The sequence below is a fragment of the Bacteroidota bacterium genome, from assembly GCA_020161395.1.
In the GTDB taxonomy this organism is placed as follows: Bacteria; Bacteroidota; Ignavibacteria; order Ignavibacteriales; family Ignavibacteriaceae; genus UTCHB3.
Window position 1 is genome coordinate 288357 of record JAIUOE010000002.1, and the last position, 57671, is coordinate 346027.

A 57671-nucleotide genomic window follows, 5' to 3' on the forward strand; every position below is an offset into this window, starting at 1 on the left:
AGTACTGCCGTTGCACCGTAATCCGCAGCTCTGTGTGCTCCATTAACCCTGTAGTTTACTGCAGGTCCATACGATTCAAAAGATTCGTAAACATCCTGTGGGAATTCGAAATTAAAGAAAACAATCTTTCCTTTTACTTCCTCTTTTCTTTTTTCCAGCTCATCAAAATCGGATATTTCTATAACTGAACCTCTTAAGATTCCTTCCGTACCAACCGAACCGCCCAAAGCAGCGATATTAAAATATGTATCAGCGCCTGTGTTTTTCCCGCGCAACTTGAATTTCTCTCTGCTCCCTCTCTGCCAGTTTACGGTAGTAAAAGTCTGTGTGTAAACTGTATCTACACCAATTTCTTTTAACTTCTGTATGAAAAAATCCTCAGCTCGAACAAGATTTTTGCTTCCGGCTAATCTGCTGCCGATTGTGCAAAGTTCACGAAGAAGATTATAGCCGAATGTGTCAACAAGGGCAGTTCTGTGCATCATCCGAAAAGTCTTCTCCAGTGTGGAGTCGGTTTTTTCGATGGATTGAGAAGCGGAACTAAAAGATAATACAGACAGGGCGAGTAGTAATAAGCAGAAAAAGCGTCTCATAAGCCGATAAAGGTACCTGAAAAAATGAAACGCAAAGATACTTTAATCGGAGAGAATATTCAATGAAAATAAATGTGGGTGAATCCGGGTATATAATCTGTTGAGGCAGTAATGGCAGAACCGAATATCCGGATGTTGGATTGGAACATTTTACCTGTATTATTATGAGACACAATTCATGATTATTCTCATTTTGAGAATGGAAATATCTTTATTTTAATTCGAAAACAGCATAATACCTTTTGGTACGGTTTTTGCATATTCATTCTTTATTTTTTAATCAATTATATGTCAGATGAATAACATGCCGAATAACAAGACAATTTTTTCAAAGGTTATTGCAATTGCAATGTTCCTTGCGCTGTTGCTTACGGGCACACCAGAGATTTTTTCCCAGGTCACAACACCGTTTCAACCCAGGTTTCAATCTAATGAAAAGGGTGATATTCAAATATTTGGAAACGCATTGTTGAAATGCCCTGCGGGAAACTGCGGCGGTAACAACAACAGCTACAGCATGGTAAATATTGATATTGACAGTGATGCCTCCACTTTTAACTCCAGTTCTGCAAATTTCACTCTCCCCGCAGGTGCTACGGTGTTATGGGCGGGCCTCTACTGGAACGGCATCTCAACCAATTCTGCAAGAAATACGGCATTGTTCAAAACACCCGCATCGGGTGGATATGTGAGTCTGACAGGTATCACCTACGACAACAGCTACGGTTATCAAGGTTTTAAAGATGTGACTTCCCTCGTCCAGGCTGGTGGTACAGGCACATACATTACAGCAAATGTCAGAACAAATACCGGTACAAACACATGGGCTGGATGGGCACTTGTCGTTGTTTACAGAGACCCTTCAAAACCACAAAGAAACCTGACAGTTTTTGACGGTTTGGCAAATGTAAGTACAAGCAATGCTAATGTAAATATTACTATAAGTGGATTTACAACACCCCTTTTCGGTCCTGTGAATGTTGCCCTCGGCGTAGTTGCTTACGACGGTGATGCTGATTTGACTGGCGATGCTCTCAAATTTAACAATCAGGTTATCTCAAACGGATTAAATCCTGCATCCAACTTCTTTAACAGTACAATCAGCAGATTCGGCACTCTGATAACTGATAAAAATCCAAACTATGCAAATCAGTTGGGACTTGATATTGACATCGTGGATGCAACCGGAAAATTGAGCAACGGGCAGACAAGTGCTGTGCTTAATCTTACAACCGGAGGTGAAAGCTACAATCCCGGTGTGGTTACAACAGTTATCGACATCTTCGCACCTGACATTAACATCACTAAAAATTTCACAGATCTGAATGGTGGAAGTGTAACTCCTGGCGATACCCTTCTCTACACTGTCAGTCTCGTAAACAACGGACAGGATGCCGCCAACAAAGTAGTAGTTGTCGACTCAATTCAGAATTACATGACTTATCTTCCCGGCAGCATGGTTGTTACAAGCGGAGCAAACAGCGGAAATAAAACCGATGCAGCAGGTGACGATCAGGCATTTTTTGCTTCAGGAAAAGTAAACTTTAACCTTGGATCGGGTGCAACATCTTCTACCGGAGGTAATCTTAATCCCGGTGAATCGACTGCCGTCAGCTTCAAAGTGGTGACTGACCAGCCACTCCCCGACAGTTTGAGTGCAAACAATTTCGCTTTGGCAACCTACAAAAGTCAGTCCATTCCAATCAGAGACTACTCAAGTCAGTCTGCCACAGTTACGGCACCAATTATCTCATTATCCGATCTGTCACTTACTAAAACAGTTTCAAATTCTGCTCCCGTGGTCGGAAGCAATATCGTATATACAGTTAAAGTGACAAATTCAGGACCGGAAATCGCAACCAGCGTAAGTGTTAACGATCTCCTCCCCTCAGGTTTGCAATTCGTTAGTTATTCCTCCTCAACAGGAACCTATGACGATGCCACAGGTGACTGGGTTATCGGTACAATGAATCCGGGCAGAACTGATTCTTTAAGAATCACAGTTTTGGTAAATGGTACCACAGGAATTACCAATTTCGCAGAAGTAAAATCTCTTGATCAGACCGATCCCGATTCGAGCCCAAACAATGGAAATCCTGCCGAAGACGATTACGCTTCTGTTTCGATAAATCCTGTTAATTCTGCAGACTTGAAAATCAGGAAATTAGTAACTCCTGCCAATCCAACCGTTGGCTCAACTGTCACTTATACCATAACGGTGTCAAATGATGGTCCCGGTAATGCGACAAATGTAATGGTAAATGACAAACTTCCAGCAGGTATATCATATGTTTCTCATACTGCCTCCCAGGGTTCGTATGTCCCCGCTACAGGTGACTGGAACATCGGTACTATCAATAATGCAGGTGATGTGGTTCTAACTCTCGTTGGAACAAAAACTTCACCGAATATAATTACCAATATTGCAGAAATAACTGCGGCTGATCAGTCGGATCCATTTCCATTGGACAGGAAAGACAGTGCCACAATTCCGATTCAGGTTGCTGATCTTTCCATCAGCAAATCAGTGTCTCCACAGGCTCCTCAGTATGGTCAGCAGGCAACATTCAGAGTTGTTCTGAAAAACAACGGACCAACGGCTGCAACAGGAGTAATTGCACAGGATTCACTCGTAAGTGGTTTGAGTTATGTGAGTTCAACTGTCACACAGGGTGTCTACGACCCGGTATCGGGTGAATGGTTTATTGGCACAATCGCCAACGGTGACAGTGTCGTCTTGCTGATAACGGTTAATATAACATCATCGATAGGTTTAACCAATACGGCATCGATCAAGTTTTCACACGAGATAGACCCGACTTTGGGTGACAGAACCGCGTCCGTAAACTTTACGGCAGCCTCTTCCGATCTGAGTATTTTGAAGACAGTTGATGATGCAAACCCGGGAGATGGCACAACCATTAACTACACAATAACGATTACCAATAACGGGCCCTCAGCATCAACAAATTCCACAGTATATGACAAACTGCCGAATGGTCTGGTCTATCAGTCTCATTCAACCTCGCAGGGTCTGTACAATATTGCTACAGACGAGTGGGAAACGGGTCCAATTCCGTCAGGTGGTTCTGCAACCTTGCATATTACTGCAAAAGTTATCTTTGACAGCCTTAGTGCTACTGTAATCAATCTCGGACCCGCGACAGGCTTCAACCTCTTTGTTTTGAACGATTTTTCCGCTCCTTCATCGGATGTTGAGGGTAAAGCTGCGATAGGCAGAGATGTGAATGTAGCCGGTTACAGTTTTGGTGACAAGTATCCAAACTCGAACGGAACTGAAGATATTCTGATCGTCGGAAGAAATCTTACATATATCTCAGGAGCCATCTATTCAGGAAATGTGGTGTATGGCAACTCCACCAACCTGCCGATTAATGGTGTTTCCATCAACAACGGAACACTTAGAAAAGATACAGTTATAGACTTCGCTGCAGCAGCCACTTATCTGCAGAGTCTTTCAACTTCCATCAGCCTCTATCCTGTGAATGGCTCCACCCATTTTGAATGGAACGGACTTGAACTTACAGGTACAAATCCATTCCTGAATGTATTCTCGGTATCAGGTGCACAACTCTCCCAGGCAAACAGCGTTGCATTGAATGTACCGAACGGTTCTGCCGTATTGGTGAATGTCAGCGGAACAAATGTAAGCTGGACAGGTGGACTTACAGTAACCGGAACAGCAAAAGAAAATGTAATCTATAATTTCTATGAAGCCACTGCTCTCAGGATTGTTGGTATCGACATCCGGGGTGCCGTTCTCGCTCCGTTCGCTTATGTTACTTTCCCTTCAGGTGTTCACAATGGACAGATGATAGCATATAATGTAACAGGAAGCGGACAGTTTAATCTTTCCAATTTTATGGGAAATATTCCAATAAACAAAGATATCTGGAATGTTGCGGAAATCATGTCCGCCGATCAGTATGATCCCGACTCAACCCCCGGTAATAACGATCCTTCGGAAGATGATTATTCCAAAGTAAAGATTCATGTCACTAATATCGTTCCCGCTCCAAATCTCAACTTTGGAAACTGGAACTACATGACCAACTTTGGGCAGGATCAGATGGTCATGACCATTGCCCGTGACAACACTAATATTCTGTTCGCCGGAACTCTTGGAGGTGTGGTTTACAAATCCACCGACAACGGTACCAACTGGACACAATTACTCAATACCATTAACAATGCCACCCTTATCTGGAATATAAAAGTACTCCAGAACGGAAAAATTCTTGCTGCTACCGAACAGGGTATCTATATCTCTTCAGATAATGGTGCAAGCTGGGAACTCTCCACCCTGAACGGGAAAGATACCAGATCGATTGTTGTTGATTCTCAGGGTATCATCTATGTTTCCACATGGGGAAGTGGTGTTTATAAATCTGCCGACAATGGAAATACATGGACAGCCATGAACACGGGTCTGACAAATAACAATATCAACACCCTTGCAATAAATGCGCAGGGAACCCTGTTTGCAGGTTCATTCGGTGACGGGGTTTTCAGATCAAACGGCACCGGTTGGGACCGCCTAACCGGAGACAACCATTTTGTCTGGACACTTTATGTCGACGGACAAGGGTCACTCATCTGTGGTACATATGGAGCCGGTGTCTTCACCTCCAACGATAATGGATCATCTTGGACACATCTTGCCCTCTCCTCCAACCTGAACTATACCTACGGAATTACAGGTGATCAGAACGATAATCTCTATTTCATCTCCTTCACGGGAGGTGTCACTGTGAGAAATCACCAGACAGGGGCTTTCAACATGCTTGGCCTTTCAGCTCTTGGCGTTAGTTCGATATATATAAACCAGAACAATCAGGTTATTGTCGGTACTTCACCCGGATACCTTTACAAAAACGATTCACCATTGACTTCTGTTCAGACCGAAAACAACGGTATCCCTGCGAAATTCGAACTGAATCAAAATTTCCCGAATCCGTTTAATCCTTCGACTCAGATAAGTTTCGCTGTACCACAGAAATCATTCGTGTCTCTCAAGATTTACGATGTTCAAGGTTCTGAAGTGGCAACTTTGGTTAATGAAGACAAGGAACCCGGGTTCTACTCAATCAATTTTGACGCCAAAAAACTGTCGAGCGGTGTTTATTTCTATAAAGTTATCGCCGGTGACTTTAACGCAGTAAGAAAAATGATTTTACTCAAGTAATGCAGTAATCCAATAATGCAGTAATGCAGTAATTTTTGTGGCATCCGGGGTTCGGGTGCCATTTTTTTTTGCTTCCATTCCCGTCCCACAACCATTATAATTTCGTGGAAAAAAAGTTAATTTTCCCTGAAACTGTGCTGTACCTCACATATATATCCGATGACTTAAAAAAATATCTTCCAATCAGAAAAAAAATGTAAAAATTAACTTTGATTGCAATAATACTTTGATTACATTAATGTAGCTAAATTTTAATAATCAGTTAACCGTCGAATAAGAGCGGTTCGTCGACGGAAAATCATCATTCGACGAAAATATTGTTTTTAATCACCTCATAATCAAAGGAACAAATACATGAAGTATTTTAAGTTCTTTTTGTCAGTTTTTGTTCTGTTCTCGGTCGCATTCACTTTGAATGCACAACCAACCGTGAACATAACGAATCCGGTACCAGCTTCTACAGGTGTCACGCTTACGCCAACACTTGAATGGAGTATTGGAGCCGGCACACCTCCTTATAACAGCACAGTTTACATCTACACTGATGGAACTTTTTCCACTTTGTTGCATACTGCAAATGTTGGAGTTGCAACAAGTTACGCTGTCCCCGGTGGCGTGCTGCAGAACAATTGGAGATATTGGTGGATAGTTGAAGTTACTGACGGCGCATTTATTGGGTCCGTAACTGCATCAGCTAATTTTACCACACTTCTCGCTACACCTGTTCTCGCTTCGCCCGCCGATGCATACATTTCCAACACAATGACTCCAACACTTTCCTGGACAATGGACGATAATAAAGGAAATGTGAGATACAGACTTCTGACAGGAACCTCCCCCGGTTTAACTGTTGGTGCCAACCTTAACAGCACCACCGGTGTAAATCCAGGCTCCCTTTCAACCACACCATTGGCTTTACTTCCCGCCACGAAATACTGGTGGACAATCAATGCCGAGGTAAGCAGTGGAACAGCTGCAAATAATGGTGAAACAGCCCAGGCTGCCACTGAAAGGACCTTCTACACCCCGCTTGATGTTCTAACCACTCCGATAAACGGAGTAACCGGTCATACACTCGAACCGACCTTCGCCTGGACAGATGTGAATTTCGAGACAGAGTATGAACTTAGAATTTCAACCGCAGGTGGATCACAGGTCGCTTTTGATGCCGGACTGGTTTTCACCGATCTCGCAATACCTGCGAATTCCACTTCGGTGATTTACAACGAAAACACACTTAACGAGGGACCGGGCTCAACATATCCGTTCCCGCTCAATGCCAACACAACCTACTACTGGCAACTCGTTGCTAAAGATGGAAGTGTAAGTGTCCCGTCACCAATCTGGCATTTTACCACTTATCCGGTTGTTACCGTAAGTCAGTTTAATCCTGCTAACGGAGATATTGTCTATCTGAACGATGTAATTTTCTCTTATGGCATCAATCAGGCAACCAATGACCTGAAGTTTAAATTGCAGGTTAAGTCTGCTTTGGTTCCTCCGGTAAAAACAGACTGGCTCACATCCAATTTTACAGGAACTTCGGTTAATTTAAACCAGACTGTCAACCTTTTAGGAGGCACAAAATATTACTGGAGAGTCGTCCTTCTGAACAACTCAAATCAGGTAATGGCGTATTCACCAACCAGTTACTTCACCACGAGTGGAGGGGCTACAGTTCCCTATCCCTCATGGCCCATTGGTAATCCTAAAGTGTATACCAATTCTCCACAACTTTACTGGTACACAGCCGGATACAGCGCTGACATAACATTCGATGTGCAGGTTAAACTGTTACCTTTGGGTGTACCTGTTTACAGTGCGACCAACATAACAAACATTTATCATCAGATATCTACTAATCTCCTCCCGGGTACGATGTACTACTGGCAGGTTAGAAGTGTCTATAAGAGAGGCACTCCCGATGAACAGACATCCGCCTGGAGTGCTGACAACACCTTCACAACCTGGGGTGCCGGAACACTTGTCGTGCCTAATCCTTCATATCCTGTTGATAACCTGTTGGTTTACACCACTTCACCATATCTTTACTGGTGGCTGGGTCAGGATGGAACAGGTTTAACCTACGACATCAGATACGGAACTGATCCAACACTTACAGTTTATGCTTCGGTAGCAGGTGTTACCAATCTGTTCCATCAGCTTTCTAACCTTGTTCCCGGTGCCACCTACTACTGGCAGGTTCGTTCAAACAATGGTTCAAGCACTTCGGCATTCTCTGCAATTCAGTCATTTTCGATCGCAGGTGGAGTTGCTAATGGATTTACAGTTCTTAACTGGCCAACCGGCAATCCAACTGTTTACACAACAACACCAACCCTCTCATGGTACCTTGAAGGTTCACCTATGGGTATTACAGGTTACCATGTCAGATGGAAAACCGGTTCAAATTCATCCAACTGGGATGCTGATTATACCGGATTTGCTTTTGTCGGTGATGCATATAATACCTCATACACATTTTCAGTACCTTTCGCTGAAGGTCAGGTAGTTTACTGGGCAGTAGCTGCCACAAACGGTATTACACATTCTGCCTGGTCAAGCGATCATTTCACGATTTACAGTGGTGCCACACCGGGTGCTCCTGTCATTTCTTGGCCCTCCGGTAACGCTTTGATCTATACCGTCGATCCTCAGTTGAACTGGTGGGTAAATGGTTCCACGAGCGGAATCGTTGGTTATCAGGTTGTCTACAGCTATTCCGATGTATTCGCTCCTGCTGCTACCACCACAGCTTATTCCACATCAACATCCCTGAATGTTACAGGTCTTGTTGAAGGCGCAACCTACTGGTGGAAAGTAAGAGCTCATTTGGGTGGTATGTCCTATGGTGCATTCTCGGCAGTTGAATCGTTCACTGTCAATCCCGGTTCGTTTGCTCCAGTAACTCCAATAGTTGGAGGACCGAACAATGTTATGATCAGCACCACTACTCCAATACTGTCGTGGGCACTTCCTGCAGCTCCTCCTGCGGGTGCTAAATTTGAACTTGAAGTTGCTGACAATTCACAGTTTACAGGTTCAACCGTTTTCAACAACCTGACAGCAAACAACAAAATGCTTCAGGGATTGACAACAAATAAAAGCTACTTCTGGAGAGTAAGGACAAAGACCAGCGACGGAAGTTATTCATTCTACTCAGGAATGGGCAAGTTCAATGTAATGGATGGAGCAACTGATGTAAAAGAAGTTGCAGAAATCCCGAAAGAGTTCAACCTCGATCAGAACTATCCAAATCCGTTCAATCCTTCAACCAACATCAGATTTGCCTTACCGGCAGATGCGAATGTAAAACTTGATGTGTACAACACACTCGGTGAAAAAGTTGCCGAACTGCTTAACGGTCCAATGACTGCAGGCAATTACGCAATCGCTTTTAACGCATCCGCATTACCATCAGGTATCTACTTCTACAGAATTGAAGCAGGCAGCAACATTGCCGTTCGCAAGATGATTCTGATGAAATGATCTGAAGGCTGAATAGCGAAAGTTGAATGACTGAATAGCGAAGGCTGAAAGTCATAATTCATAATTAAAAAGCCGCCCCTAAAACGGGCGGTTTTTTTTTGTGATTTTTCGCACAATTCCTTCATCTCCTGATTTATTTTTTTCATATTCAATTTTTCGTTAGGTAGATAATAATACTTATATTAAATTATAACCGGGAACCATATCTTTTTGAATCTTCTGTGTTGCAATTTTATTCTCAAAAATGTGTACAAAGATTTTATCTAATTTAACCGACGGAGAAACGATGAAGTATTTAAGATACTTTTTATCTGTTCTGACTCTTCTTTTTTTTACCCAGCCTCTTTTTGGACAGAATGGCGGAAACGCTCTCAGTTTTGACGGTTCTGATGATTATGTAAAAGTTGATGCAGGAGCCGGAACGGGTCTGAACCTCGGTGGATCGAGCCAGTTTACAGCCTCTTTTTGGGTATATCCCAATAACCCCGCTTCTGTAGTGAATCAATATTTATTCCACAAACACTTTAGCGCTATCGGGACTGTGCAATACTCAATCTGGATCAATTCAGGAGTGGTAAGCTGCCGGATCGACAGATTCTCTGCAGGTGGCAATTACTTTTTAACAGGTCCCTCAGCCATTATAACCCAGTCGAAATGGTATTACATCTCCTTTGTTAAAACTGCCACTCAATTGCAGGTTTATGTCGACGGAATTCTTTATAACGCAGGTAATATCCCTGTCACTCAACTTGGTGCTTCCGCTTCAAATGGAAATGTCATGTTCGGACGCGATGATGCCGGCACTTTCCCCCTCGACGGTAAAATGGATGAGATTAAAGTATGGAATGGTGCACGAACCGCGGATCAGATCCGTCAGGATATGTACCGAAACGAGTCATCTGCCACGACGAATCTGACTCTTTATCTTCCTCTAAATGAAGGAACCGGGCAGGTACCGACGGATTTTGGAAATACTCCGGCTAACACCGTGACACTGGGACCCACCTCGGGTGCCGAGTCTCAAGACCCGACCTGGGCTGTCTCCGGTGCCACTGCAGGACCTCGCCAGTCAATCAAATTTGATGGCTTGGATGAATTTGGACAATCATCGTCCCCCGATCCGGTTCTTAACACCACTGATTTATCTGTGGAGTTTTGGTTAAGACATACCGGTGGCGGATCAGAACAGGTTGTTCTCAAACAAGGGACAGCTTCCAATAACCAGCAACTTACCCTGGGTTTTAAATCGTCATCGGATATTAATAATCCAAACGCTTTCTATATCTCTTTTTACGGAAATGAACTTGTGGGTCCCGGGGGTTTACTCGATGTAAACTGGCACCATTATGCAGCGACTTACAACAGAACCTCCGGACAGAGGAAACTGTATAAGGATGGACTGGTGATTGCACAGGATATATCGCCAGGTACATTAAACTCCTCCGGTACCATGTTTCTCGGTTCACTGGATGGTGTTCAGAAATTTGTAAATGCATATATGGATGAACTGAGGATTTGGACAACCGAAAGAAGTGAGTCACAAATTCTCGAAAATATGAATACTTCCGTCAATAGTGATGAAACCGGATTATATGCACAATATCGCTTTGACCAGACACCGGAATTATCTCAAAATCAGGCTTATGATTTCACTTCCAACAAATTTAATTTAATCCTTTCCAACATTGAAGGTGATCTCGATTTTTCTGATCAGGCACCATTCCATTCATGGACAGGTGGAGTCAGCAGTGACATAACCAACGCATTAAACTGGGGCAATCTCTCAGTACCTGACCCCTTTAGCAGTGTAGGATTTAATGCAATCTCTTCCCTTGCGAACATTCCCTTGCTCACCGGGGGTATGTCCTGGTTTAATGCCACCATAACAACACCCGGTATTACAAGTGCATCGGGAATGAATATTCAGGGCAGCCTTTTGGGTACCACTCTGCCACTGAACCTCTCCGGAAGCAATGTGTTTATGGGGCAGTTCGGAAATCTTGTTGAATCAGGCTCGGGTATCTTAAGCAATGGCACGATTATGATGAGTTTGATCCTGAATGCACCCAATAATGTGAATGCAGCCAACTTTGGGATGACTTTCACTTCTTCAGCTAATTTTGGTCCCACGCTCGTTCAGCGGACTCACTTTGGCTGGATTCTTGGAGCTTCAACCGCAATTACAAGATTCTTTAAAATAAGTCCCTCCTTGAACACAGGTCTTAATGCCACTCTTGTTTTTCATTACGATGAATCAGAGCTTAATGGTAACACAGAAAGTAACCTGAAGATATTAAAATCAACTGACAATGGCATTACCTGGTTCGGTGTACCGGCAACACAAAATGTTGTAGACAACTCGTTTACAATTACAGGACAAAATTCGCTCGGAATGTATACTGCATTTGGATATGCCGCACCGATTATTATTCCGGTACAGCCGGGTGTAAATCAACCTCTGGTTTCATTGACTCCAACCATCGGTTGGATTATGGGAGGAGGTATGCCCGCTTTTAGTTTCGTAGTTGAAATTTACAGCGATGCGGCACTGACAAATCTTGTTCACGCTTCGAGTTCGTTTTCAGGAGCGCCAATTTACAATGTTCCTCCATCAGTCCTGCAGTACAATACCAGATATTACTGGAGAGCTGCTGTAACTGATGCGGCAGGTGTCGTAAATTACTCCCCGACAAGAGCTTTTACCACTCTTCTCGATACCCCTGCGCTCGTCTTCCCTGCAACTGAATTTGAATCGTTACTGATGTCGCCTGACCTGGAATTCAGCATAAACCCAAGTACAACCAATGTCCTATATCATCTGCTTGTCGGTACAGCTCCCGGATTGACTGTTGGTGCAAACACAAATCTAACGACCGCAGTAAATCCCGGTTCTTTCGTCCTTAATCCGGTGGGACTTGCAATAGCCACAAAATACTGGTGGACAGTAAATGCGCAGGTGAGTGATATCACAGCTCATAACAACGGGGAAAATTACACTGCAGCAACAGAAAGGACATTTTACACCCCGCTCGCTATTCAAACCTCTCCTGTTAATGGTGTAACCGGTCATACCCTTGAGCCTTCTTTTACCTGGGATGATGTTGCCTGGGAAACGGGTTATGAATTGAGAATCTCAACGGCAGGAAGTTCACAGACCGCATTCAACAATGGTGTGATTTTCACGGATTTGAATCTACCGGCAAATACAACAAGTGTGGTTTATAACGAAAACACCGAGGATGAACTTGCCCCCGGGACATTCCCTTTTCCACTTGCTCCGAATACCATTTACTACTGGCAACTCGTGGGTAAAGATGGTGTTGTGAGCATTAAATCCCCCATATGGCATTTCACCACTTATCCGGCAGTTTCAGTGAGCCAGTATTATCCTGCCAGCGGTGACTCTGTCTTCCTGAACAGTATTTTGTTCACTTATGGTTTAAATCAGGCAACCAACGGCTTAAAATTCAAGTTACAAGTAAAGTCTGCCCTCACTCCCCCTGTCAGAACAGACTGGCTTACTTCAAATTTCTCAGGCACCTCAACAAATCTGTTTCAAACAGTCAATCTGCTCGGCGGGCTGAAATATTACTGGAGAGTGGTCTTGCTAAATAACGCAAATCAGGTATTGGCTTACTCTGCAACTAAATACTTCAGCACAAGCGGTGGAGCAACAATACCGATACCTTCCTGGCCCCTGAATTCAGTAAGAGTGTATACAAACACACCACAATTAAACTGGTACACCGCAGGATACAGTCCCGATATAACATTTGATGTCGAAGTGAGGGCAGGTTCAATCGTTTCACCCGTGGTCTATTCAAGTACCAATATCACTAATATTTATCACCAGATTACAACCCCTCTGACTGCGGCGGCATATCATTACTGGAGAGTAAGAAGTGTCTATAAACGCGGAACCGGGTTTGAACGGACTTCTGATTGGAGCCCCTTCCAAATATTTCAGCCATGGGGTGGCGGAGCTCTTGTAACTCCACAGTTATCATATCCGATCAACAACGCTGTGGTTTACACGACTGCTCCATACATTCACTGGTATCTTGGCGAAGCCGGTACAGGACTCGACTTCTATGTCAGAATCAGCTCCAGTCCCTCTTTCTCAAGTTGGACAGACTTTTACGCCGGAACCAGTCTTTTTGTACAGGTATCCAATCTTACTCCGGGAACGACATACTACTATCAGGTACGGGCGCAGAACGGACTCGGGCAGAGTGTTAATTCCGCCTTGGGAATATTTACTGTTGCCGGAGGAGTTGCGAACGGTTATCCCGTCTTAAGTTGGCCCACAGGCAATCCAACTGTGTACACTACCCTTCCGTCACTTTCCTGGTACCTCGAAGGGTCTCCCCTGGGAATAACTGAATATGTAGTGAGATGGAAAGTTGGTTCCAATTCAAGCAATTGGGCATCAGATTATACGGGTACGGCAACTGTAGCCGGAGTCCACAATACCTTCTATAATTTCACCATCCCGTTCTCGGAAGGTCAAGTGGTTTACTGGGCAGTTGCTTCGTCAAACGGCTCTTCATTGTCATCATGGTCATCGGATTATTTCACAATATACAGCGGAAGCACACCCGGAGCTCCTGTTCTTTCGTGGCCCGTTGGAAATGCCATGTTATTTACTGTCGATCCTCAATTAAACTGGTGGGTTAACGGCTCAACAAGTGGAATTGTTGGTTACGAAGTTGTATACAGCTACTCAGATGTGTTCGCGAATGGTGCTACAACCACAGCTTACTCCACAATCACTTCGTTAAATGTTGCAGGTCTCGTGGAAGGAGCAACCTACTGGTGGAAAGTCAGAGCCCACTTCGGAGGTCTTTCATACGGTGCATTCTCATCAGTGGAATCGTTTACGATAAATCCGGGAGCTTTCACTCCTGTTACTCCAATCGCAGGCGGACCCAATAATGTCATAGTCGGTACAATCTCACCTGTTATTTCATGGGGGCTCCCTGCAGCCGTTACACCCGGAATCAAATTCGAACTCGAGATCGCTGAAAATGCAAACTTCACAAACTCAACCATCTTTGAGAACTTAACTTCAGTGAATGTGTCACTTCAAGGTTTGTCGCCAAACAAATCGTATTTCTGGAGAGTAAGAACGAAAAACAGTGACGGCAACTACTCTTACTATTCAGCAATGTGCAAGTTTAAAGTAATGGATGGTGCTACCGATATCAAGGATAACTCATCCATTCCGGCAGAATTTGCATTGGGTCAGAATTTCCCTAATCCATTTAATCCTTCAACCACTATTAAGTTTGCTCTTCCGGCTGACGCGAATGTAAGACTGGTTGTTTACAATACTCTCGGTGAGAAGGTTGCTGAACTGGTAAACGGACCAATGACGGCAGGAAACTACTCAATAGCTTTCAACGCTTCATCACTCCCCTCCGGTATCTACTTCTACAGAATTGAAGCCGGCAGCAATGTCGCTGTTCGCAAAATGATTCTGATGAAATGATGTGAAGGCTGAATATCGAAGGCTGAAGGCTGAAAGTCGATAAATGATAATTCAAAAGCCGCTCTGAAAAAGGGCGGCTTTCTTATTTTAAATATCATTGGGGATAATTATTTTTTGAAGGGCAGTTTTATTCTGTCAATCGAGAAAACAAGCACACCGATAACGAGTGCCTCTACAGGGAACTTGAATCTGCTTGCATCATTGATCGTATTGAAAATAACATTGGTCATCAGGAGGGCATCAACGACAAGTATAAGGGAGATGATGATAAAATTCGATTGCTCCTTCACATTCCTTGTCAGTTTAATCAGCAGGTATGTTGACACAAAAACGAAAGACACCATGACCAGCAACCAGTATAGTTTGTGGAGCGTGATTACAAAACCGGGTAGAACATTAAAATTAATGTCCCCCTTCTCCGGTGAGTTCTGAAGGCTTGATGAAACCCACAATGAATAAACAACTGAGACCACTCGAATCAGATTTACTTTTCCGGAGGTCTGCTGATAAATTTCATCATAAAATCCGCCGAGTTTTTCATTCAACAGGGCTTCATTTGCGGAATTTATTTTGTAGTAATCGAAAAGTTTCAGCGTGGCTTCATTGTAAACTTTGTAACCGATAAATGAGCTTGCGAGAGTTTGTTTGTTTTCCTCGCCCAGAATGTTCATCCAACTGTTCGCATCGATGCGGTTTTTTGTTTGAATTTTTTCTCTCGCATCCAAAAATATTTGCAGCACTTTCTGATTCTCAACACTCACTTTCACACTGCTGTCGATCGTTGCTATGAGCGCATTTCTCCCGACATAAAATGGAACACCCGTTCCCTTCTTTGCTCCTCCTGACACACCGGCTCCCGGAAACAATCCGAAATTACCGTTCACATTCAGATTTACGAAACTCCAGCAAACAAGAATAGCAAGGAGTGGCAAACCATAAACAGCAGGTTTCAGGAATATCTCTTTCACAAAATTCGTACCCGGCTCTTTACGCTGAATAAAAAGTCTTACAATGATGATGATAAAAAAGAGAGGCAGAAGAGGAATCAGGTTATACCGGGAGAGAATAGTAATCCCTGTTGACAGACCTGCAAACGCATAATATCTGTTGTCACCCGAAACGATAGCCTTAAGCAGGAAACAGATGGAAAGTGTGAACAGAAACCACGAAAGCACTTCTGTGATGAACATAAAAGAATAATAAAGTGCCGACAGATTAAAAAATGTCAGATAAAGTATCAGGTTAAGCTTCTTTTCTGAAAGTCCGACCAGTGAGAAAGTTTTTCTGACAAGCAAACTTGTGCAGAAAATCAAAAAAAGCTGTATCGCCAGAACAAGGTTTGGCAGGGCTGCATATCCAAAAAGTTTGATCAGTCCCGCAAGAATCAAGGGATAAAGTGGAGAACGGTACGGGAAAAGGATGGAATTAAGACCAAGGAATTTTTCGGCGTATCGGAGGTAATCGGCACAATCACCTTCATCCAAAACGGGTGTAAAGTAGAAGAACAGAATTACAGTGACAAATGCCAGAAAATATTCGGATTTATGCTTCGAAATATTCTCTTTCAACAGTATGGCTGGTCTCTCGAAAATCGTAACCTCTACCCGGTTATTATCTGAAGAATGGATGGATCATATTTGAATTTCCCTGACTTCGACTTGTAGATGAACGATGCCGCCCTTTGGTTGCTTTCTTTCACCTCAGGCAGATGGTAACCTGTCTTGTAATAAACCTCTGTCTGAACAATCTCCGGGTAAAGATGAGTATTGACTATGACCTCTGTTATGACACCTGGTTTTGGGATTTCGTAATAAATCCCCGAAAAAGCGGGATCATCCAACACAGGCTCTTCAAACTCTCCCAAAGCAACAAGGATTGTTCCCATGAGGAAATCATAACCCGTCGAGAGCTGAACAAGATGCGAGCCGATGTAGTCGCCCCCCATTCTTGCACCCGTCTCAACAATGTAAACCTCATCACTTTTTGTAACGAGCACTTCGGTATGCGAAGCACCATTTGTCACTTCGAGAGCATCCAGTGCAGCAGTTACTGTTTTAATGATTCCGGTTTTGACTGTTGCAGAAAGATCTGCAGGTTGATGCTGCCCGCTCTCCACAAAATATGGGGCACCTGTGGTTTCCTTTTCAGTAATTTGCAGGAAGTGGTGCTCACCTCTGAATGAAATCATTTCAACACTGTACTCTTTTCCCGTAACAAATTCTTCGATTACACACTCACCGGCAAACGATTCGGTTATTGCTCTCGATATGGCATCAGACATCTCGAACATGGTCTCAATTTTGGTTACTCCCCTGCTTCCCGATCTGTCAACCGGTTTTATTATCAACGGGTATTTGAGGTGGTTTGCATCAACACTCCCGGTACCTGATGTGTGCTTCACAAAACCGGGACACAGCACTCCCCGTTCTGCAAGTCGCTCACGCATGAGGAATTTATTCGTTGTCAATGCCGAGCATCTCATGGTATTACCGGGAAGACCAAGTTTTTCTGCAAGATAATTTACAGTGATTGAGGCGAGATCGGAACCGATTGAAACAACTGCGGCTGGAGCCAGTTTTCCGGCAATGGAAAGGATCTCATCTTTTTCAATGATCGAGACAGGATAAAACCGGTCGCAAAACTCTCTGCCAACAGCACCCTCTTCCCACGCAAACACATGTGTCTCAAAGCCCATTTCACGGGCTTTCCTGATGAGAGGAACCTGAAAATTGTTTGCACCGATGATTACAATTTTTTTCATTAATAACTTTATTGTAAGTTAATAGTGGCAAAACGAAAAGGATTGCCAACACCTTTAACATTATCGGGGACACTTTTGGTAATTACAGAACCGGCACCAATAACGCATCCCGAACCAATCGTCAGGTTGTTTGCTGTCACAGTCCCTGAACCGATGAATGTACACTCCCCTATCTCCACTACTCCGGAAATAACTACAGCAGCCCCGAAATAACTCGATCTACCAACGATTGAATTGTGAGAAACCACCGATGAATTGTTCAACAGGACACCATCTTCAAGTACCACCTCCTCATCAACATTACACTTCGGATAGATGACAATTCCTGCGCCAAGTTTTGCGGTTTTGCTTACATAGGCAGTGGAATGAATCAAGTTGTAAAGTTTCCTTCCGCTCAATTTTAATTCAGCCAGTATTTCTCTTTTCAACTTCAGGTGATGGTAGCCCAGACATACCATATATTCAATGCTCACTTCGGGATTGTCCCTGTAACCGTAGAAAGGTGCCACCAGTCCGGGATTCTCCTTATGTTTAATATCATCAAAATAAACAAATTTAACCGCTTCCGTGCTTTCACCAAGTATCATCTTTTCAAACTGGACTCCGAGAGCTCCATAGCCGATTAATCCAATGGTTCTCAATATATTTCTCTTGTATTTTCCTCAATAACGAAACCGAATAACACCTTTGTGAAATAAAATGCTCTCATTTTACCTCTTTTCTAACAAGAAAGTTGGGTCGTTTGGTCGATTTCATATTAATTCTGTGAATATACTCACCTATTATTCCCAAACCCATCAGTATGCTGCCAATGCCAAAACCAAGTATAATTGCAAATGTGGCAAACCCCGAAACAAAATCATTAAAAATCAGTTTTCGCAGTATCACATAGATGGTATAAATTATGGAGAGTCCAAAAATCCCAAAAGATGAAACAGTCAAAAACCTCACAGGGAGATCAGAAAAAGTGACAAAAACATTAATCGAGTGATTTATCAGTTTCATCAGGGTGTAGGAACTGCTGCCGGCTTCACTTTGCGAGTGGCTGACACTTACACTTGCAACATTGGATGTAATCCACGAAAGGTAACCATCCAGAAAAGTATAGGAATTACTCATCTCTGTTGTGTGTTTGGCAATCTCACTTTTTAATATTCTTAATGAAGTGTAGTCGGGATGCAGTTCCGGGATTCCAATTGCCAGCGCCTTCTTCATAATCTTCGAAGTGATGTTTCGAAACCAGTTGTGCTCCCGTTCTGAATAGTTGCCGTAGACGAGATCATAATCCCCTTCTTTTTGCTTCGCTATCAGTTTTTCAATATCTTTTGCAGAATGCTGAAGGTCTTCATCCATTGTAATGATAAATTCACCGTCCGCAGCATCTATTCCGGCTATGATTGCATTATGCTGACCAAAATTTCGAGTTAGAGAAACTCCTCTCACAACACCGGGGTATTTTTTACACAAATCCTGAATCACGCTCCATGAATTATCTCTGCCACAGTCCCACACGAAGATTACCTCAAAAGAAAATCCGAGCCTCTCCATTTCCCGTTTAATATCGGAAAATAATTTACCGATCGTCTTTTCACCCCTGTAAACGGGGACTACAAAAGAATAGTTTGTCATCAAAATCTTTTCAATAAGAGAATTAAAAAGTGCAAAATTGTGTCTTAAAACTTAAAATAACCTGATTACAAAGTTAAGACTCACAACTCTATATGCAAAGAGCAATCTCAAATAAAAAAGCCGCCCCTGTTAAGAGCGGCTTTTAAATTATCAGCCTTCGTCATTCAGCCTTCAGCCTTCGCTATTCAGCCTTCAGATTTCAGCCTTCACATCACTTCATCAGAATCATTTTGCGGACTGCAACATTGCTGCCTGCTTCAATTCTGTAGAAATAGATACCCGATGGTAATAATGATGCATCAAAAGCGATTGAGTAGCTGCCTGCGGTCATTGGTCCATTAACCAGTTCCGCAACTTTCTCTCCGAGAGTATTGTAAACATCCAGTTTCACATTCATATCGGTTGGTATCGCAAACCTGATACTTGTTGAAGGATTAAACGGATTCGGGTAGTTCTGTGAAAGGTTAAACTCCTTCGGAACTTCTGCAACTTCTTTAATATCGGTTGCTCCGTCCATCACCTTGAATTTACCCAAAGCCGAGTAGTAGGAATAATTTCCGTCACTCGTCTTTGTTCTTACTCTCCAGAAGTAGCTCTTGTTTGCTGTCAAACCCTGGATCAACTTGCTGTTAGCTGTTAAGTTCTCGATAACTGTTGAATTCGTGAATTGCGGGTTATCAGCAACTTCAAGTTCAAACTTTGCACCCGTGGGGAGAGCGGCAGGAAGTGCCCAGGAGATGACAGGTGAGGTAGTACCAATGAGAACATTATGTGGTCCTCCGACTATCGGAGTTACAGGAGCAAATGAACCGGGATTAACTGTGAAAGATTCCACCGCTGAGTATGGTCCATATGAGAGACCACCGAAATGGGCTCTTACTTTCCACCAGTATGTGGCTCCTTCAACGAGACCTGAAACATTCAACCATGTGTTTGTGGAATAGGTGGTAGTTGTCGCACCGTTTGCAAATACATCAGAGTAGCTGTAAACAACTTCATAACCAATAATTCCACTTGTGGAACCGTTAACCCACCAGCTCAACTGAGGGCTTACTGTGTAAACAAGTGCATTGCCTGAGGGCCATGAAATTACGGGAGCACCCGGAGTTGTTCCACTGTAGATAGTGAAATAATCGCTTGCCCAGGCAGAAAGTGATGTACCGTTAGTTGCGGCAACTGCCCAGTAAATAACCTGACCTTCAGCGAATGGTACAGTGAAAGAATAAGAAGTGTTATAGACATCTGTAACTGTGGTTGTGCCTGTGTAGTCACTGTTCCAGTTGCTTGAATTTGATCCAACTTTCCATCTCACTACATAACCGGTAATACCCATTGGTGATCCCTCAAGATACCAGGAAAGGGTAGGCAGAGTAGTGTAAACCGTTGGATTACCCGCAGGCCAGTTGATCACAGTGTATCCGTTGGCAACACCTCCGGCAACTGAAAATGACTGAATTGCTGAGAATGCAGAAGTGCCTGAACCATTGTTGGAGCGAACCTGCCAGTAGTAGGTAGCACCCGGAACAAGGTTTGAAAGCTGATGGAATAAATTGGTTACTCCTGTCACTGATGTGTAAACACTAAGTGTCGGATCGGTACCATATCTGATGTCGTAGGTCAATCCGGTTCCGTCCTGACCAAGCCACCAGTAAAGATATGGTGATGTAGTGTAAACTGTAAGACTTCCGACAGGGTATGAAGGATTGGGAATAACAAGTGTTCCGGCACCCCATGTTGTGAAGGTATTGTCCGAGCTCCATGCCGATATCTGCTCATCAGGTGTGCCTCTCTTGTAAACACTCCTTACCTGCCAGTAGTACAAGGTACCGGGCAGAAGGTTTGAAGTCAACTGATGATAAATGTTAGTTATATTGGTTGCACTGTAAACAGGTGCACCCAATGGTAACAATTTGACCTGAACATCAAATGTGATGTCGGAACTGTAACCCGCCGTGTACCAGTAAAGCTGAGGGGCATTAGTATATACATGTGGATTACCAACAGGCCATGATGGATATGGAACAGTTGCACCACCACTGGTATGGAAGTAACTTGTCGGCGAATATGCCATCACCTGATTTGAATTGTTCAGAAGAACAACTCTCCAGTAATATTTCAATCCACCTAATAGGTTAACAGTCTGGAAAAGGTCTGTAGAGGTACCGGTGAAATTGGAAGTAAGCCAGTCTGTTTTGACAGGTGCCACAAGAGCTGATTTAACCTGCAACTTGAACTTCAACCCGTTTGTTGCCTGGTTGATTCCGTATGTAAACATTGCATTGTTCAGATAGATGGTGTCACCTGTACCCGGATTATGCTGACTTACAGTAACAGCCGGATAGGTCGTAAAATGCCAGATTGGCGATTTAATGCTTACACCGCCATCTTTGGCAACCAGTTGCCAGTAATATTTGGTATTCGGAGTTAACGGGAATACATACTGTGAACCCGGTCCCTCGTTAAGCGTATTTTCATTGTAGATTACTGAAGTACTGTTTGCAGGAATTGCAAGATCAGTAAATATAACACCGGCGTTGAAATCGAGTTGTGTTCCACCCGCTGTCGAAATCCTCAATTCATATTCGGTTTCAAAAGCCACATCAGTCCATGCAAACGAAGGCTCAAGGGTGTGTCCGGTTACTCCGTTGATTGGAGTGGTGAGTACATCAAGAGGAGTATAGAAAGTCCTCTCCGGAGAAGCCACCTTAAACTCACCATTGTTTGCGGCTGATCCATCAAACACTTCAGCTCTTACCGTCCACCAGTATTTTGTTGCAACTGCGAGACCGACAGGATTGAGTGTCAGTGTTCCCGGGTTTACTCCTGATGTCACATTTGTGTTTGCAGGGTCGGAAAGTCCCGGAGATGTGCCAACCAAAAGCTTATATCTGACATTCGATCTGTTGTTTGCTATAGCCCAGCTTAAATCAGGTGACATCACGAGTGATTCAAACTCGGTTGCCGGTGAAGTAAGAACAGGAGTGTCAAGAAGGGTGGTAAAAGTTATTACCGGGCCATTGTTTGTAACATTTGCACCATCGGTGACGACGATTCTCCACCAGTATCTCCTGTTATACTCGAGCACAGCACCAGGAACCACATAGCTGAGTGCTCCACCAACATTCGCAGAATGAACCAGAGTAGTTAAACCGGGGTCACTGTAGATCTGAACTGTGGCACTAAAAGCCGGTATTCCACCGGTAATAGTCCATTCAAGAGTTGGTGTAAGGGAAAGAAACGCCTGATTGACAGTTGGATTTGTCAAAGTCACTGCCGGGGCTACATAGCCAAATGCTGTGTACAATCCCAGGTAGTTTTCACCAGTCAGTGTAAAAGTATTATCAACTGTATTATGTGTACCGGTAAGCACTGTCCATGAAGTGCCGTTATCAGTGGATTTAAAGAATTTCAAATTCGCTTCCGGATTTCCGTTAAGCTCAGAGTCATCATATCTTAAAACCAGAGATGCATTCAAACCGGTGTTTGTTGCAGGAGCAAAAGAATATGTTCTGTTAATACCTGTTGCCGCACCATAACCGTAGGCTGTGTGTGCTCTCCTTACCAGAGTTGCGCCCAAATTTGCGGAACTGGTCAGGGATGCACCAAATCCTGCAATATTCTCGTTGGAAGGAGCATTGATCGCTCTGCTGGAAAGCAGCTCACCGTTCGAGAAAAGGTTCGAACCTGTCTCAACGAGGCTTCCGGTCATTCCAATAGAGACCATGTTACCTCCGACATTAAGAGGAATGGCAAGTCCAAGATTACCCAGTATTCCCAGGCTCCCGGCAAGTGTTGTGCCCGATGCTGTAAATGTCGCATTTCTGTAAACAGAGGACGACATTATGTTGGCTGGAGGAGTGAGTAAAGTGGAGACATCAAACCCGACATTGTCATTGTTTGAAGGAGTTAAACCTGTGCTCCAGTTTCCGGGAGATGTTGTTTGATTATCCACACTCCCAATCCAGGTATGAAAAGCTGTTGAACTTACAAAATCAACATCCTGCTCAATATTTACCAGATCGAGATCAAGAAGATCGCTTGCAGTGTTTAGTGCTCTGTTTTGTGAGGTATGAGCAATCTGGTCGAATCTGTAGTACGCAGTCAACCCGCTTTCATTTCCGACAAGAGAACGGCTCATATTGGCAACTGTTTGCTGATGAGTTCTTACGCTTTGCCAGATTCTCAACTCATCGACCATCCCGCTGAAATAGTCAGTAATTACACCGGTTGAACCAACTGTTACATTACCACCAGTGCTGAAAGAAGTCGCAGCGGTATCAATTGCTACAAGCTTTCCGTTTCGGTACAGACTTCTCTCACCTGTCGAGCTGTTGTATGTTGCAGAGTAATGATTCCATGCCACATCAGTCGCTCCGAGGGATGAAGCCAGAATGTCGGAATCAAATGCGATAAAAAATCCGTTCGGGTTATCAGGATCACCCGGTGAAAGAAAACCAATCTGAATCAGGTTTGGACTGGAGCCGTGCGAAAACACAACCTGACGGGAACCGGTGTTCCCGGCTTTTGCCCAAAACTCGACTGAAAAATCAGAATTGTTTGAGAAAGGCTGGAATGAGAGTGCATACTCATCAACTCCGTCAAGCGAAAGGGCATAACGGGGACCCGCAGTTGAACCGGAGACCGCCCAGGTTGGGTCGGTAGTCTCAACAGTACCGTCCATTCCGAGATACACATTGTTTACCGGTGAATTTCCGCCATCCGAAGGTAATTGTCCGGTACCTTCGTCAAGTGTTAAGTAAAGCGGCAGGTTTGCGGTACCGGATGTTTCCGGCTTGTACATATCTCTTCTTATTTCAGTCGAAGTGCGTGAACTGCTCCAAACCTTAATTTCATCCAGTTTCCCGTTAAACGGAGCAGCACCGGATCCATCAACTCCAAAATAGATATTACCGATCGATGAGGAAGCACCTAATTGGGTTACGGGAATTGAAGCAGAATTGTAAAGTATACCGTCAACATAAATCTGAAATGCTGATGCTGTCTTAACCAAAGTTACATAATACCATTTTGACTGTGTCAAAACAGGAGTAACTCCGTTCATAAAGAAGTTACCACCTGCAGAGAAGCGGTCAATTCTGGCATTTAAAAAACCGGCATTCAGCCAAAGTGTATACTGAGCTGTACCAACAAAATTGTGGTGCTTGTGAAACAATGTTTGATCGCCGGCAGCACCGGGATTGTTGGGATATACCCACATGGAAACGGTGAATTGGCTTCCACCGCCGAAGTTTAGTCCGCTTCCCGATCCTGCGTCTACCTTGACAAAATCATTGACCCCGTCAAATGAGAGCGCATTCCCCCCGTTTTGGGCATAAACGCCGAAAGGAATCAGGATTATGGATAAAACACGCAAAAAGTATTTTGAATACCTCATCTGCTTGTTCCTTTATTAATTGAGGTGATTAGAAACTTTTTTTCGATAAAACTTATAGTTTTGTCGATGAATTCTATTTATTTTTCGATTAAATAATTTTTATACTCCACGATTATAATGTAATGAAAGTATTATTAATTACCAAAAGAAAAATGAACAGAAGCGTGCGAGTATTTATTTAAGAGTGGCGTGTGTTTTAGATCACATAAAAAACCGCTCCATTTCTGAAGCGGTTTAAACGACGAATACCGAAGTATTATTTAAGTTTTGGTAATTACATCACCAAAGCCATGATTGCTTTTTGAACATGAAGTCTGTTCTCTGCCTCATCAAACACGATTGAATTGGCTGAATCTACCACCTCATTTGTAACTTCTTCCTCACGGTGAGCCGGGAGGCAATGCATAAAGAGATAATCATCTTTTGCGTTCGCAACGAGGTTGTTATTAACCTGGAATCCGGTGAATCTCTGATTTCTCTCCTGAGCCTCTTTTTCCTGTCCCATGCTTGCCCAAACATCTGTATAAATGATATCGGCATCTTTGCATGCTTCAACCGGATCGTTGGTGATTACAACTTTGGAACCCATGTAATTGGCGTTCTTCTTTGCATTTTCAACTATCCATCCGAGAGGTTCATAACCTTTGGGTGAGGCAATGGTTATATCCATTCCGACTTTCGAACAACCGTTCAGAAGTGAATGCGCCATGTTGTTTCCGTCTCCAATGTATGCAAGCTTCAAGCCCTGGAGTTTTCTTCTCTTTTCAAGTATTGTAAAAAGATCAGTCATTACCTGACAGGGGTGAAGGAGGTCGGTCAGACCGTTAATAACGGGGATTGATCCGTATTTTGCGAGTCCCTCAACATCTTCGTGCTTGAAGGTTCTGATCATGATTCCGTCGAGGTATCTTGAAAGAACTTTCGCAGTATCGCTGATGGTTTCACCTCTGTTCAATTGCAAATCGTTTGGTCCGAAATACATTCCGATGCCACCGAGTTGCCAGATACCGACTTCGAACGAAATTCTTGTTCTGGTTGACGGTTTTGCGAAAATCATTCCGAGTGTTTTGCCTTTAAGGAGGTGATGCTCTTCACCGGTATAAAGTTTTTCTTTAAGAGTTTTGCTCAGATCAAAAATCTGCCACATCTCTTCGAGTGTAAGATCATTAATGGAAAGAAAGCTCTTTCCTTTCATATTTACTGCCATAATTTTAGTCCATTAGTTAGCGATTATTCTTGTTCCCGGATTAGCTTTTCCCAGCTCGCCGGCTTCTGTTATTACTGCTCTTTTTCCGCCATTTTTAACGAAGTTCACAGCAGCCTGGATTTTAGGACCCATGCTTCCTGCTGCAAATTCTCCATTTTTAATGTGCTTTTCGGCTTCATCGACTGTGATTTCTCCCAGAGCAACTTCATTCTCCTTCTGAAAATTCAGATATGCCTGAGGGACATCCGTGAGAATTACAAGCTCATCAGCCCCGATCTGGTTTGCCAGAACCGATGAAGCGAGATCTTTGTCGATGACAGCCTCCACACCTTTCATGGTGCCATATCCGTTTTGGATAACCGGAATTCCACCACCACCCACACAGATGACAATATGACCATCATCGGTAAGTTTTTTTACGATGTGTGCTGAACGGACATGGGTGGGCACAGGCGAAGCGACAACCCGTCTCCATCCCCTTTTGCGGGGATCTTCACGGAATTGCCAGCCGTTTGCTTTCGAAAGGAGGTCTGCCTCTTCTTTCAGGAAGAATTGGCCCACCGGTTTCGTTGGATTTTGAAAAGCAGGATCATTGGCGTCCACTTCAACATGGGTTACCATGGAAATGACTTCTTTTTGTATGTTATGCTGAAGGAGAAGTCTCTCCATCTGCACCGCAATGATGTGGGCAATTTGCCCTTGCGACTCGGCAACGCATACATCAAGAGGCATTTTAGGGAGCAAAAATTTCTCGTAACCTGCTTCATTTTTAAGTATCAGATTACCCACTTGAGGACCATTTCCATGCGTTATAACTACAGTATATCCGCGAAGGATGAGGTCAACGAGACTCTTGCACGTATTGAAAGCATTTTGTTCCTGCTCCCTTATAGTGCCTGATTGATTTCCTCTAAGGAGTGCATTGCCGCCGAGTGCTACGACGGCAAGCTTACTCATAGAAGTCCTTTTTCTTTCAGAATCTTCTCTAAAGTTATTCCGCCAATCTCCTGCAGGTCATATCCCACTCTGGTAGATGGTTTGTTAATCTTCAGAATTCTTCCAAGATCAATTGGAGTACCAATAACCACACTGTCACAGTCGGTGGCATTAATGGTATCTTCCAAATCTTTCACCTGGTCATCTCCATAACCCATTGCAGGGAGAAGAACACCAATTTTTGGATATTTTTCATAGGTTGAAGTGATTGATTTTACTGTCCATGGTCTCGGATCAACAAGTTCTGCAGCACCATAATTCATGGCAGCCACGGTTCCGGCTCCGAATTCCATCTCACCGTGTGTAAGGGTTGGACCATCTTCAACAACGAGAACTCTTTTACCTTTGATTACTTCCGGGTTGTCAACTGTGATAGGTGAAGCACCATCAATTATGACAGCTTTTGGATTTACCGATCTTATATAGTTACGAACTGAAAGTACATTTTTAGGTTCAGCTGATTCAATTTTGTTGATAACAACAACATCTGCCAGACGAATGTTAACATTGCCCGGGTAATAGGTTGATTCATGACCCGGTCTGAGGGGATCTGCCACAGTGATGGTGAGATCTGGTTTATAGAACGAAAAATCGTTGTTTCCGCCATCCCAGATTATAACATCAGCTTCTTTTTCTGCCTGTGCAAGGATATCGCCGTAATCGACACCTGCATATATTACACCACCGTTTGCCACATGTGGTTCATACTCTTCGATCTCTTCGATTGTGCACTTGTGAGTTTTGAGGTCTTCAAGTGTACCAAATCTTTGTACCCGCTGTTTTTCAAGGTCACCGTAAGGCATTGGATGTCTTACTGCAACAACTTTTTTGCCGGCTGCTCTGAGAAGCTCGACAACTTTTCTTGAAGTCTGGGATTTTCCACTCCCCGTTCTTACAGCAACAATTGCAATCACCGGTTTCGATGATTTAAGCATGGTCTGTTTTGTTCCGATAAGTGTGAAGGAGGCGCCGGCAGCATTAACTTCGGCAGATTTGTTCATTACATAGTTGTAGGGGACATCAGAATATGAGAAGTAAACTTCATCTATATTCATCTCTTTTATCAGTTTGGTGAGGTCTTTCTCGTCATAGATCATAATACCGTCCGGATAAAGTTTTCCTGCTAGTGATGCAGGGTACTTTCTTCCGTCGATATTAGGGATCTGAGTAGCCGTAAAGGCTTTTACATTATACTCCTCTTTATCCCTGAACCAGGTATTAAAGTTGTGAAAGTCTCTTCCTGCGGCTCCCATGATAAGGATATTTTTCCGCTCCATAGATTCTCCATTTTGTTATTCAACTGTTACGCTTTTAGCTAAGTTTCGTGGTTGATCCACATTTAAGCCTTTTTTCATCGCAATATGGTAAGCGAGCAGTTGAAGCGGAATGACCGTAAGAATGGGCATCAGTATCGATCTTGTCGTGGGTATCTTTATGGAGTAATCAGCCAGATCATCGATCTGTTCATCATCGTTGGTGGCTATTGCTATTACAACTCCTTTACGGGCCTTTATCTCTTCGATATTACTTACAATTTTATCGTAAGTAGCATCTTTAGGCGCTATGAATACCACAGGCATGTTTTCATCGACCAGTGCTATTGGTCCGTGCTTCATTTCTGCCGCGGGGTAACCTTCTGCGTGAATGTATGAAATTTCTTTCAACTTCAGAGCGCCCTCCAATGCCACGGGGAAGTTGTACCCTCTCCCTAAATAAAGGAAGTTAGTGGCATTTTTGAATTTTTCTGCAATTTGTTCTATTAAATCGTTTTGTTTTAAAATCTCTTTGGCATACTCGGGAATTTTCTTGAATTCTTCCACGAGGCTCTTCCCCTCTTCCAGAGTGAGGTTTTTACGCCTTGCGAGCAATATTGTGATCAGGGCAAGGACGACGAGCTGCGAGGTAAATGCCTTTGTGGATGCGACACCAATTTCGGGACCTGCATGTACATAAACTCCCGACTTGCTCTCCCTTGCGATGGAACTCCCTACAACATTACAAATTCCAAGACAGAGTGCACCTCTCCTTTTTGCTTCTTTCAAAGCTGCGAGAGTATCGGCAGTTTCACCCGATTGCGAGATAAAGAAAACCGCATCACCGGGTCCAACAATAGGATTCCTGTATCTGAACTCGCTTGCATACTCAACTTCAGTTGTCACTCTGAGATATGTTTCAAACATATACTTCCCTACCAGCGCAGAGTGCCACGAAGTACCGCAGGCAATTATGATTATCCTCTTTACATAGAGGAGATGATCAAGAACATTCTCCAAACCTCCAAGCTTCACATCACCATTTTCCAGAACCAGCCTTCCCCGAATCGAATTTTTAAGTGATTCAGGTTGTTCCATAATCTCTTTTAACATGAAAGTCGGGTAGCCGCCTTTATCAATTTCCTCCAGGGTCATCTCGATCTGATGAACTTCCTTGTCTACCTCAATATCTTCTATCGTTCTTGTGAGATAGTGATCCTTAAAAACTTCTACAATTTCCCCGTCCTCAAGGTAAACCACTTTTTTCGTGTGTTGAAGTATCGCCGACACATCAGAAGCTACAAAATTTTCGCCGTCACCGATTCCCAAAAGGAGTGGAGAACCTTTTTTGGCTGCAACAATGCGGTCAGGTTCCTTGGTGTAGATTACTGCAATGCCATAAGTTCCCTCAACTTCGTTGAGACCGCGACGGACTGCTTCAAAAAGGGTGTAGCCGGATTTTATGTAGGTATCGAAGAGATGTGCCAGAACTTCAGTATCTGTTGCACTTTTAAATTTGCAACCATGCTGCTTAAGGCCGGCTTTGAGGGTGGAATAGTTTTCAATTATACCATTGTGTATCAATATTAAATCACCGTCATCGTTCGAATGAGGGTGTGCATTCACCTCATTTGGTTCACCATGAGTCGCCCAACGGGTATGCCCGATACCTATCGTTGAATCAATTCCGCTTTCAATAACTGCTTTTTCAAGTTGAGCCACTTTCCCCTTAATCTTGGTTATTTCTATATTCCCTTTTCTTATAACACCAAGACCTGCAGAATCGTATCCCCGGTATTCTAAACGCTTCAATCCCTCAATAATTACGGGTACGCAACTGTTGTTTCCAATATAGCCAACTATTCCACACATGGTACGATTCCTGTGATTAAAAAATAATAAAACACATTATTCAAGATAAAAAACTTTAACAATATGGAAAACTCTTAAATGCAGGAAAAAAAATATTTTGGACTATTTTTTACATACTGCGAATATTATGTAACGATTTTTCGAGGGCACCATCTTTTCGAGAAAACCGTCAAGTTTTCCCAGCATCCTTCTTTGCCCCTCTGATCTGCCAAAAGCACCTGTAAAGCCTGCGGTTTTGAATGAAAATGAGGCAAACATGCAACACAATTCTTCCGCCTCATCAATCGTAATATACCGCCAATAGGAAGCCCATTTTATGAATTTTTTGCGAAGAAAAGTGTGAAGTGGGGATGCCACCAGGTTTTCCGCAAAGAGAAGAACACCACCAGGTTTCAGCACACGGTAAATTTCGGATATCCCCTTCTGCTGATTTTCTTTCGAACGGAGAGCTCCAAGTACCGACTTGAAAATTACTACATCAAACGAAGAGTCAGGGTACCGGAGTGAAGTCAGATCGGCATTCTCATATACAATCGAATTTGTTACCTGATACTTTAGGTGCATCGCTTTTGCTTCTTCAGATACCCCTTCAAGGTCTGTTGAAGTAACCTTCGCTCCCTGTTTTGCGAGCCAAAGGGAGAGACCACCATGCCTCTCCCCGATTGCAAGAGCATTTTTACCGGTGAGATCACCCGCCCGTTCTTTAAAAAACGGGAGACACTTCGACCAGTTTACCACATCCCACTCGATTACATCTTTAACGAACTGTTCGCCGGAAGTCATACTAAGGTCTATTTAACCTTCGCTATTTTTTCAATACTCGTTTTTGTCCGGTCCTTATACCTGGTGATAAGTTTATAAAGATATACACCATTTCCTATTTCATCACCGTCAGCATCCCTGCCATCCCAGTAGACTTTATTCAAACCAATCTGCATTGCTGTCGACGGAACAACAAGTTCCTTGATAAGTCTTCCGGCAATTGTGAATATTTTGATTTTCACCTCTTCAGGCGGAGTATTTCCACGCAACTCATAAGTGAACCAGGTCTCACTTGCAAATGGATTTGGATAATTATAAATCTGCTGTATATCATCTTTGTCATATATGAAAAACTGGTACTTTTGGGCTACATTACTGTACGGTATGTCAGATGCATCTTTTGTGAAAACCTCAAGTGTCTGTTTACCTTGCTTTAACCATGGTTTCCAGGTCACATCCAGTCGTGAATTGGGCCATGGTGTGTACGAAGTGTTTACCGTGTCCTTTTTGAAACCCACAGGTTTTCCGTTGAGCACAAGACTCAACCGTGTAGTATCGAGTGGTAACGGGCTGTTATCCGTGAGCACGATCTCGATAAGCGGGTTACTCGAAATAATGTCGCCATTTATCAGATCCCGCTTGTCAAAGGTAATGGTAAAATCGGGTTTTATCGTGTCACGAGTTACATAGAAACTGTCAGCACCAATATTATTGAAGGTGTACATCTCTGTTCCCTCCATCGTGACTACTGCGCGAACCTTGTTGTTGAAAACTATCTTTGAAGTATTGATTGTGTGCGAGACAGTATGAAATGTATCCGCTGCAATTTTGAACTTTTCTGTGTAGAAAGGTTCGTCGGCATCTCCAAGATATAATTTCGCTGTGGTGGAATCAGAAGGCACTTTCCCGATATTCCTCACTTTAAGCGAGACAGTAATATCAAAACCCTGAATCAGACTGTCGGGATCGAATGTGAAATCGTTGTTTGAGATGGTAATTTCCGGCACCTCTGTTTCGCAATCCACATGTATGGACCTGATAAACATGGGATTGGTGGTGGAGTACGATGTGTCCTCCATCGAAACAACTGTTCGCATGTAGGGATATGCCTGCGGGTTGTATCCTGAGATATCAAAACCGTTCGGTATCCCAACACGAAGTGTATCCCACTGCCTTGTGGTACTGTTGAGTCCGTGAAGGTCAACCTGATAAAGTGAAGTTGCGTTGCTTGTCACAATTTCATAATTAACCTTGTTCCATTTCGTAGCAGGTCCGATCTCCTTGGAGACAAGTTTTCCCTCCGAGTCGACATAATACCCGGCAAAAACAGCAATTCGCTTCTGTATCGTGTCATTTCGACGGTAAACTGTCGCATATATTTCGTCACTGTCTTCGTCATAAACCCATGAATAGAACCGTTTCAAGTCTCTCAGCACCTTGGTATCCCAGCTCAACCATTCTCCGAGGTAGCTGCCATCCGAGAGTCTTGCCGCCATAAAAAATCCGGAAGCGTAGTCCTCGTACATATACAGAATATCACCAACTATGAAAAACCCGGCTACAGATGCATAAGGCTCGATAAGAGGAAGCTCGATATCCCGTTCAACACTCCAGTTTACCGGATTGAATACTCTTACTATCGAAGCCCTTCTGCCGTTGATTCGTTTGTTGGCGAAGTTATAAATTTTCCCGTCATAGGCAGCAATCATATACTTCCCTACAACCCTCTCATCACCAAAATCGAAATCGAGCAACCCTTGAGTCAGTTGAATACTGTCGAGCTTTCCGACCGTCGGTTCCAGTTTATACAAAACATTTGAGTTTTCACCGGGATAGTAGATATGCCCGTTCAGGTATGCCATCTGAAGCCTGATTTGCTGTTTGAACCCGGGGACTGTACCGTAAAATTCACCCTGATTCGTTCCGTTTTTTCCGGTACCGACTATATATATTTGCGATTTACCGTCAGGATTCCTTTTTTGTACATCAAACCAGTAATCAGCAATATAAAGATACTTGCCGTCTGTGGTCAAACATGTCATCCCGACAGTATCAAGTTCCTCGATATGCGTAAGAGCGAACTCCCGTTTTAATCTTGGATTTGCCGGTCTCGGAACTTTTCGCTCAGTGTTTAGCAAAAGTCCGTCATAAATCTTTGAATAAGTAAGATTATGTATCTCTGAATTCAGGAGCAGATTGCCTTTAAAGTAATAACCCCGTTTTTCACCATCCACAGAAGAGTAGGTTCTGGGGCTCGACCATCTGCCGTAATCCTGACCGTCGACTATCCTTGCCCGCCAGAAATATCTTCCCGGAGGAAGAACGGACAATGAATACTTGAGAAGACCCTCATTTCCTTTCAAATTTTCAAGTACAAAAAGTGGTGATGCAAAATTTGAAGCGGTGTCTATTTCAACACCGTAAACAAACCCGCGGTTTATGTAATAGCCGATGTCAGCAAGTTCGATATCCGTGAATTTTTGTGAGGTAAACCCGTCGGGAGGATAGAGCAGACTCGGTTCTGATATGTCATAAACAGCTATTTGTCTTTGCCCTTTGTTGTCTGACAAATCATCTTCATCCACGAGTCCACCGGGATTTATCTCTGCAAAAATGGTTATTAAACCGCTTACCGGTGTAGCCCACTTAAAAGTGAGTGAATCGTTATTGCCAAATACAGGAATTCGTTTGGTGCTTATGATACCCGATGTGTCACTGGCTATAAAACTTAAGGTCACATTTACCGAATCACCCGTTTTAATTCCATAATTGGACATCTTCACCATCATCGAGAGTGTGTCACCCTTAAGCGGTGTAGTGGAAGAAAAACTCAAGTCGTTGTTTGCAATTGCGAAATCCGGTTTTGTGGGAACCGCAAGACGGAGCCCCGATTCGCCAAGATATGTAAGAAGTGCAATCTGGTTAATGTAGTAGCCGACGGGTGGAGTTCTTACTTTTGCCGCAAGCGTGGAAAGACCGGTAACATAATTCTTCAAATTAAACATCTCATCGAAGAGAAGACCGTTAAAATATGTACCAATCTGCCAGTGAGTGAGACCCGAACTTCCGAAAAATCCGATTGCACCTTTGTTCGGAATTTTCAGGAACTGCTCTCCAAATACATCCTGGTTGTCGTAGTGAGCCGTGTAACAGGTAACGCTAATTACAAAAGGAAGCCGGTCATCATTGTGCAACTGATAGATGTGGTTATTTGTGAAAATGAGATCCCACTGATAACCGCCTCCGTGTCCATAATAATTTGCAACCACAACCCCCTTGTCGAAAGCCTCCAGTATTTCGGGAGTTGATCCCTTGTATTTTTGCTCTTCAGGATTGCTTGGGTATCTGCAGATTGCAATCGCATTGAATCCTTTTGGCTCCAGAAAATTGTCTTTGAGTTTTAGTGATTCTCTGTTAAATCCAAATTGGAGCTCATCCTGCTCGTCAATACCGGAAGACATAAGAAGTACCGACTCCCTCCATTTCTTGGTGTTGTCACCGGGGTAGTTTTCCACTTTCCCCATTACTATATTTCCCTCTTCAACTGTTTCGATTGAAAGCCGCGATATTGCCATGTCGGGTGTAATATCTTCTCCCGTCAAAGCGACCAGGGAATTGTCACTCGCAGCAATTCCGTATTGAATCGAGTGGAAAGGAAGCGACGGGATATAGTTTTCCCGGCTGTCGGGAAGAATTTTTCTATAGTCAAAACTCATGTCACCAAGGAGAGTGACATAAAGGGGTGCCGGTCTTCGGAATGACTCGAAGGCATATTTCAAAAAAGATTTTATAGCAAACGGGTCCATAAGACCGCCGGAAAACTCGTCGTAAATCTCCATTACATCAACGCTGTAAACCCGCAACGGTGTCTCACCCGGGGAAACAGGCGTCGTCCGGCGAAACTGTGCAAGTCTGTCGGCAATCTGTTTGAACTTCGGGTGATAGATAATGATGTAGTCGGCTTCGTTATTTGGATTTTTGATATTCGAAGGTACATCCACTTTTATAGAGTCGACTCTTAATCCATAATCGGCATCGACGGCGAAATATTCAACACTATCGGATCTAAGTGAATCTCGGAATAGAACATCCCCTTGCGGATTTCTAAGAATCCATGGTTTTATTATTCTCTCTTTTCTATCTGGGACATAAACGAACATTGTATCACCAGTCCAATTGAATATCCAAAAAGTCTGGTAGCCCGTGTTTGGGGGACTTTTAAAATTGAAATATTCTCCCGAAGCGCGATGACTTCTGTAGTAATAAAGTTCATACCAGTTTACTCTGAGTTCATCATTCCGGTCGTCAAGGCATATATTGCCGTCTGTCACTATCTTGAACTGGTTACCAGCGCTGGCAATCACAATTGAATCGGTCAGAATATTAAATGTGGAATCATAGAGTATTTTATCCTGCCCGTTCCACTTAAGATTAGCAAGCTTTTTATCGTTAATAAAGAGATTAACACTGTGTACATAATTGCAAGGGTAAACTGTTGTCGTGATTCCATGAATCTCAGCTCGAACCCTGAGACTCGTTGCCTCTGGCGCTAAATTAGGCAAAACATCAAATCGATGAGCGAATCCATTCTCAGGAACCCCCCTGAAGGCATTTATCCGTTGCCAAAACCAGTAATCTCTGTTACCGTTTGGAGCCCATCCCAGGCGTTCATAAATTTTGTCTTCTTCAAAATGAAGTTTCCATTCTGTGAAGTTAAGTCCCGCTGTGGGAGTTGGGATGGTTCCGTCTCTGTCCTTATACCTCAATCCGCTTGTATCAGCCTGGTAGGAGAACCAAAAAACATTCGACTTGTTGTACAAATTCAGTGTTGCATGCGGGGAAGGCGGCATCGAATCACCCGCAAAAATAATGTAACTTCTACGGGTAAAAATGGAATCATTATCTCCATAAATTGCCAGTGGAATCTCCCCTTGGGGTCCGAATATTTGAAGTTTTTTATTCTGAATCTGGAGGTTTGCAGGCATTCCCGCCTCAATAAGTTCCTCGTAAGTCAGTTTGTATATGTTTCTTTTGTTCAGATACAATTTTAAATATTGCTTTGCGGGATCATACCATTTGGTCTGTGAGGCGGCGTTATCGGGAAGATTTGATTTTTTCTCACCAATCCACTTTTTGGCATCTTCAAAGTTAATGATTGTGTTTTTAAGAAACTGAGCGGTCGCCAGATCATTGACAGGTGTGACCATAAATGCATCACTGTATTCGATGTTATAATCGATTCTCACAGTGATCGAATTGTATCGTACGAGCTCCCTCGACACAGGATTGTACTGATAGGGAGAAACTATTACCGGTTGAATTTCAGAAAAACGGAATGAATATCTTCCCTCGAGACGGGCAAGCGCACTCGGGAAATAACGATCGATATTGTAGAGGTCTTTGTCGAAAAAGAGCAGTTCAGGCTTGAAAGCAATTGAATCGACGAGAGAAAAAGGAAGAATAAAACGGTTTTCGGTCTCCCCTCTTTCAGAGGCAATCACGGATATCTTTGGTTTTGAATTGTAACTTATTCCTACCGAGACTGAATACTCAGGTATTGCCGGCTCCCCTTCCTTCATAAAATACATTCCATCGCCCGGGAAATACGAGAATTTCCGTCCGCCAATTAATGTATCCCTGACCTTCGTAAAATTGCGGAGATCGAACTTTAACACCATGTATTCCGGAGTTTTTTCGAGAATTACATACTTTTGGGGAAAGATTTCGGCAATTAAGGCGAGGAGAAAGAGTATAATTAAGCCGCGAAGTCTGAGCATAAAATAAACCGTTGTTTCTTGAAATTAAAGTTCAATTTACAATGAAAACAAATTGTAAAACAAGAGAAAAAATTAATATCTAAATGGTTAAAAATAGAAAAGATTCAGGGTAGCGTAGAAGTAGCTTTCGGGGAAAGGCTCTAAAAAATTGCTTTTACGGTAAATATAACCCGCTTTTATAACAGTGTTTGCTCCCGGAACAAGATTCATCGCAAGTTCAACAAGCGTTGTGTTCTGAAACTCTCTGGAAAGGAACCATGCGTCTTCATTCGAGAGTGAATTTGTGCTTATGAAAAACGAACCGCCATGGTTTTCCACAAGGTTTCCGGCAGAATCATAGATGTTTTCGCCATGCCTTATGTGTTTGTAGTCCAGTGAAAAGCGAAGATATGACTCTACCTGCCAGTCAAGTCTCAGATTTATCATATCCGAGTTCGGCTTCACATCCAGTCCGAGAGGGAAACTGTTGTTCAAGTATGCAAGGTCTTCCCCCGCCGCAGGGTGCGCGAATGTGTAAGGTCTCACAAAATAATATGTGGCACTGACTGTAAACTTATCGTCGAAGGAAGGGATGTAAATAAGCCCGGCAAGGAAGGAAAACCGGTTGTTAAATTTCTGAAATTTACCGGGTACCATATATTGGAAGTTGATATCATCAAAAATCAGAGAACCAGTCAGTTCCACTCCCCTCGCAGGTCTGTATCTTGCATCTATTCCGATCAGCGAATTATCCAGGTCCTCGAGTGATCTCTGTGCGGACTCCCAGAAAAGGAAAGGATTGAGGTAACCAAGTTCAAAGGAACGGTTTGAGTATATTATTGACTGCCACACCGCTACTCTGATTTTTGATGACAAATCGACTGAGATTCGGTTCTGAGCTGTGTATTTTTCGACACGGGCTTTTGTGTCCCCTGTAATCACATTCCCCGGAATGATATACTGTGGCATAACAAGCCAGCCATGTAAATAACTGTATGAGAACAAATCAGTTTTAATGGCAAAACTTAACTTGTCGAACATCTGTGAGGTGGCTGAAATTTTATCTTTGTTGAAAAAGTTTTCTCCCCACACTTCCCTGTTTCGTGAAATCGAGGCGGAAAAAATATCCTTCTCGAAAAAGATACCCCCCTCGGTGCCGTCAAAATGCTCGAGTCCCGTTCTTCTGAAAGTAAATTTCTGAGCCACCAGATTGTCAGTCTGATTCAACTGTCTCGACCCGTAAGTATTTCCGTTCCAGGCGATAATGTAAGCCGAGAGCCAGTCCTTGTAATTGAACCGTACCGAACCGCCATACCTCAGATATGCTGCGGAATTTCCGTCAAACCCCTGAAGATTGGTACCGTGTACCTTGAGTCCCAGTACGGGATCAATTGAAACATTGTAATTTTTACCCTGATGTTCATAAAGATGTTGCGGGTAATCAGATGTAAAATAATTGCTGAAGGTCAGTTTCTCACCGGATTCACCGGGAAGGAAATTTTTTTTGTAGTATTCAAGTTCATTCACGAAGGCAGGACTCAACTCACCCCGTTTACTGTCGAGTTCTTTGAGATGTTTTATAATTTCCGAGTGACTTTTGGGAAGTATCGCATCGTCGTAAAAGTTGAGATAACCCGAGATGGAAGCTCTTCTCAGGAAAAAGTAAACCGGATTTTCGGAATTTACGGGCTCAGGCTGGGAAAAAAGTGTGGAAGAAATGAGAAAGGCTATTATAAGGACCTTTTTCAATTCTTATATGTTTCCTTCGTTTGTTATTACAACCTTGGGAGTTCTGAGAATAATTCTTAAATCCGACCAGAATGTCGCCTGACGGTAATAGTCAATTTCCATCACAACTCTTTCCTCGGGTGACAATGACTGCCTGCCGTTTATCTGGGAAATGCCTGTGATACCGGGCTTGAAATTGAATACCTCTCTCTGTTCGGGAGTAAACTGATCGGTTATCTTGGTAAGTTCGGGACGCGGACCAACAATGCTCATATCTCCCAGCAGGACATTTATTGCCTGAGGGATTTCATCGATGGAGGTGCGGCGAAGGATCTTCCCGACTTTGGTCAACCGGGGATCGTCTTTTTGGGTAAAGTCGGGTCCCAATTGCTCGGCACCGTCTATCATACCTCTAAGTTTGATCATTTTAAATGGTTTCCCACCAAGACCTGTTCGATCCTGAATGAAAAAGGCATTACCTTTCGACTCAAGTTTAATAGCAATTACAGCTATTAGCAAGACAGGTGACGACAGAATCAAGGCTAAACTGCTCAAGATTATATCTGTGAGCCTTTTTATTAAACTTCCGGTTCTTCCCATAAGGCTGTTTATTTCTTCACCGTGCCAATTACTTCTTAAGCTATTCTGCAAATCGGCTATTTAATCTCCGTTAATTATCTCAATTTTGTAACCTTCAAAATTAATATTTGTTTTGATTTTATCAAAATCATTTAACGGAATAAACGACCTTATTCTTTTTTTATTTGACCCAAATCATATAAAACTATAAATTTCCGGTAACCGGTTTGAAAATGATCTCCTCAGGAACGATATTTGTGTCGTCTTTAAGGAAGCACACTATAAATTTTGCGAGTGATTCAGGTTGCATCATCCTCTCCCGGTATTTATCCCTGACTTTTTCATGCCAGATCGGTGTCTCCGTGGCTCCCGGCAACACATCTATCACTTTAATATTGTGCTGACGGACCTCCTCCCGCACCACCCGGCTGTATTGCAGCAGTCCTGCCTTCGACGCGGAATAGATGCTGCTCGCCTTCAACACATCCCGGGATGCAACCGATGAAATGTTCAGAATTGTACCCGAACCTCGCTTGATCATTGATGGAAGCACTGTCTGAATCGTGTACACGGAACCTAACAGATTGGTTTTAATAATTGCATCAATCTCCGCAATCGAGGTGTTCACAGCTTCTTTAAAAGTTGTAACCCCTGCACAGTTAATCAGAATTGATGGTGCTTCCCCGTCCAGTTCAGTTTTGAAAAAAGTTTCGATACTCCCTGAAGAAGACACATCACATACGGCAGTTTTAAGATTGGGGGAGTTGACCGAACTAAGAAGCGAATCCAGATTTTCCCTGTTTCTTGAAGTGGCGATCACCCGGAATCCACCGGCAACAGCCTCAGCCACAAGCGCTTTTCCGATTCCCGTACTCGCACCGGATATCCAGATGTTCATCATAATATTCTGGAGTCTCCCGTTCTGATCAGACTAAGGAATTCCACTCTGGTTTTGGGGTCATTCTTAAAAACTCCGTGCATGGTGGAAGAGGTGGTCGAGGAATTTTGTTTTTCAACTCCACGCATCATCATACACATGTGATATGCTTCCGAAACGACCGCAACCCCTTTTGGTTTAAGGTAGGTATTAATCGTGTCAGCGATTTCTTTTGTCATTCTCTCCTGCACCTGAAGTCGTCTTGCGAACACTTCCACAATCCGTGGCAGTTTGCTCAATCCCACTATTTTCCCGTCCGGGATGTAGGCAATGTGGACCTTCCCAAAGAAAGGAAGCATGTGGTGCTCACACATACTGTAGAAGTCGATGTTTCTTACCAAAACCATCTCATCGTACTCCTCATTAAATATTGCACCGTTTAAAACCTTGTTTATATCTTTTGAGTAACCCGAAGTCAGATATTCATAGGCTTTTGCCACTCTTTTGGGGGTTTTCAACAGTCCTTCCCTCTCGGGGTTTTCACCAATCTCTGTCAGTATGTGCTCAACATATCCTTGTACTCTCTCAATGTCCATCTCTAATCTCCAAAATATTCAACGAAATTATTCTCTGTTTCATGTAATTTTATCTTGTAAAGTCTGCCGTTAGGAATTTTATCGACGAGTTGATCCCAAATCTTTACTGCTATGTTCTCTGCAGTGGGGATTACCCCTTTCATGAAATCAACATCCAGATTCAAATGTTTGTGGTCAACTTTACGGATCACATTATCTATGATTATTCTTTTCAACTGCTTCAGGTCCAACACATATCCTGTGCGCTCATCAATCTCTCCTTCGACCACCACTTCCAGAATATAATTGTGACCGTGTCCATGATAGTTGTTGCATTTATCGTAGATTTCCTCATTTTCTGAATCGGAGAAATCAGGGTTGTAGAGCCGGTGGGCTGAAGAAAACACCTCGCGCCGGGAGACAAAAACTTTCGGTCCCATAATCTATTCGCTCAGAGCTTTCTTCACTTCTTCTGTGTGACCTTCCACTTTTACTTTGTTGAACACTTTTTTAATTGTTCCTTCAGGATCAATTACAAAAGTTGTTCTTTCAATTCCCATATATTTTTTCCCGTACATGCTCTTCTCTTTCCACACACCATATGCTTCCAGCATCTGCTTGCTCTCATCGCTCAGGAGTGTGAAATTCAGGTTGTATTTGTCTGCGAATTTTCTGTGTGACTTTACAGAATCACCACTGACACCAATAATAGTTGCATTTACACCTTCAAATATTGAAAGTTCATCTCTGAAGCTGCAAGCTTCCTTTGTGCATACACTTGTATTATCTTTTGGATAAAAAAACAGTACAACACTCTTCCCTTTCAGATCAGTCAGTTTTACTGTTTCACCGTCCTGATTCAAAAGTTCAAAATAAGGAGCCTTATCTCCGGCATTTAACATAAATTCATCTCCATAAAAGTTATAATCAATATATGTTATAACAATCTTTTTAGTGCTTAGTTCAAAATCCCCGCACTTTTTGTCCAGCGGTCGAATCCTTTCTCAAGCTCTTCAAAAGAATTGATTGCAAAGAGGACGGGCTGCAGATGCCAGACTTCATATTCCTGGTGAATTATCCTTTCAGGATCAAAATTGTGAACCACAACCTCACTTCCGAGGGCATGATCGACCTCTTTAAATGAGGAAACTATGCCTGCTCCGTATATCCTTCTTCCGGCAGATGTGTTTATCAAACCAAATTCAACTGTAAACCAGTGAAACCTTTCAAGAAATATCTGTTGCTCCCCTTTTGCCCGAAGTGCTGCCTCACCAAATTTTTGGTAAAAATTTGCAAAGTTTTTATTGGTCAGCAATGGCATGTGTCCAAATATGTCATGGAAGCAGTCGGGGGCGGGGGTATAGTCAATTTCGTGCTTCCCCCTTACATAGTCAGTGGATGGAAAAACTCTTTGCCTCAGCAGTTCGAAAAAGTTCTGCGCCTGGATCAATCCCGGTACTCTCCCGATCTTCCATCCGGTGGTGCCGTCCAAAACGGAACTCAGATGCTTCAAGGAGGGTATCTTTTTATCATCAAAACCCATCAGTTCAACACCCTTTATATATTCTTCGCATACCCTCCCTTCAAGCAATCCAGTCTGTCTCCTGTAGAGTTGTCCCCATGTGTCATTGTCATCATCACTGTATTCAGGTGTGACAATCTGATCTCCGACAGGCGGAAGACCTTCGAGGGTCATCGGTATGCACCTCGGGTCAATCTCCTCATCTGCAGCTTTTTCGTATGCACCTTTATATTTTGATTCTTTTTCATCCAACATTTTTTGATCTCCGTTGTATGTTGTTAAATCCTGTTAACTCATCTCCAGCATTTTTTCGAGAGGTCTTAGTGCCTTTACCCTTATCACTTCCGGCATTGTAATCTCCGGTGACTTTCTCAACATGCACTGATACAGTTTTTCCATTGTATTTAGCTTCATGTAAGGACAGTTGTTGCAACTGCACGATTCATCCTGACCCGGAGCGGGAATGAATTTCTTGTCTTTGACTGCCTTCTCCATCTGATAAATTATTCCGGGTTCGGTAGCAACAATGTATTCGGTTGAGGAATCAGTCTGCACAAATCTCAGAAGTGCGGAGGTGGAACCGATAAAGTATGCCTTCTCCAGCAGATGATCTTCACACTCGGGATGTGCAATCAATTTTGCATCAGGATTTAGGAGCATCAACTCCTCAATTTTCCTCTGACTGAAAGTCTCGTGAACAATGCAGGAGCCGTCCCAGAGCACCATCTCCCTGCCGGTTTTTTTCATTATGTATTTCCCGAGATTTTTATCGGGAGCAAAAATTACCGGCTGATCAAGGGGTATCTGTCTTACTATCTTTTCTGCATTGCTGGAGGTGACTATGATGTCACTTAGTGCCTTTATCTCTGCGGAGCAGTTTATATAGCTTAAAACCAGATGATCGGGATACCTGTTTTTGAACTCGGCAAAAGGTTCTGCCGGACATGAGTCAGCAAGTGAACAACCCGCTTCGAGATCAGGAAGTAACACGAGTTTTTCCGGGTTAAGTATTTTTGCAGTCTCTGCCATGAAGTGTACACCACAAAAGATTATGACATCTGCCATCGACTCCTTTGCCTTCCTTGCAAGTTCAAGACTGTCACCGATAAAATCTGCGAGCTCCTGAATGTCGCCCGTCTGGTAGTAGTGTGCCAGAATAACGGCGTTCATCTCTTCTTTAAGACGGATTATCTCCTTCTCATAGTCGATCGCAGTTTTGTTCTCAAGTAATTCTTTTAACATTATATTCTTTTCTTATTCTCATTTTTGAAAAAATTTTCTCGGACACGGAAATTTATCGATAAATCAGTAAATAAAAACACACCAAATAAAACATTTTATTTTGGCATGATAATTGTAGTAATATAGCACTCGATGAGATGTTCCTTATACCCTCCTTATAGTAACACACACTAACTGCCGGAAATGCGCCCTCTTTTCCGGCAGTTCCACTTTAAACCGGCTTCTCCCTGATTTACAATTTCGTATTTTGCATTATGGATTTTAAGAATTATCGATTGCACATGAAAAAAACATTAACGCTTCTCCTCCTCACCACCATTTCGCTTTTTTCACAGGACAGTCTCGTCTTTGTAATAAGAGTGGATGATATTCAATCACGAAACACAACTTACATGCCTGCCGGCTTAACACCATTTCAGACTGCTGTTGAGATGAGAGGTGGAAAAGTAACCTGGGCAGTGATGCCCCACCGGTTAATTGAGAGCATGAACACAAACGGTGCACTTACAAAAGAACTTAAAAACACGGTCGTCCGCGGTCATGAAATCTCTCAGCATGGTTATAACCACACCTGCCCCCAATGCAACGCAACGGGACATGAATTTTATTGCGTCAGCCAGTTTTACAACCACCCCTATTCCGTTCAGCAGCAAATGCTGCAACAAGGGATGACACTTCTTTTCGATTCTTTGGGATACATTCCGAAATCCTTCGTACCGCCGGGTCATTACGCTGATACCACCACCTTTGATCTCCTGGTTGAAAACAATTTTGAATTCCTCTCTTCTACGGGTGTAACAAAGGATTATATATTCCCCGGACTCTACAACCTTCGAATGCATCAGGAATATACCTGGCAACTCACCGAAGGCACCTACAGATCCAAAATGACTCAGGCTCTTTTTGATATAAGAACCAACGGGATGTCCGACAAGTATTTTGTGATTCTCCATCACGATCCTTTCATCAGACAGGGGTATTTGAATGGAATTGTCGTAAACTGGATGGGAGAACTGATGGACTCCCTGAACAGAGAATTTGGCGGAAAGATTAAATACAAAACCTTGAGCGAAGCAGCTTCCTCTTTCAGGGATGTCGGAACTTCAATTGCGGAAACAAACTCCTCCTCGCCGGAAGGGTTTCAACTCTCGCAGAATTTCCCCAATCCTTTCAATCCTTCAACCAAAATTTCCTACCGGTTACCGGCATCGGGGTTTGTCTCATTAAGGATATTTGACATGACAGGCAGAGAGGTGAGGAATCTGGTAAACGGGTATCAGGAGTCAGGCGAACATTCATTCAATTTTGAACCCGGATCAGAATCAAGCGGGATCTTTATTTATCGACTCGAATTTGAAGGAAAACGGCTTTCAGGAAAAATGCTCTATTTGAAATAGCATCACCCGGGAGGCATTCAAACAGTCGATTTCATGAAATTGATGGAATCGATTACATCGGATTTTTTTGCACTTACATCGATGTGAAGGTCGCCCGGTTCACCGATAAGTACAAATTTTACTTCACCGTTCACCCGTTTTTTGTCACCCTGCATCGCGGTGTAAATCAGTTCGGAATCATAATCTGCAATCGTCTTCTTTACAGGATATCTGCAAAGGAATGATACAACCTTATCAAAAGTGGACTTCGACATTATCCCCATCCTGTTCGCAAGGAATGCCGCACCCCTCATACCGGCGATCACACCAATTCCATGCTTGATCCCAAAGGAGGATACTGATTCTATCGCATGCCCGAAAGTATGACCCAGATTCAGAGCGTGCCTCATCTTCAGATCAAGTTTATCCTGCGTAACAACATGATTTTTGATATTCGCCGAACGGCTGATTAAATAGATAAGATCTTCCTCGGGGATATTGTTGGTTCCATCGAGTTTTTCGAAACAATATTCAAAAAAATCCTTTTCGAGCAGAGCATATTTCAGCACTTCTCCCATACCGCTCAAAAGATCCTCTTCAGGAAGCGTCTCAAGGAATTTCGCCGAGGTTATCACTGTCTCCGGTTCATAAAAACTTCCGATAAAATTTTTGTATTTGCTGTAGTTTACACCAGTTTTACCACCAATTGAACTGTCAACCATCGCGAGAAGTGTAGTCGGAACATGCACCAGTTTTGTCCCTCTCATGAATGTGGAGGCAGCGAATGAACCGGTGTCACCTGTTATTCCCCCTCCAATCACAACAATACAACTTCCCCTGTCCGCCTGATTTTCCAAAAGGAAATCGTATATCCCGAAAAGGGTATCAAACGACTTGTTCTCCTCATGTGCCTCAAGCACAAAGTGATTATTGGGAAGAAGCAGATCACCAAAAAGCCCGGAATAGAGATTCTTCACATTCTGATCTATTATGTAAAAACAACTGTGCTTCTCAGAAAGACTCACAAGTTTCTCCCTGACACCATTCAGAGTTGAAACGAGTGAATAATTGAACGAACCATTTGTGCTCTCTATGGTAATGTTCCTCAAGATTTTCTTCCTTTATCGGGTTTTCCGGTTTTTATTCGTTTTACAATTTTATCGATGCTTTTACCAAAGTTGTCGGCTTCCGTCTCAATGGTAATGTGCGCAGATTCATACCCGGCTTTTCTAACTTCAAACAGGGCAGTCAGCTTTTTCATCCCTTCATCCTCATTCATTTCGGAATCATTTTCGGAACGAAACAGGGGGCGATTGGTCTTCTTTCGAATTCTTTGATATATAACAGAAAGATCGGCTTTCAGGTAGACCAGCAATCCTGAAGCTTTGCAGATTTCGACATTTTCCTTGTCGATCAGCGTACCTCCGCCAAGCGAAATTACTGCACCGGAAACAAGTGTCAGCTCAGCAAGCTTATCCTTTTCCAGTTGCCTGAACCAGACCTCACCTTCTTCAAGAACGATTTTTGCTACACTCTTTTTAACATCTTTCTCTATCTCCCTGTCAATGTCGTAAAAGTCCCAGCCGAGACAGTTGGCAATTACTTTGCCGAGTGTTGTTTTCCCCGTTCCCATAAAACCGGTAAGATAAATTCTTTCTTGCAAATCTTTGCCTAAAGACCGTATCTTAACCCGACAAGGAAAGAAGTCCCCTCGAGAGAAAGTTTTTGATAAAAGGATTTTTTACCGAGACTGACAGGCTTTCCATTGTAGGCTCCGTTTAAAGAAGCGTATTCCCCGTTAAATTCTACTTCCGGATCGCGAAATTTCATTGTAAAAAAAAGGCTGGTTTTAGATTGAATAAAATATTCCATTCCGCTTAAAATATGTATTCCATACGATGCTTTCGATCCTCCGGCTCCGGGTTTGATTCCGGCGACTTCCCTTTGCGAGTTGAAAAAATATAAACCCCCGCCTCCGCCTATGTAAAAACGCCATGTGTCGTTGCTGAATGGAAGCCGGTATTCAAGCGATATTTCAACCGGAACAAATGTGTAACCGTCATTCACCGGTATGAAAATGGTTCCTGATTCACTGTCCACTGTCTGACCGTAATACTCGGTTCGCTTTGAAGAATACTCGACGGAGGCAACGGCAGCAAGATTACCGGTTAACCCGAGACTCACCGAGAAATGAGGGGATAGGAAACTCCCGAACGATATCTCTCTTTCCCGGAGATCGTAATCAGAGACATTGGCATATGGTAATATCCTTGAAGCTGTGCTGTAGTTCAAACCGGCGGAGATACGGATTTCATTCTGTCCATTTATAATAAAAGGCAGGGTGATAATCAAAAACGATGTAATTAAAAAAATTTTCATTTCAACATTCAATTTATGATTATCGCTTCGATATAAAAAACCCCACCTTGACCGCTTGAGGCAGATCACGAGGCGGGGTTAAAATTGTTACATCAGTTTTGAGCGAAGTATTTTACTCTTGCCTCTTTTTTCATATGCTCCATCCATTGCTGGAAAGCAGCCTGACGGCGTTCACCGAGTATCTGATCTCTAATGGTGTTCCTCTGAGCAAGATATTTCTGCTCATCGAATGATTGTCTCATCTTAACCACCATTAAATAATATCCTCTGATTCCCTTTACAGGACCTGTAACGGTATTCAAAGGAGCCTTTGAAGCTGCATGACTGAAAGGATAGTCCATACCGAGTGATGGTATGTTTCCGGCAACGATAAATGAATCAGCGGAACCGAATCTGATATTCTTGTCGAATCCGGGTGCTTTTGCAAGATCATTACCAATCTTTCCTTTTACATCATTCAGAGCAGCAAGTGCCAAAGCAAATTTCTTCTCTTTGATCACCGATGCTTTTACTTCTTCCTTCACTGTATCAAATTTCTTTATACCGGCTTCGTTGACTTCACTGATCTGTGCGACAACCAGTTGATCACCAACAGTGGTTACAGGTGCAAAGTCCTTCAGTCCCTCTTTGAATGCAACAGCTACCAGATTTCTGCTGTAACCGAGTCCGGGAACTGCAGCCACTTCCTCAGTGAAAGGTGTGGTTTCCTGTGCAACAAGGTTTTTGCTCTTGGCTGCTGAATCAATTCCGATTTTCTGTGCGAGTGCCAGGAAGTCTTCAGCATCTCTTCTAAGAATTGTTACTGTCTGAGGTGAATAGTTAAGTTTTTTAACTATTTTCTCGACGACCATTTTCTTTGCAGAGCGCTCTGAAACTTTAATAATGTGATATCCAAAATCAGTCTTTACGGGAGCCTGTACTTCACCAATCGGTCCGTTAAAACAAGCATCCTCAAAAGGTTTTACCATAGCGCCTTTACCGAACCAGCCCAGATCACCACCGTTGGCAGCAGAACCGGGGTCTTTCGAAACTTCTTTTGCAGTCGCTTCAAAATTTTTCCCTTTTTTCAGCTCTTCGTAAAGCTTTGTTGCTGCCTCAAGATCTGCTTTGTCGTCACCCGACTTGTTCAGCAGGATGTGTGATGCTCTCGCAAACATATCCTTGCCTTCAACCACATCAGAGATTTTGAATATACCAACCTCACCATCACCGGCGAGCGGTCCGACAATCTGACCGGCTTTCAAATCACCTTTATAATTCTTCAGTGCTGCGGGCAATGTATTTACAGCGAAAGTATCCTTTGAATAAGGAGACTCACTCTGTGCTTCTACAAAACTCTGAAATGTGCTGACGGAATCTGTTTTTAATCTCTTAAGCACATTGTTTAAAATTGTAAGAACTGCAGCCGAATCTTTTGCAGACGGTACGATCTTAAATGTAACAAACTTCATCTTTCTGTTGGCATCCTGTCTGTAAAGAAAGCTGTTTTTGTTGTAAAACTCTTTAAGTTCGTCATCTGTGGTTTTGATGGTTGAATCAGGATAGACATTAAGATCAAGAAGAGCATAATCTGCACTCATCTTAAGTTCCTGACCTGAGAATTTCCGTCTCATTTCGGGTTCGGTTACAAGAACTCCGGCGCTGACAATAGCCTGAAGCTTCTGGAAGAGGATTTGCTGCTTAATTTCAGCTTCAACCGCAATCAGGTTTTCTTTGTTACGCGGATCTTTCAATGCAGCTTCATACTCTGCTCTTTTGAACACTCCGTTTGAGTCCATGAATGAACGCTTCAGATATTCAGGGGGGTTTTCACCCAGTACAACATTTCTGATCTCGTCATCCGAGACTTTTATGCCGTATTTTTTGTATGCTGCTTCAAGTATCTTTAATTGAACGAACTGATCCCAAGCCTGCTCTCTGTACATTTGTTCATTCGACATGTCAGTAGCCTGACCGCTCTGCTTGAGACGGTTAAGATAGTTCTGATAAAAAGTTTCAAATTCCTGAATGTTAATTTTATCGCCGTTTATCTCACCAATGGAGCCACGGTCAGCGTTCATAAGATTGCTGAAATTCATATCACTGACTACCATGAATAAAATAAATATGCCACCAACTCCAAGAATGAACCACGGAGCTAAACTCCTGATCCTATCCATATAACCCATATTAAAGAATGCCTCCGGGATTTTTTTTAAACGAATTACAAATTTAGTCAGATTCCCCTTCAAAATCAATTTATTTATTAAGATTATTTTATTACTCTCTGAAATGCTGCCGATTTCAGAAAATATTCCCTATTTTTGTCAGAAAGAATTTCCGAGCATTAAAGAAACACTGAATGAACAGACTCCCGGATATATTAAAAGCTGCCGAAAGACGGTTTGTAAAGCATGGCACTGCAAAAACCACCCTTGACGAGATTGCCCGAGACTTGAGAATCGCAAAATCGACTGTTTACCACTATTTCGATTCGAAGGAGGCACTTTTCCTCGCTGTCGTAAAAAAGCAGATAAACGACTATTTCACCGAGTTAAGGGAAATTTTTAACAATGAGGAGAAAAAATTCCCGGATCGTTTCAGAAGTTATTTCTACCTGAAAGCGAATCTGAAAACGAAATACAAACTGATTTACGGGATGATGCTTGCGGAACTCGCTGAAAACACCCTTCAGGGTGAAAGAGAATTGCTGGAATCCCTTTTGAAGGACGAGGAACAGTTGATAAAACTTGTTTTCACCGCATACTTTAACGATGCCTTGAACACACCCAAAGATGATGCCCCTCTGTTGTTCGTAATGCAGACAAACATGCTCCCTTTTCTGAATGATTTCTACCTTTCGGAATCAAAAACACAAAGTGAATCCCTTATGCAAAAGATGCTCGATCAGTTTGAACTGCTGCTGAACAGTCTGAACAACTATTAGCCCTCTTCAGTAGATCCGGGACCGTTTGAACTGTCACCCTCGAAAAACTCGCTGTAATTGTGGCGGACGGTTCTTGCTTCCACAATAAAATAAACATCCTCGGCAATATTGGTTGCGTGATCACCTATCCGTTCAAGCTGTCTGCACATAACCATATAGGCAACCGCCTCATCAATTGAATCCCTGTCTTCCTTCATAATGTCGATAATAAGTCTGTGATTTTCCACATTTATTCTGTCAAGAGCTTTGTCTGCCACAATCACCTTTTTGGCAAGAGAAAGATCCAGACGGATAAATGAATCGATGGAATTCTGAATCATTTCTCTGACAATTCGTGCCATATCGAGAAATTTTATTCTTTCAAAAAATGAGGGTTTTCGACCCTTCAGAAGGAAATTCTCACAAAGGTTTACGGCTATGTCCCCTATTCTCTCAAGGTTATTGTTGATTGTCAGGGCAGACATCAGAAATCGAAGGTCGGCTGCAAGCGGATGATTCAGTGCAAATATTTTCTGGCAGGCTTTACTGATTTTAAGATCGTAGGAATCAACTTTCAGGTCCAGCCTGATCACTTTCTCAGCAAGTTCATTATCTTCAGTGGTTACAGCCTTCAAAGCAGATTCAACCTGATCATCCACGAGACTGCACATCTTAATCATCCGGCGTCTTAACTTAAAAAGCTGAACATCTATTCTTTCGGGCATACCGCTAAACCTTTATCCTTCCTGTCAGATATTCCTCACTGAGTTTTTTCTCCGGTTTTGTAAAAAACTTTATCGTCTGATTGGCTTCAACCAAAGTCCCCTCATTAATCAGCACAGTGTAATCACTCAGGGAAGCAACCTGCTGAAGGTTGTGAGAAACCATTATAACTGTCACTTTTCTTCGAAGATCATAAATCAGGTCTTCTATTTTTTTTGTCGAGAAAGGATCGAGAGAGCCCGTAGGTTCATCGAGCATCAGAATTTCAGGTTCTGAAATCATTGCCCGGGCAATCGTAATCCGCTGTTGCTGCCCGAGAGAGAACCGGAATGCTGATTCATCCAGCCTGTCTTTCACCTCATCCCACACGGATGCCTGTTTCAGAGCAATCTCGACTTTTTCACTTACCTCAGTTTTGTTTTTTATCCCCTGTAACCTGAGAGGGAACGCCACATTTTCAAAAACAGATTTGGCAAAGAGAGCGGGCTTTTGAAAAACCATTGCCGCTTTTCTCCTCAGATTGGCGATATCAGTGGCATCATCCAGGACATCAATCCCGTCTATTAAAACCCTGCCGCTGGAGGAATAGTCGTTTTTCAGTTCGTTTAGCCGGTTTACAGTCTTTAAAAGTGTGGTTTTCCCGCACCCGGAGGGACCGATGAGACATGTTATTCTTTTATTTACTATCTCGAGGTTCAGATCTTTTATCGCATGAACCGGACCAAAGTTTACATTCAGCTTCTCGAATCTGATTTTTATTTCTTTCATTCTCCCTCGCCTCTGCTTGTGATTTTTCTGAATTTATGTCGTAAATAGATTGTAGTACAGTTGCAAACGATTGTAAGGAAAATCAACACGAGTGTACCGGCGTACTGATAAGGAAGTGTGGCTGACTGTGCCGTCGACTGCGTTGAAAGTATGAAAATATTGTATGACAGGTAAAGAAATTGTTCAGTCGGATCTATCAACGGGAAACAGAACCCGGTGACACAAAGATCGAAAACCGGAACCGAAGGGAGGAAAAATGCACACCCCAGAAAGAGGAGCGGAGCGGTCTCGCCAATAGCCCTGCTCACAGAGAGTATTATCCCTGTAAACACTCCTGATATCGAATGAGGGATTAAAACACTCCTCACCATCTGTAATTTTGTTGCCCCGGCACCATATGCGGTCTCACGGTAACTCTCAGGTACTGATTTGAATGACTGATAAGTAGTAATCACCACCATCGGAACGAGCATAAATGCCAATGTGAATGATGCCCACAACATTGACGGCTTACCGAACACAAGCTCAAGTCCAAAAAATGAATCCATCCCTGTCCCGATGTTCAGAACAAAAAATCCCAATCCGAATATCCCAAAAACCACCGATGGCACACCTGAAAGATTATAGAGCATGAAGAGGAAAAACTTGTCAAATGCCCTGTTGATCGAATATTCAGCAAGATATAAAGCTGTGGTAACCCCGACCGGAATCACAAACGCAAGCATAAGCACGACTGTTGCAAGTGTACCAGTGATTACGGTGCCTATTCCACCATTTGCCAGATCACTCGACTGTGCAGAGGTCAGGTATTCCCATGTGATCACAGGAACCCCTTCGATAACTATTTTAAGAAAGAAGAGGAGATAGACAAGCGCAGGAATCAGAAAAAGGATTCCAAAAAACAGTACAGTAAATTTATCAACCGTGCTTCCCTTCCTCATGCTATCTGACCTCGCCGCCTGACTGTTGAATCAACTTTTTGATTAGATATTTTACCAAAAGATTGATCAGTACAGACATCAGAAACAGGATCATCCCCAAAAAAAAGAGAGTTTGAAAATGAGCCGTACCCGAGGAGACCTCCCCAAGTTCGGCAGCAATCGTTGCTGTCATTGTTCTGACACTTCCAAAAGGATTCATCGAAATGTTGGCTGCATTTCCGGATGTCATCAGGACTATCATCGTATCCCCCAAAGCCCTGCCGAATCCGAGAAGTATGCTCGCACTTATCCCGTTCACTGCAGCCGGGAAAACCACACTCCGTACCGTCTCCCACCGTCCCGCACCCAGACTGTATGCCGCTGTCCTTACATGCCCCGGTACTCCCCGGAGCGCCTCCTCAGTGAGCGAAGCAATCTGCGGGATTATTATAAGTGAGAGTCCCAGTGAAGATAAAAAGGCATTCAACCTGTTCTGGGGATCAAAAAGGGATGAAAAAAATGTGACGCCCACCGTCAACAGGATAAAACCCACCGCAACCGTAGGAAGTGAGGCAAAAATATCGATAATCTGCTTAAGGAACCTGCTGATTGCGCGAGGTGCAAACTCCGAAATGTAAACTCCAATCCCCACACCGAAAATTGAAGAAATTATCGTTGCCGGTATGGCGGTCATTACTGTCCCCAAAATCAGGGGAACTATTGAATACTTCGGGTCTGCTGAAACGGGATACCATTCGAAAACTTTTTCGCCGTTTTTTGTCGAAAAAAGAAGGTCTGAAGGGCTGAGATAATTAAAGACAAGAAGACTTTGATAAATTATAAAAACAAAAAAAAGACCGGTCACGAGAAAGACGAGAACCCCTGTCGATCTGATGAGGAAGGAAGCGAATGAGTTGCCGGTAAGTGCACTCAGTCCTCTTTTGGCTGCAAAGACTGACTTATCCCGGTCAACAGAAAATTTTACAGGTATCCTTCTTTCCGGATCCACCACTACCTCAACGGGATGTAATTCATTTTAGCCACGATTTCCTGACCTTCATCCGAGAGTACAAAATCAATAAAATCCTTTACCCCTTTTTTTGCCTGCGCCGTTGAAACCAAAAGAAGGTGACGGGAAATGTAATACCTGCCTGATCTGATATCCTCATAATTTGGATGATTTGAGTCGACTGGTGACTTTGATTTTTCCCCCGCAGCCGATTTTATTTTTATGATTTTAATTCCGGGTTTGTTTATGAAGTAGCCTATACCTCCGTAAACAATCCCTCTCCCGTCCTGAGCAACGGCATCTGCAAGAGAGGCAGTTCCCTGAAGAACCTGAGTTGACCTTGCAAATTCCTCTCCTCCAAGGATGTTTTCCTTAAAAAAACGGTATGTCCCGCTGTTATTGTCCCTGCCGTAGAGATTGATGGAAAGGTCGACTCCGCCAACTTCCTTGAAATTTTTAATTTTTCCTGTGAAGATGCCTTTAAGTTGAGCCAGAGTAAGTTCTTCGAGATTCAGACTGCTGTTTACCGCAATTGTAATGCCGTCAAACGCAACATTTGTGAGAGAGAGCGAAATCTTTTTCATATCGGCTTTCTCCTTTTCGGCTTTCAGAATCTCCCGGCTCATGCAGGCAATATCGGCTGAACCGTTAATCAATGCTGTGATTCCGTTGCCTGACCCGCCGCCCGTAACTGCAACCCGCACATCCTTGTGCTTTTTCATATAAGCCTCAGCCCATTTTTGGCATAGATTTACCATGGTGTCACTCCCTTTTATATTGAGAGTGATGCCCCGGGTGCTGTCACCACATCCGCTGAAGACCAACCATGAAAAAAAAACAGCAGCGAACAAATGTCTGCCCGCTACTGTTTTAATAAGTCTTTTCAATTTTATGTCCTGTCTAAATCTTCCGTTTCCCGTTTCACCTGTGACAGGTTCAAAGAGAAGAGAAGTCTAATCACTAATAAATTGCCTGACGAATCTTTGTTGAAATATAATCCATGACCCAGACCACCAGGGCAATCATAATTACGATAAGTCCTACTTCATGCCACTGTGCCAGACCCTGATACTGAATCAGCATCGTTCCGATTCCACCACCACCAACCAGACCGATGATGGTTGCCATTCTCACATTTATATCCCATCTGTAGATGGTGAACGAAAGGAACGGCAGGATAATTTGTGGGATCACGGCAAACCAGATTATCTGAATTTTATTTGCTCCCGTTGCAGAAATTGCCTCAACGGGACCCTCTTCTATCGACTCGATGGCTTCGGAATAAAGCTTTGCGTTTGATGCAATACTGTGGATAAGCAGCGCCATCATTCCTGCAAAAGCACCAATTCCTATCCATACTGAAAAGATAATTGCCCAGATCAACGGTTCGATTGATCGAACGAAGTTTGAAACAAGTCTGAGGAAAGCATAAATCAACAGTGTAAACTTGTTGTCGTTCATAAGATTCCTCGCGGAGAGGAAGCTGACAATCAGCGTAATGGGAATCGAAATAAGTGTGGCGATGAGTGCAATGTAAATTGTTTCAATAATGGCAAAAAGTGCCTCATCAAAAATTGCCATTTGAGGATTGAACAGGGCACTGAATATCCTTTGTGCAGCCTGAACACCCTCATCGCTGAACAGGTCGATTATCGATATTTTTGTTACAATCCAGCCGGCAATAAAGGTAATATTGAAAAGGAACCAGCCGAAAATCTCGACTGTGTATTTCGTTACCTTGCCCGGTTTTGCTATTCCTACAAGCCGGCAGGAAAGAGAAGTGCCGGTAAGGCTCCAGATTGTTCCGATAAGCGCACTGATTAGAGCAATTATGCCAATTTCAGTCCAACTGAACGGCAGATCTTTTATCTGGAGGATGAATCTGTTCCAGACTATCCTGTCTATCACCAGAATCGAGTAGAAGACAAAGAAAATATCGAGCAGTGCTGCCTTTATTTTGGCTTTTCTTAAAACATAATCGTTTCTTTTGGCAATTACATCATGTGGATTAACATGTGCCATTATCTTATCTCCACTTCTTCGGCTTCGTCGCCATAAATTGTTTTGAACCATTTTTCATCGATATCGTGTGGCAGGCCCTCGTATATGATCTCGCCTGCCTTCAGAGCAATTACTCTCGAAGCATATTTTCTTACCAGACTCAGGAAGTGGAGGTTACAGATTACCGTTGTCCCAAGTTCTTTGTTAATCTTTTCGAAATAGTGCATTACCGAGTTTGAAGTTGCGGGGTCAAGTGACGCGACCGGTTCGTCTGCGAGAAGAAGTTTTGGATTTTGCATCAGACTGCGGGCAATAGCCACTCTCTGTTGCTGACCGCCGCTAAGTGCATCCGCCCTGATGTATGCTTTTTCCTCGATACCAACGATGCGAAGTGCATTCATCGCATCTTCAATCAATTCGGGAGGGAAACTTTCGGTAATCGTCTGGAAGGTACTCAGCCTGCCGAGACTCCCTGTTAAAACATTTGTAATTACACTTCTTCTTTTTATCAGGTTGAACTGCTGAAATACCATGCCGATCTGCTGTTTCAACCCTCGCAGCTCCTTGCCCGAAACATGTGTAATATCTTTTCCCATGAAGGTAATCTCACCGGAAGTCGGCTCATGAAGTCTGTTAATACACCTGAGAAGGGTTGATTTACCCGATCCGCTGAGACCGATAATTACGAGGAATTCCCCCTCCTTCACATCGAAACTGACACCTTTTAGCGCATGAGTTCCGGAAGGATAAATTTTATGAACTTTATCAACTTTTAATATTGTCACAGTGCCCCCTCGATTTTAAAGTTGATGTCGTCAAGAATTTTTCTAAGCCCGTCATAATCCTTGTCAGTTGTTGGTATCAGTTTTTTAACATTATAAATCCGGTGCAACGACTCCTGACCTGCCTTGGTGGATACGAATTTCAGGAAAGCATCTACAATCTTCAGCTTCATTTCTTCAGGCATGCTTTTATTGAATATTACGGGGTCGTTGGGAATTGGTTCGGTGAGAGCAATAATTTTTATTTTTTCAAATACATCGGGATACTGCGTTACCACCCGTTCCCTTGCATCCCTCAACTGACCTGTCTCATCCTTCGGGGAATAATATGTAGCTCCTGCGTCCACCTGTTTCTGGTAAACCATTGAGACAACTATATCATGTTTTTTTGCAAAAATCGAATCTGAGGGGACAATACCATGTTTTTTTAGAAGTGCGGCTGGAAGGATGTAGCCGGAGGTTGAGGAGGGGTCGACATAAGCAATTTTTTTGCTCATCAGGTCAGTGATGGTATCCAGACCCGAGTCAGACCTCACTATTATCTGACCCCGGTAGAACGCCTCTCCATTGTCTCGAACAATTCGAAGAAGCGCTGTGGCACCATATTTTTTGTTCGCCATGAGATAGGAAAAGGTGTTAATTACCGCAATATCGGCTTTATTGCTTCCAAAACTCTCGACTACTGTTACATAATCAGCCGGCACCGCGGATGTGAAGTAGTAACCCGTCTCCTTTTGGAGAAACTCGAGCAACTCCTTTGCAGTGGTGGTTATCTGTTTAGCGTCAACAGACGGTGTAAAAAAAAGCTTGATCGGGTTCTTCTTGGAACCGAGCTCAGTGCTGTACTTCCCCCACTCCCTTTGCGTGGTTACCACGATAAAAAGAAGCAGAGGTGTAAGGAATAAAAGGATTCGTAAGATTTTCATATTTCATCAAAAAAAAAAAGAATACAATCACGAAATATGCCTTAGATTCCTCTCCTGACAAAGTAATCCTGAAAAATTCCAATGTTAAGAAATTGTTAAGAAATTAAATCCACCCGTTTTTGGGAGAAAATTAACACCATTCCGGTAATATCAAAGGGAGTCTATCCTGTCGCACTCTTTCAATACATGATCGATCCCATAAAGAAGCGAAGCTTCATCTATTGCCATCCATCGATAAAGTTCTTTTATTAGATCATAATTTTTACGAGAAAATGCAGTACTGATGGAATTATGGTGCGGTCGGAAGCAAACAGGCTCATGATGTGCTATTCTGTTCCTGAGCTCATTTATTAGCCCGATTTTATTGAAAACAGCAGAATTATCAATGTTCATCGTTGGAGTTGATTTAGGTTTGTTTGGGAAGACCTTGAGTAATACCCTTCCTCCCGCATTATAAAGAGGTTGTGCGAAAAGATATCTCCAAAAACCGAAATCCATTTTAGACAAAAGTTTTTCATGTTTATAATTAGGTGCAATCTCTGATAAAGCCTTTTGAATAATATTTGCCGTTGTCATACATTTTTGACAAGTAAAAATACCTCCGGGCATAATCGAGTCCCTTAGCCAATCAGAGCCATGTTGACTTATATAAAGCCGGTCGATTGAGTTTCTAAGTGCTATCTCGAAGCAACTTATTATGGTAAATAGTTCCTGAGACAATGTCAGATTCAATCTATACAATCTCATTGCTTTTTTTGTGTTTCCACTAACAGAGAACAAGTATCGCTGCATCCTCGTTTTCGACATTACTCTTTCAAATTCATTATAACGCATAAAAAACTTGACAAACTCCTTTTAATTTGTTATATTTGCAGTCGAAATTATTCCCGGTAGCCCCTGAAGCAATTCAAGCTATCGGGTTTTCGTTTTTAAAGGGTATTTTAGTTCT

36 protein-coding genes and 3 pseudogenes (1 of these 39 only partly in view) are annotated in these 57671 nt (G+C 43.0%); 5 read left to right on the forward strand and 34 right to left on the reverse strand.

Annotation, left to right across the window (positions count from 1 at the left end; all coding sequences use genetic code 11):
* On the reverse strand, window positions 1-485 hold the 5' end (the start) of the coding sequence (locus LCH52_03905) for a M20/M25/M40 family metallo-hydrolase (protein MCA0387618.1). 811 nt of this gene lie to the left of the window's left edge; 485 of the gene's 1296 nt are visible here — the first part of the coding sequence; it begins with the start codon at window positions 483-485; the stop codon falls past the left edge of the window.
* A gap of 412 nt (window positions 486-897) precedes the next feature.
* Between LCH52_03905 and LCH52_03910 the strand changes: the two genes are divergently transcribed.
* From LCH52_03910 to LCH52_03920, 3 genes are all read left to right on the forward strand, one after another.
* Entirely contained in the window at window positions 898-5799 is a 4902-nt protein-coding gene (locus tag LCH52_03910) for a DUF11 domain-containing protein (GenBank protein ID MCA0387619.1), read from the forward strand.
* Between the two features lie 354 nt (window positions 5800-6153).
* Window positions 6154-9288, forward strand: a complete 3135-nt coding sequence (locus tag LCH52_03915) for a T9SS type A sorting domain-containing protein (protein ID MCA0387620.1) — start codon at window positions 6154-6156, stop codon at window positions 9286-9288.
* Between the two features lie 286 nt (window positions 9289-9574).
* Entirely contained in the window at window positions 9575-14779 is a 5205-nt protein-coding gene (locus LCH52_03920) for a T9SS type A sorting domain-containing protein (protein MCA0387621.1), read from the forward strand.
* Window positions 14780-14886: 107 nt separating this feature from the next.
* On the opposite strand, the gene LCH52_03925 is transcribed toward LCH52_03920, so the two are convergent.
* The 19 genes and pseudogenes from LCH52_03925 to nadA all read right to left on the reverse strand — a co-directional run bounded on the left by LCH52_03925 (window position 14887) and on the right by nadA (window position 42873).
* On the reverse strand, window positions 14887-16347 hold the full coding sequence (locus tag LCH52_03925) for a glycosyltransferase family 39 protein (GenBank protein ID MCA0387622.1): 1461 nt from the start codon (window positions 16345-16347) through the stop codon (window positions 14887-14889).
* Window positions 16348-16379: 32 nt separating this feature from the next.
* The gene (locus LCH52_03930) at window positions 16380-17540 is read right to left on the reverse strand and encodes an ATP-grasp domain-containing protein (protein MCA0387623.1); all 1161 of its coding nucleotides are present in this window, start codon (window positions 17538-17540) and stop codon (window positions 16380-16382) included.
* An 8-nt stretch (window positions 17541-17548) separates the two neighbouring features.
* Window positions 17549-18181 (reverse strand): hypothetical protein, encoded by a 633-nt coding sequence (locus LCH52_03935; GenBank protein MCA0387624.1) that lies wholly within the window; start codon window positions 18179-18181, stop codon window positions 17549-17551.
* A gap of 64 nt (window positions 18182-18245) precedes the next feature.
* Window positions 18246-19169 carry a glycosyltransferase family 2 protein gene (locus LCH52_03940; protein MCA0387625.1) on the reverse strand — a complete coding sequence of 308 codons (924 nt, stop codon included), beginning with the start codon at window positions 19167-19169 and terminating at the stop codon, window positions 18246-18248.
* A 211-nt stretch (window positions 19170-19380) separates the two neighbouring features.
* On the reverse strand, window positions 19381-24564 hold the full coding sequence (locus LCH52_03945) for a T9SS type A sorting domain-containing protein (GenBank protein MCA0387626.1): 5184 nt from the start codon (window positions 24562-24564) through the stop codon (window positions 19381-19383).
* 274 nt (window positions 24565-24838) lie between these two features.
* On the reverse strand, window positions 24839-25771 hold the full coding sequence (gene argF / locus LCH52_03950; protein MCA0387627.1) for an ornithine carbamoyltransferase: 933 nt from the start codon (window positions 25769-25771) through the stop codon (window positions 24839-24841).
* Window positions 25772-25783: 12 nt separating this feature from the next.
* Window positions 25784-26728: a carbamate kinase gene (gene arcC / locus LCH52_03955; GenBank protein MCA0387628.1), complete on the reverse strand. Its 945-nt coding sequence runs from the start codon at window positions 26726-26728 to the stop codon at window positions 25784-25786.
* Window positions 26725-28044 (reverse strand): cyclic 2,3-diphosphoglycerate synthase, encoded by a 1320-nt coding sequence (locus tag LCH52_03960; protein ID MCA0387629.1) that lies wholly within the window; start codon window positions 28042-28044, stop codon window positions 26725-26727. The genes arcC and LCH52_03960 overlap by 4 nt, the downstream gene beginning before the upstream one ends.
* Before the next feature lie 15 nt (window positions 28045-28059).
* Window positions 28060-29892: a glutamine--fructose-6-phosphate transaminase (isomerizing) gene (glmS, locus tag LCH52_03965; protein ID MCA0387630.1), complete on the reverse strand. Its 1833-nt coding sequence runs from the start codon at window positions 29890-29892 to the stop codon at window positions 28060-28062.
* 102 nt (window positions 29893-29994) lie between these two features.
* Window positions 29995-30675, reverse strand: a complete 681-nt coding sequence (locus tag LCH52_03970) for a class I SAM-dependent methyltransferase (GenBank protein ID MCA0387631.1) — start codon at window positions 30673-30675, stop codon at window positions 29995-29997.
* A gap of 8 nt (window positions 30676-30683) precedes the next feature.
* Complete coding sequence (locus tag LCH52_03975) at window positions 30684-36431, reverse strand: C25 family cysteine peptidase (protein ID MCA0387632.1); 5748 nt, start codon at window positions 36429-36431, stop codon at window positions 30684-30686.
* Window positions 36432-36518: 87 nt separating this feature from the next.
* Window positions 36519-38159: a hypothetical protein gene (locus tag LCH52_03980; protein MCA0387633.1), complete on the reverse strand. Its 1641-nt coding sequence runs from the start codon at window positions 38157-38159 to the stop codon at window positions 36519-36521.
* 3 nt (window positions 38160-38162) lie between these two features.
* Window positions 38163-38738: a sugar transferase gene (locus LCH52_03985; protein MCA0387634.1), complete on the reverse strand. Its 576-nt coding sequence runs from the start codon at window positions 38736-38738 to the stop codon at window positions 38163-38165.
* A gap of 184 nt (window positions 38739-38922) precedes the next feature.
* Entirely contained in the window at window positions 38923-39618 is a 696-nt protein-coding gene (locus LCH52_03990) for an SDR family oxidoreductase (GenBank protein MCA0387635.1), read from the reverse strand.
* Window positions 39615-40190 (reverse strand): GTP cyclohydrolase I FolE, encoded by a 576-nt coding sequence (folE, locus tag LCH52_03995; protein MCA0387636.1) that lies wholly within the window; start codon window positions 40188-40190, stop codon window positions 39615-39617. Before folE ends, LCH52_03990 begins: the two co-directional genes overlap by 4 nt.
* A 2-nt stretch (window positions 40191-40192) precedes the next feature.
* Entirely contained in the window at window positions 40193-40609 is a 417-nt protein-coding gene (locus LCH52_04000) for a 6-carboxytetrahydropterin synthase (protein ID MCA0387637.1), read from the reverse strand.
* A 3-nt stretch (window positions 40610-40612) separates the two neighbouring features.
* A complete protein-coding gene (bcp, locus tag LCH52_04005) occupies window positions 40613-41071 on the reverse strand; it encodes a thioredoxin-dependent thiol peroxidase (GenBank protein ID MCA0387638.1) in 459 nt (152 codons plus the stop codon).
* Window positions 41072-41127: 56 nt separating this feature from the next.
* Complete coding sequence (locus LCH52_04010; GenBank protein MCA0387639.1) at window positions 41128-41946, reverse strand: phenylalanine 4-monooxygenase; 819 nt, start codon at window positions 41944-41946, stop codon at window positions 41128-41130.
* A gap of 33 nt (window positions 41947-41979) precedes the next feature.
* Window positions 41980-42873: pseudogene (gene nadA / locus LCH52_04015) on the reverse strand (quinolinate synthase NadA).
* Window positions 42874-43214: 341 nt separating this feature from the next.
* Between nadA and LCH52_04020 the strand changes: the two are divergent.
* Window positions 43215-44330: a DUF2334 domain-containing protein gene (locus tag LCH52_04020; GenBank protein ID MCA0387640.1), complete on the forward strand. Its 1116-nt coding sequence runs from the start codon at window positions 43215-43217 to the stop codon at window positions 44328-44330.
* Between the two features lie 17 nt (window positions 44331-44347).
* Here the strand turns inward: LCH52_04020 and LCH52_04025 are convergent, their stop codons facing one another.
* The 5 genes and pseudogenes from LCH52_04025 to LCH52_04045 form a co-directional block, all read right to left on the reverse strand.
* Window positions 44348-45418 carry a 3-dehydroquinate synthase gene (locus LCH52_04025; protein MCA0387641.1) on the reverse strand — a complete coding sequence of 357 codons (1071 nt, stop codon included), beginning with the start codon at window positions 45416-45418 and terminating at the stop codon, window positions 44348-44350.
* Window positions 45415-45972, reverse strand: a complete 558-nt coding sequence (locus tag LCH52_04030) for a shikimate kinase (protein ID MCA0387642.1) — start codon at window positions 45970-45972, stop codon at window positions 45415-45417. Before LCH52_04030 ends, LCH52_04025 begins: the two co-directional genes overlap by 4 nt.
* An 8-nt stretch (window positions 45973-45980) precedes the next feature.
* Window positions 45981-46688: a hypothetical protein gene (locus LCH52_04035; protein MCA0387643.1), complete on the reverse strand. Its 708-nt coding sequence runs from the start codon at window positions 46686-46688 to the stop codon at window positions 45981-45983.
* An 878-nt stretch (window positions 46689-47566) separates the two neighbouring features.
* Window positions 47567-48268: pseudogene (locus tag LCH52_04040) on the reverse strand (peptidylprolyl isomerase).
* A 72-nt stretch (window positions 48269-48340) separates the two neighbouring features.
* Window positions 48341-48847 (reverse strand): annotated as a pseudogene (locus tag LCH52_04045) (SurA N-terminal domain-containing protein).
* Window positions 48848-49029: 182 nt separating this feature from the next.
* Between LCH52_04045 and LCH52_04050 the strand changes: the two are divergent.
* The gene (locus LCH52_04050) at window positions 49030-49614 is read left to right on the forward strand and encodes a TetR/AcrR family transcriptional regulator (GenBank protein ID MCA0387644.1); all 585 of its coding nucleotides are present in this window, start codon (window positions 49030-49032) and stop codon (window positions 49612-49614) included.
* On the opposite strand, the gene phoU is transcribed toward LCH52_04050, so the two are convergent.
* The 9 genes from phoU to LCH52_04095 form a co-directional block, all read right to left on the reverse strand.
* Window positions 49611-50318 carry a phosphate signaling complex protein PhoU gene (phoU, locus tag LCH52_04055; protein ID MCA0387645.1) on the reverse strand — a complete coding sequence of 236 codons (708 nt, stop codon included), beginning with the start codon at window positions 50316-50318 and terminating at the stop codon, window positions 49611-49613. The two genes, LCH52_04050 and phoU, sit on opposite strands and share 4 nt — an antisense overlap.
* 4 nt (window positions 50319-50322) lie before the next feature.
* Window positions 50323-51084 carry a phosphate ABC transporter ATP-binding protein gene (locus tag LCH52_04060; protein ID MCA0387646.1) on the reverse strand — a complete coding sequence of 254 codons (762 nt, stop codon included), beginning with the start codon at window positions 51082-51084 and terminating at the stop codon, window positions 50323-50325.
* The gene (gene pstA, locus LCH52_04065) at window positions 51081-52025 is read right to left on the reverse strand and encodes a phosphate ABC transporter permease PstA (GenBank protein ID MCA0387647.1); all 945 of its coding nucleotides are present in this window, start codon (window positions 52023-52025) and stop codon (window positions 51081-51083) included. The genes LCH52_04060 and pstA overlap by 4 nt, the downstream gene beginning before the upstream one ends.
* A gap of 1 nt (window position 52026) precedes the next feature.
* Entirely contained in the window at window positions 52027-53013 is a 987-nt protein-coding gene (pstC, locus tag LCH52_04070; GenBank protein ID MCA0387648.1) for a phosphate ABC transporter permease subunit PstC, read from the reverse strand.
* Between the two features lie 2 nt (window positions 53014-53015).
* On the reverse strand, window positions 53016-53900 hold the full coding sequence (locus LCH52_04075; GenBank protein MCA0387649.1) for a phosphate ABC transporter substrate-binding protein: 885 nt from the start codon (window positions 53898-53900) through the stop codon (window positions 53016-53018).
* 73 nt (window positions 53901-53973) lie between these two features.
* Window positions 53974-55035, reverse strand: coding sequence for a phosphonate ABC transporter, permease protein PhnE (gene phnE, locus LCH52_04080; GenBank protein MCA0387650.1), 1062 nt, complete (start codon window positions 55033-55035; stop codon window positions 53974-53976).
* Window positions 55035-55793 carry a phosphonate ABC transporter ATP-binding protein gene (gene phnC, locus LCH52_04085; protein ID MCA0387651.1) on the reverse strand — a complete coding sequence of 253 codons (759 nt, stop codon included), beginning with the start codon at window positions 55791-55793 and terminating at the stop codon, window positions 55035-55037. Before phnC ends, phnE begins: the two co-directional genes overlap by 1 nt.
* Before the next feature lie 2 nt (window positions 55794-55795).
* Window positions 55796-56722 carry a phosphate/phosphite/phosphonate ABC transporter substrate-binding protein gene (locus LCH52_04090; GenBank protein ID MCA0387652.1) on the reverse strand — a complete coding sequence of 309 codons (927 nt, stop codon included), beginning with the start codon at window positions 56720-56722 and terminating at the stop codon, window positions 55796-55798.
* Window positions 56723-56872: 150 nt separating this feature from the next.
* On the reverse strand, window positions 56873-57556 hold the full coding sequence (locus LCH52_04095; GenBank protein ID MCA0387653.1) for an Abi family protein: 684 nt from the start codon (window positions 57554-57556) through the stop codon (window positions 56873-56875).
* Between the last annotated feature and the right edge of the window lie 115 nt (window positions 57557-57671).

Bases quoted from the DNA above. Each gene is read 5' to 3' on its own strand.
- LCH52_03910 (MCA0387619.1), top strand. From the start codon at position 898: ATGCCGAATAACAAGACAATTTTTTCAAAGGTTATTGCAATTGCAATG.
- LCH52_03915 (MCA0387620.1), top strand. From the start codon at position 6,154: ATGAAGTATTTTAAGTTCTTTTTGTCAGTTTTTGTTCTGTTCTCGGTC.
- LCH52_03920 (MCA0387621.1), top strand. From the start codon at position 9,575: ATGAAGTATTTAAGATACTTTTTATCTGTTCTGACTCTTCTTTTTTTT.
- LCH52_03930 (MCA0387623.1), bottom strand. From the start codon at position 17,540: ATGAAAAAAATTGTAATCATCGGTGCAAACAATTTTCAGGTTCCTCTC.
- LCH52_03940 (MCA0387625.1), bottom strand. From the start codon at position 19,169: ATGACAAACTATTCTTTTGTAGTCCCCGTTTACAGGGGTGAAAAGACG.
- LCH52_03945 (MCA0387626.1), bottom strand. From the start codon at position 24,564: ATGAGGTATTCAAAATACTTTTTGCGTGTTTTATCCATAATCCTGATT.
- argF (MCA0387627.1), bottom strand. From the start codon at position 25,771: ATGGCAGTAAATATGAAAGGAAAGAGCTTTCTTTCCATTAATGATCTT.
- arcC (MCA0387628.1), bottom strand. From the start codon at position 26,728: ATGAGTAAGCTTGCCGTCGTAGCACTCGGCGGCAATGCACTCCTTAGA.
- LCH52_03960 (MCA0387629.1), bottom strand. From the start codon at position 28,044: ATGGAGCGGAAAAATATCCTTATCATGGGAGCCGCAGGAAGAGACTTT.
- glmS (MCA0387630.1), bottom strand. From the start codon at position 29,892: ATGTGTGGAATAGTTGGCTATATTGGAAACAACAGTTGCGTACCCGTA.
- LCH52_03970 (MCA0387631.1), bottom strand. From the start codon at position 30,675: ATGACTTCCGGCGAACAGTTCGTTAAAGATGTAATCGAGTGGGATGTG.
- LCH52_03975 (MCA0387632.1), bottom strand. From the start codon at position 36,431: ATGCTCAGACTTCGCGGCTTAATTATACTCTTTCTCCTCGCCTTAATT.
- LCH52_03985 (MCA0387634.1), bottom strand. From the start codon at position 38,738: ATGGGAAGAACCGGAAGTTTAATAAAAAGGCTCACAGATATAATCTTG.
- LCH52_03990 (MCA0387635.1), bottom strand. From the start codon at position 39,618: ATGATGAACATCTGGATATCCGGTGCGAGTACGGGAATCGGAAAAGCG.
- folE (MCA0387636.1), bottom strand. From the start codon at position 40,190: ATGGACATTGAGAGAGTACAAGGATATGTTGAGCACATACTGACAGAG.
- LCH52_04000 (MCA0387637.1), bottom strand. From the start codon at position 40,609: ATGGGACCGAAAGTTTTTGTCTCCCGGCGCGAGGTGTTTTCTTCAGCC.
- bcp (MCA0387638.1), bottom strand. From the start codon at position 41,071: ATGTTAAATGCCGGAGATAAGGCTCCTTATTTTGAACTTTTGAATCAG.
- LCH52_04010 (MCA0387639.1), bottom strand. From the start codon at position 41,946: ATGTTGGATGAAAAAGAATCAAAATATAAAGGTGCATACGAAAAAGCT.
- LCH52_04020 (MCA0387640.1), top strand. From the start codon at position 43,215: ATGAAAAAAACATTAACGCTTCTCCTCCTCACCACCATTTCGCTTTTT.
- LCH52_04035 (MCA0387643.1), bottom strand. From the start codon at position 46,688: ATGAAAATTTTTTTAATTACATCGTTTTTGATTATCACCCTGCCTTTT.
- LCH52_04050 (MCA0387644.1), top strand. From the start codon at position 49,030: ATGAACAGACTCCCGGATATATTAAAAGCTGCCGAAAGACGGTTTGTA.
- phoU (MCA0387645.1), bottom strand. From the start codon at position 50,318: ATGCCCGAAAGAATAGATGTTCAGCTTTTTAAGTTAAGACGCCGGATG.
- LCH52_04060 (MCA0387646.1), bottom strand. From the start codon at position 51,084: ATGAAAGAAATAAAAATCAGATTCGAGAAGCTGAATGTAAACTTTGGT.
- pstA (MCA0387647.1), bottom strand. From the start codon at position 52,025: ATGAGGAAGGGAAGCACGGTTGATAAATTTACTGTACTGTTTTTTGGA.
- phnE (MCA0387650.1), bottom strand. From the start codon at position 55,035: ATGGCACATGTTAATCCACATGATGTAATTGCCAAAAGAAACGATTAT.
- LCH52_04090 (MCA0387652.1), bottom strand. From the start codon at position 56,722: ATGAAAATCTTACGAATCCTTTTATTCCTTACACCTCTGCTTCTTTTT.
- LCH52_04095 (MCA0387653.1), bottom strand. From the start codon at position 57,556: ATGCGTTATAATGAATTTGAAAGAGTAATGTCGAAAACGAGGATGCAG.